This is a genomic window from Micromonospora sp. NPDC006766 (genome assembly GCF_040636055.1).
Classification (GTDB): domain Bacteria; phylum Actinomycetota; class Actinomycetes; order Mycobacteriales; family Micromonosporaceae; genus Micromonospora.
Genome location: NZ_JBEYIX010000033.1, coordinates 1 through 56735 on the forward strand (window position 1 = coordinate 1; position 56735 = coordinate 56735).

The following is a 56735-nucleotide window of genomic DNA, read 5'->3' on the forward strand; positions in this document are numbered from 1 at the left end:
CTCTGGACCAAGGGCCGGCCGCGCGCGCTGACGCGCCGGCACACGCCGATCACCAACTTCGCCGCGGGGGTCGTGGGCGGCGGGCGACGATCCTGCCTGACGGGCCCGGACTCGCGACTGTCCGGAAGCCCGGTGCGGTCCGCGGAACCGCACCTCCCCGAGGCCGGCGCCGCGAAACACCACCCTCGGGACGTTAGAACGAGCGTACGATCGAATCGAACACTCGTTCTAACTACCGTGACAGTACACCTCCCCGCCGGCGAAAATGCAACGCGCGACCCGACCCGGCGTGTCGACACCGACACGCCACAGGCCGAAAAACTCTCAGCTGTCACACAGGGTCAGCAAAGGAAGTCCCTAGTTCCCCGGTCCAAGGTTGGCATCATGACCGCCGTCAGCCGCACCGCCGCGACCACCCGGTGACCGCCGTCGTCGCCGACCGACGGGCCGTGCGCCGCACCCCGCCGGCGGCTCCCGCCTGGTGGGCCGACGTCGCCGTCAGCGCCGCGGTGCTCAGCCTGTTGGTCGTCACCGCCCTCTGGACCGCCGACCGCGGCGGGCAGGAGCTGCTGGCCGGCCCCGCCACCGGTCTCACCTCGCTCGGCCGGCTCGCCGGCCTGATCAGCGCCGACCTGATGCTCATCCAGGTGGTGCTGATGGCCCGGGTACCGCTGATCGAGCGGCGCTTCGGCCAGGACCGGATCGCCCACTGGCACCGGCTCGCCGGCTTCACCTCCTTCCACCTGCTGCTCGCCCACGTGGTGCTGACCACCCTCGGGTACGCCGGCACCGCCCGGCAGGGCGTGCTGGCCGAGACCTGGGACCTGGTCGTCACGTACCCCGGGATGCTGCTGGCCACCGCGGCGCTGGCGCTGCTGGTGCTGGTGGTGGTGACCTCGGTCCGCGCGGCCCGACGCCGGCTGCGCTACGAGTCCTGGCACCTGCTGCACCTGTACGCGTACCTCGGCGTCGCGCTGGCGCTGCCGCACCAGCTCTGGACCGGCGCCGACTTCGTCGGCTCGGCGGCGGCCCGCGCCTACTGGTGGACGGTCTACCTGCTGGCGCTGGCCAGCGTGCTGGTCTACCGGCTCGGGCTGCCCGCCTGGCGCTCGCTGCGGCACCGGATCGAGGTGGCCGCGGTGGTCCCCGAGGCGCCCGGGGTCACCTCGGTCTGGCTGCGCGGGCGCGACCTGCACCGGCTGCCCGCCCGAGCCGGACAGTTCCTGCTCTGGCGATTCCTGGACGGCCCCGGCTGGTCCCGGGCGCACCCGTACTCGCTGTCGGCGCCGCCGAACGGAGACCTGATGCGGATCACCGTCAAGGACCTCGGCGACGGCAGCGCCCGGATAGCCGCCCTGCGCCCCGGCACGAAGGTGCTGGTCGAGGGGCCGTACGGGCGGCTGACCGGGCAGCACTGGCGCGGCGGCGGGATCACCATGCTCGCCTGCGGGGTCGGCATCACCCCACTGCTGGCGCTGCTCTGGGAGCTGCCGTACGCCCCCGGCGAGGCGGTGCTGCTCTACCGCGCGCGTACACCTGCGGACCTGGCCTTCCGGGCGGAGCTGGATCAGCTCGTCGCGGAGCGCGGGCTCGTCGTGCACCACCTGGTCGGCCCGCGGGCGCGGCGCCCGTCCTGGCTGCCGGCGTACGCCGAAGGGTGGTCCGACGCGGAGGCGCTGCGGCGACTCTCCCCCGACATCGCCGCGCACGACGTCTTCCTCTGCGGCCCGGACGGCTGGGTCGACGCCGCCCGCGCCGCCGCCCGCGCCGCCGGCGTGCCCGACGCGCACGTCCACCACGAACGCTTCGCCTGGTAACAGGCGCGAAAGGAGGATCCGTGCGCCGGATCACCCTCTGGCTGCTCTCCACCGTGGCCGCGGTGGTGCTGCTGTTCAGCTACAGGACCAGCACCATGGGCCCGGGCGGGGAGAGCGGTGCCATCGCCGCCAACTCCGGCTCGTCGTCCGACGGCTCGTCGTCCGACGGCACAGTCACCGGGTCGGTGGCGCAGACCCGGTGGGGACCGGTGCAGGTGAAGATCACCGTCTCCGGCAGGAAGATCACCGACGTCCAGGCCGTGCGGGTGCCGACCGGCAACCGCCGGGACCGGGAGATCAACAACTACGCGGTGCCGATCCTGCGGCAGGAGGCGCTGGCCGCGCAGAGCGCCCAGATCGACACCGTCTCCGGCGCGACCGTCACCAGCGAGGGCTACCGCGAATCCCTCCAGTCCGCGATCGACGCGGCGCACCTGAACTGAACGGGCCACCCCGAACTGGCCGGGCGCCCGGGTTGCTCACGCCTGCACCGCGTAGTCGGGCAGGCCGGCGTCGGTGGCCAGCGAGCCGGTGCTGCGCACCAGCATGGTCTGGACCGCACGACGGGACAGCAGCCGGTCGCGTAGCCACAGGCCCCACCCGCTGGCCGGGGCGAGGAAGTGGCCGGGGTTGGCGCCGCGCTGCCAGCGGGACGCGTACCCGCGCATTCGCCGCTCGTACGCGGGCAGCGCCACCCGGGGGTCCCCGCCGGCCACGGCCAGCTCGCCGGCGAGCACGTACGCCCCGACCAGGCCGGTGCCGACCCCCATCCCGCCGAGGGTCACCCCCCACGCCGCGTCGCCGAGCAACACGGTCCGGCCGGTGTGCCAGCGGGGCAGCCGGACCCGGCAGATCGCGTCGAAGTAGAGCTCCGGCGCGGCGCGCAGGCCGGCGAGCAGGTGCGGCACGTGCCAGCCCAGCCCGGCGAAGGCGTCGGCGATCAACGCCTTCTGCCGGTCGAGGTCGAGCCGGTCGTGGTCCAGCCGGGGCGAGGCGAAGACGACGAAGGCACCCGCCCGGCCCGGGTCGCGCTGGTCGGCGGCGACGCTGGCCATCCGCCCGGGCACGTTGTACTGCCGGGGGACGGTGTCGAAGCCGTGCTCGTTGGGGAGGTCCCAGCCGGCCAGGTGGTAGCCGAGGTGGGTGACGTACGCCGACTCCGGGCCGTGCACGAGCCGGCGCACCCCGGAGTGCAGCCCGTCCGCGCCGACCACCAGGTCGACGGTGCGGGAGCCGCCCCGGGCCAGCTCGACGTGCACCCCGTCGGCCGTCTCGGTGAGCGCGGTGATCCGGTCGCCGAACCGGTACTCGACCCGGTCGGCGCCCTGCTCGTACAGGATCCGGGACAGGTCCCGGCGGAGCACCTCCAGCTCGCCGCCGGCGAACTCGGCCGGCAGCCGGAAGATCTCCCGGCCGTGTTCGTCCACCCGGCTCATCGCGCCGGCGTGGGTCTGCACCGCGCGCAGCTCGTCGAGCACACCCATGGCGGCCAGCACGCCGAGATGGGTCGGCCCGCGGAAGTCGACCGCGAAGCCGCTGGTCCGCAGCGCCGGGGCGGCCTCGACGACGGTGACCTCGGCGCCGTAGCGGGCCAGCCACCAGGCCACCGCCGGGCCGGCCACGCCGGCGCCGGAGACGAGCACGCGCGAGCCGTGCAGTGGAAGAGACATGATTTCCCCCGAGATAGAAACTGTGTCCAACGGATACAGAGTACGGTAGACACAATTTTGGTCCGAGGACAAGAGGGACATCGTGGAGACCGGTGACGCGGACCAGCGGCGGCTGTACGAACTGCTGTGGGGTACGCCCCGCGAACCCCGCCGCGGGCCCCGCCCCACCCTGACGCTGGCCGCGATCGCCCGGGCCGGCATCACCATCGCCGACGCCGAAGGGCTCGACGGGCTGACCATGCAACGGGTCGCCGAATCGTTGGACGTCACCAAGATGGCGCTCTACCGGTACGTGCCCGGCAAGGCCGAACTGGTCGCCCTGATGCTGGAGGCGGCGATGGGCGAACCGCCCCCGCCGCCGGAGGGCGCCGACTGGCGCAGTCAGCTCGACGACTGGGCCCGGCAGCTGTTCGACCGGTTCCGTCGGCACCCGTGGGCGCACGCGGTGACCGTCGGCCCCCGACTACCCGGCCCGAACGAGCTGGCCTGGCTGGAACGGGTCGTCACCGCCCTCACCGACACCGGGCTGACCGGCGACGAGCAGCTCGACGTCGCAGTGCTGCTGATCGGGCACGCCCGCAACCTGGCTCAGCACGCGCCCCCCACCGACGCCCCAGGGCTGAGCCAGGAGGCTGGATTCGCCGCGCTGCTGCGGGGCCGGGAGGAGCGCTTCCCGGCGCTCACCGCCGCCCTGCGCTCGGCCCGGGGCGACGGCGACCAGGCCCTCGACTTCGGCCTCGCCCGCATCCTCGACGGCATCCAGGCCCTCATCACCGCCCGCGCCGGCGGTCACCCGGTGGTGGTGGCGGAAAGCTCGTTGTAGCTCTCGGCCAGTTCCTGGCCGGACAGTTCCTGGATCGCCGCCATGATCTCGTCGGTGACCGCCCGCCGGGCCTGACCGACGCTGCCCGACGGCGGCGTGAAGTGCAGCGGGGTGCCGAACCGTACGGTGATCCGCCCGATCCGGGGCAGCCGGGCGCCGACGGGCTGGATCCGGTCGGTGCCGGCCACGGCGACCGGGACGACCGGCGCCCCGGAGGCGAGCGCGAGCCACGCCACGCCGGTACGCCCCCGGTAGAGCCGCCCGTCCCGGGACCGGCTGCCCTCCGGGTGGATGCCGAACGCCCGCCCGGCGGCGAGGACGCCGAGCGCGACCTCCAACGACTCCTGGGCGGCCCGGTGGCCACCCCGAGGCACCGGTACGGCGTCGACCCCGGTGAGGCAGGTCCGGATCAGCCAGCCCCGAAACCCGGGCCGCCGGAAGTATTCGGCCTTGGCCAGGAAGGCCACCGGCCGGGGTGCCAGCAGGGGGATCACGACGCTGTCGAGAAAGGAGAGGTGGTTGGCCGCCAGGATCACCGGCCCGCGTTCCGGCACATTTTCGCGCCCCTCGACGACCGGCCGGTAGACCAGCCGGGCGAGTGGTGCGATCACTCGTCGTACGATCGCCTGCACCAGCACTGGCAGTCCTCGCTTTCAGTGGTCGCGGGGCCCGAGATGGGCGTCCAGCGCGGCGCGCAGCAACGGTTCGGCCTCGTCGACCCCGGTCACCAACTGCAGGCTCTCCCAGAGCCGGAGCTGGGCCAGGCCGTGCAGGTTGGCCCAGAGGGCACCGGCGACCACTGCGGCCGGTGGCCCGCCAGGCCGGGCGGGGCGGGCGCGGGCGACCAGGTCGACGAGGACCTCGAACAGCGGCACGCTGGCCTCCCGCAGGCCCATCTGGTTACCCCGCAGCAGGTCGTGCCGGAACATCAACTCGAACATGCCCCGATTTCCCTGGGCGAACTCCAGGTACCTCCGGCTCAGCGCGAGCAGAAGGTGGTACGGGTCCTGGTCGCCGTCGGCGAGCAGTTCATCCACCCGGCGGCCGAGGTCCCGGTAGCCCTCCCGAGCGATGGCGGCCAACAGCGCCTGGTGCGTCGGGAAATGCCGGCGAGGGGCCCCGTGCGACACCCCGGCCTGGCGGGCGATCTCCCGCAGGGAGAGCCCGTCCGCCCCCTGCCGGGCCACCAGGTCGACGCCGGTCGCGACCAGGCGAGCCCGGAGCCCGACGTTCGACTGATCCATGGCAGCTGTCTACCAGAGATCCGTAGACACTGTCTACTACGGGTGGGCGAACCACCCCGCCCCGCGCCTCGCCCGGGTGGGTGTGGCGGGAATCGGGGCGGGAAGCAGAATGAGCGGCATGCAGTCACAGCCAGACGTGCAGGCGGTCCATCCGAACGTGCAGGCGGTGCAGCGCGCGCTCGACGACGCGGGCGCGCGGGACGGCTCCGGCGCGGCGAGCCAGGTCCGGGTGCTGCCCGAGGCGGTGCACACCGCCGCCGCGGCGGCCGAGGCGCTCGGCGTCGACGTGGGCGCCATCGCCAACTCACTCATCTTCGACGCGGACGACGCGCCGCTGCTCGTGCTCACCTCCGGCGCGCACCGGGTGGACACCGCCGGCCTGGCCGCGTCCATCGGGGTCACCCGGCTGCGCCGGGCCACCCCGGAGTTCGTCAAGCGGCACACCGGGCAGGTGATCGGCGGGGTCGCCCCGGTCGGTCACCCCCAGCCGCTGCGCACCCTGGTCGACACCGCCCTGGCGGCGTACGACGAGGTGTGGGCGGCCGGCGGCGTGCCCCGGGCGGTCTTCCCCAGCACCTACGCGGAGCTGCTGCGGATCACCGCCGGCACCCCGGCCGAGGTGGCGTGAGCCCCACACCCGGGCTCGTCACGCTGCACGTGTGGCGGATCTCCCGGCCGGCGGTCCCTCGGGCGCTGGCCCGGATGGCCGTCCACCCACGACGGCTGCGCCGGACCCCCGGCGTACAGTTCGGCAAGCTGCTCGGCACCGGGACGGGCACCGGCTTCGGCCCCGGCGACGCCGACCTGACCCGGTGGGCCGCCCTGGTGGCCTGGGACTCCCCGGCCGCGGCGGCCGGCTTCGACGCCTCGCCGGTCGGCCGATCCTGGGCCCGGATCGCCCGCTCCTCGGTCCGGCTGGAGCTGCGCCCGCTGACCAGCCGGGGCGAGTGGTCCGGCCACCGGCCCTTCGGCGAGCCGGCCGGCAGCACCAAGCCGGCCGGCAGCACGGACACACCGCCGGTCGCCCAGGCCACGGTCAAGGCCACCGACAGCCGGGTCACCGGCCCGGTGCTGGCGCTGACCCGGGCCCGGCTGCGGGCCCGCCGGGCGGTCACCTTCTGGCGGGCCGTCCCGCCGGTCGCCGCGGCCCTGCACGCCGCGCCCGGGCTGCTCGCCCGGTTCGGCGTCGGCGAGGCGCCGCTGGGCTGGCAGGGCACGGTGAGTGTGTGGCGCGACCCGGCAGACCTGGTCGCGTTCGCGTACCGTCACCCGGAGCACCGCGCCGCGATCACGCGCACCGCCACCGAGGGGTGGTACGCGGAGGAGCTGTTCGCGCGGTTCGCGGTGTGCGACGTGATCGGCGACCGCGCGGTGCTGGGATGGGTCGCCGAGGGCGACCCGGAATCGGCGAGAGGACGCGCATGAGGTTGGTGCGGTGGACACCGGACGACCTGGTCCGGCGGCTGGACGACGTGGTGGCCGTCTACGGCGAGGCGATGGGCTACCGCGCCGACCTGCTGGGTGCCCGGCGGGGCTACATCGCCACCCACGTCCGCCGCCCCGGCTTCCGCGCCGTGGCCAGCCTCACCAGCGAGGGGCACCTGGCCGGCTTCGGCTACGGCTACCTCGGCGGCGCCGGGCAGTGGTGGCACGACCAGGTGCACCGGGCGCTGGACGCCGAGGCCCGGCAGCGCTGGCTGACCCACCCCTTCGAAGTGGTGGAGCTGCATGTCCGCCCGCCCGCGCAGGGGCACGGCCTCGGCGCCGGCCAGCTCCGCGCCCTGCTGACCATGGCGGAGGGGACCACCGCGCTGCTCTCCACCCCGGAGGCCGACGAGCAGAAGTCCCGGGCCTGGCGGCTGTACCGCCGGTTCGGCTTCGTCGACCTCCTGCGCGACTTCCACTTCCCCGGTGACGAACGGCCGTTCGGCGTGCTCGGCCGGGACCTGCCGCTGCCCCCACCGGCCGCCGCACCTCCGGCGGCGACCACGCCGTGATCCGCCGGCTGCCCTGGGCACTGCTGGTCGTCCTGGTCCTCGCCCAGATCTGCTACCCGCTCACCGCCGGCACCACCCGGGCCGGGCTGACGACGGCCACCGTCGTGCTCGGCTGCCTGCTCTCCGTCACCCACGCGCTGCTCACCCGGGGTACGCGCACCGCGCTCGCGCTGGTCGCGGTGGCCACCGGTGGCGGGTTCGCCGTGGAGGCGCTCGGGGTGGCCACCGGCTTCCCGTTCGGCAGCTACGACTATTCCGGGCAGCTGGGCCCGAAGCTGGCCGGAGTGCCGCTGATCATCCCCCTCGCCTGGACCTGGATGGCCTGGCCGGCCTGGCTCACCGCGGTTCGACTCACCGCCACCCCGGCCGTCGGCGCCCGCCGCCGGCACGCCGGCCGGATCGCGCTGGCCGCGGTCGGGCTGGCCGCCTGGGATCTCTTCCTCGACCCGCAGATGGTGGCCGAGGGCTACTGGCGGTGGCGGGACGCCGCCCCGGCCCTGCCCGGGCTGCCCGGCGTACCGGCCAGCAACTACCTCGGCTGGCTGCTCTTCGCGGTGGTGCTGGCGGCGGCGCTGCGCCCGCTCGCCGGGCCGGCCGTCGACCGCACCGACCGGCGGGACGCGCCGATGTTCGCGCTCTACCTGTGGACGTACGCCGCCAGCGTGCTGGCGCACGCGGTCTTCCTCCGGCTGCCGGCCTCGGCGGTCTGGGGCGGGATCGGCATGGCGGTGGCCGCCGCGCCGCTGGCGGTGGCGCTGCTGCGCGCCAGCCGCCACGCCCGCGACGACCGTGGGCCGGCCGAGCCGGCGCTGAGCATCGACGCGACGACATGATCGCCGTAGTCGCCCTGGTCGCCCTGGTCGCCCTGGTCGCCGCGAGCACCCTGCACAGCTGGGTCAACGCCACCCGCTGGCTACGCCGCCCCGCTGCCGGGCCGGTGGAGGTGACCGAGACGGTGGCCGTGCTGCTGCCGCTGCGTGACGAGGCCGACCGGGTGACGCCGTGCCTGCGCGCGCTGCTGGCCCAGCGCGGAGTGCCCGACCTGCGCATCGTGGCGCTCGACGACGGCTCGACCGACGGTACCGCCGAGGTGGTCCGCGCGGTGGCCGGCGACGACCCCCGGGTCACCCTGCTCACCGGGGTCGCCCCGCCCCCGGGCTGGCTGGGCAAGCCGCACGCCTGCTGGCAGCTCGCCACCCGACCCGGCCCCGCCCCGACCGTGCTGGCCTTCGTCGACGCCGACGTGGTGCTCACCCCGTACGCCGTCGCGGCGGCGGTGACCGAACTGCGCGCGGCGGAGGCCACGCTGCTGTCGCCGTACCCCCGGATCGTGGTGCGGACGGCGGGCGACCGGCTGGTGCAGCCGCTGCTGCAGTGGCTGTGGCTGACCTTCCTGCCGCTACGCGCGATGGAACGCTCACCGAGGCCGTCGCTGGCGGCGGCGGGCGGGCAGTTCCTGGTGCTGGACCGGGCCGGCTACCTGCGGGCCGGCGGGCACGCGGCGGTGGCCGACAAGGTCCTGGAGGACATCGAGCTGGCCCGGGCGGTGAAGCGCGCGGGCGGCCGGATCGCCCTGGCCGACGGCTCCGGGCTGGCCGCCTGCCGGATGTACGAGAGCTGGCCGCAGCTGCGTGACGGCTACACCAAGTCGCTCTGGGCCTCGTTCGGGCACCCGAGTGCCGCGGCCGTGGTGGTGGCCCTGCTGCTCCTGCTGTTCACCGCGCCCCCGCTGATCGCCGTGGGGGCGTTGGCCACCGGCGGGCCGGCGGCCGCCGGGCTCGCGTTCCTGGCCTACCTGCTGGGCGTCGCCGGGCGGATGGTCACGGCGCGGGCCACCGGCGGGCGAGCCTGGCCCGACGCGCTGGCCCACCCCGTGTCGGTCGTGTTCCTCGGTTGGCTGACATTCCGGTCGTACCATCTGCGGAGGCGACGCCGGCTGAGCTGGCGGGGGCGCCCGGTCAGCTAGGAGGGGGGCGCGGCATGGCGCGGATCGTGGTCATCGGCGCCGGCGTGGGCGGGCTGGCCGCCGCCGCCCGGCTGGCGGTCACCGGGCACGAGGTCACCGTCTTCGAGCGGGCCGACACGGTCGGCGGCAAGCTCGGCCGACACGTCCACGACACCCCCGAGGGGACCTACCACTTCGACACCGGGCCGAGCCTGCTCACCCTGCCGCAGGTCTTCCACGACCTGTTCGAGGCGACCGGCGCGAAACTCGACGAATACGTCGACCTGGTGCCGCTGGACCCGATCGTCCGGCACGTCTTCCCCGGCGGCGGCCCCACCCTCGACTCCTGCGCCGACCCGGCCGAGTTCGCCGCCCGGATCGGCGCGGCGTTCGGCGACCGGGCCGCCGCCGACTGGCAGCGGCTCTGGCGGCGGGCCGGCCGGGTCTGGGCGGCATCGCACCGGGACGTCCTGCGCCGCACGATCGACTCCCCCCGGGACCTGGCCGCGCTGGCCTGGCGGCTCGGTGACCTGGCCGCGATCGGCCCCGGCCGCACCCTGCGCGGCCTCGGCCGTCGTCACCTGTCCGACCCGCGGCTGCGGATGCTGCTCGACCGGTACGCCACCTACACCGGCGCCGACCCGCGCCGGGCCCCGGCCGCGCTGGTCGCCGTCCCGTACGCCGAGCTGACCTACGGCGGCTGGTATCCGCGCGGCGGGCTGGGCACCCTCGCCGACGCGCTGCTGTCCCGCTGCCTGGACCTCGGCGTGGTGGTGCGGACCGGCACCGCGGTCACCCGGATCGACGCGGCCGGCGGCCGGGTGCACGGGGTACGCCTCGCCGGGGTCGCCGCTCCCGTTCCCGCCGACGTGGTGGTGGCCAACGTGGACGCGCTCACCCTCTACCGTGACCTGCTGCCCACCCCGCGCCGGCTGGCCGGGCTCACCGACCGCAGCCTGGCCGGTTTCGTGCTGCTGCTCGGCGTACGCGGCGACTCGGGGCTGGCGCACCACACCGTCTTCTTCCCCGACGACTACGACGCCGAGTTCGACGCGGTCTTCGGCGACCCGGGGCGGGGGGTGCGGGCCCGGCCGGCGCTCGACCCGACGGTCTTCGTCACCGTGGCCGCCGACCCGGCGGTCCGCCCCGACGGGCACGAGGCGTGGTTCGTGCTGGTCAACGCCGCCCGCCACGGCACCGCCGCGGGCGCCGTCGACTGGCGGCGGCCAGGGCTGGCCGAGGCGTACGCCGACCGGATCCTCGACGTGCTCGCCGAGCGGGGCGTGGACGTCCGGGATCGGCTGATGTTCCGCGAGATCCGTACGCCGGCCGACCTGGACGCGGCGACCGGCGCGCCCGGCGGGGCCATCTACGGCACGGCGGGCGGCCTGCTCCGCCCGGCCAACCGGGGCCCGGCGCACGGGCTCTGGCTGGTCGGCGGCTCCAGCCACCCCGGCGGCGGCCTCCCCATGGTCACCCTCTCGGCGGAGAACGTCGCCGCCGCCGTCGGCCCCGCCTGGTAAAAGGAGGGGCCCCCTGTTAACGCCTGCGGTAGAGCAGGGGCCCCTTATTAACACGCCCAACCCCCGCGCCAGGTCAGCGGGCGTTGATCAGGGCGCGGCGGACGGCGGAGATGAGCTGTCCGAGGCCGAAGCCGGCCAGCAGCACCCAGACCGTGGCGGCCATCGTGATCGTGCCGGCGATCACCTCGGTGTCGATCAGCCCGGTGAGCCCGGCGACCAGCAGCCCGCCCAGGGCCACGCAGACCCGAGTGGGCCGCTCCCCCACCGTCACCGCACCGATCTCGCGCATGCCGGCGGCGATCGCCCGGGCCCGGACGTACTCGTGCAGCCAGGAGAGGCCACCGGCTGCAGCGACCAGCGCACCCGGCGCGCCGAGCAGCCAGAACGCGATCAGCCAGGCGACCTCGCCGAGCCGGTCGGCGACCGAGTCGTAGACGTAGCCGAGGCGGGTGGTGCGGTTGGTGACCACCGCCACCGCCCCGTCGACGCTATCCGCCACCGAGGCAAGCAGCACGAACAACGCGCCGAGGAACGGTCCGTCGCCCGGCCGCCCGACCAGCAGCGGTACGCAGACGCAGAGCAGCACCCCGAACACGGTCACCGGGGTCGGGCCGACCCGGAGCCGGCCCAGGACGTATCCGAGGTGGTAGGCGAAGCGCAGCCAGGCGCGGACCACCGGCGCGGCGGCCCGGGGATCGAACCCGCCGTGCAGCCGCGCCCACGCGGTCGCGTACTGGTCCCAGTTCAGCTGTGTGCCCACCACGGCTCAACCGTAGAAGGCGACCCGGGTGTCGTGGGGCCGCTGGTCACACCCGCGCGCCGGCCCGCAGGTGCTGCCACACCTCGCGGGTGGCCGTGGAACGGTTGAGGGTGATGAAGTGGATCCCCGGCACGCCTTCGTCCAGCAGCCGCGCGCACATCTCGCTGGCCTGCTCGACGCCGAGCCGGCGGACCGCCTCCGGGTCGTCGGCGACCCGGGCGAACCGCTCCGCCAGCGCGGGCGGGAACGGGGCGCCGGAGAGCTGCACGGACCGCTCGATGGTGCCCATCTGGGTCACCGGCATCACGCCGGCCAGGATCGGGGTGTCGCAGCCGACCGCCGCTACCCGGTCCCGCAGGCGCAGGTAGTCGTCGGCGTCGAAGAACATCTGGGTGATGGCGAACGCGGCACCCGCCTGGCACTTGCGGACGAAGTATTTCGTGTCGCTGGCCACGTCGGGCGAGCGCGGATGCTTGTAGGGGAAGGCGGCGACCCCGACGTTGAAGTCGCCGGCGTCGCGGACCAGCCGGACCAGCTCCTCGGCGTATCGCACGCCGTCGGGGTGCCGGACCCACTCGCCGCCGGGATTGCCCGGCGGGTCGCCGCGCACGGCCAGCACGTTGCGGACGCCGACGGAGGCCAGCCGGCCGATGACATGGCGCAGCTCGGCGACCGAGTGGTTGACCGCGGTCAGGTGTGCCATCGGCAGCAGGGTGGTTTCGGTGGCGATCCGCTCGGTCACCGAGACCGTGGTGTCCCGGGTCGAGCCGCCCGCGCCGTAGGTGATCGAGACGAACGAGGGACGCAGCGGCTCCAGCTCGCGGATGGCCTGCCAGAGCAGGCGCTCCCCCTGCGCCGTCTTGGGCGGGAAGAACTCGAACGAGAAGGTCGGCCGGCCGCCACGGATCAGCTCCCCGATGGCCGGTTGCGGATTGGGGAGAACCGAGGGAAGACCGAGCGCCACGGACTGACTGTAACCGGGGCGTTGCGATGTGCCCAGGATCTTCCCAGCTTGCGAGCACGGGCGAAGAACGTCGTACCCCGGGGGTAGGAACGGGGGCAGCGCGGTGGGGCCGCCGGTGGCCGGCCCCGGGGGGCCCGCGCGGGGGTCAGCACGATCGGCGGCGCGTCGGTCCGGCACTGCCGGGCGTCCGCGCTGTCACCCGCGCCGACGCCTCGGGAGTACCGATGACCTCGTTCCCGCCGTCCGAGCCACGGCCGCTCGGGCCGCTCCTGGCCGAGCTGCGGTCCACGCGCGGCTGGAGCCAGCAGCGGGTCGCCGCGGAGCTCTGCGCCGCCTCCGGCGTGCCGACGCTGACCCGACACGAGATCTCCCGGTGGGAGCGGCAGCGCCGGTTGCCCGGCGACTTCTGGGCAGGCTGGCTCGCGACGGTCCTCGGAGTGCCGGGTGAGCTGCTCGCCGAGGCCGTCGCGCACAGCCGCCGACGTCGTCCGGTCCGGCTCGCCCCGGGCGGTCGGCCAGCTCACCGCGGTACGTCGCCGGTTGGCCGCGCACCGCGACGAGCCGGCGGCCCGCCGGAACGCCGGCCTGCTCGCCGTGGCCCGCCCGTACCCGCCGACGGGTGCGGCGGGCGGGTCCGCAGCGGCGGGATCCCGATGCCCAGCCCGGCGGACCGACATGGCGGGACGACACGTCCGGCGGGGACCGGCTAGCGTCGTGGCGTGACCCACGCTGCTCCTGTCTCCCCCGTCGACCGTGCCGGCCTGCGCCAGCGGATCGACAAGGCCCTCACCGATTTCCTCGCCGGCCAGCGCGGCTGGCTGACCGCGGTCGACGACGGCCTGGCACCGGTCGCCGAGGCGATCGAGGCGTTCGTGCTGGGGGGTGGAAAGCGGCTGCGCCCGGCGTTCGCGTACTGGGGATACCGGGGTGCCGGGGGCGTCGACTCAGACCAGGTGGTGGCTGCCCTCGCCGCGCTGGAGTTCGTGCAGGCCAGTGCCCTGATGCACGACGACCTGATGGACCGCTCGGACACCCGGCGCGGCGAGCCGGCGGTGCACCGGCGCTTCGCGGCTCGGCACCGCGCGGCCGGCTGGGGCGGCGACCCGGACGGATTCGGCGACGCGGCGGCGATCCTCCTCGGCGACCTCTGCCTGGTCTGGTCGGACGAGCTGTTGCACTCCGCCGGCCTCGACCCGCGTACGGTGGCCCGGGCCCGCCCGGTTTTCGACGAGATGCGCACCGAGGTGACCGTCGGGCAGTACCTCGACGTGTTGACCCAGGTGACCGGGGACACCTCCCGGGAGCGGGCCGGCAAGGTGGCCCGCTACAAGTCGGCGAAGTACACGGTCGAGCGCCCGCTGCTGCTGGGCGCCGCGCTGGCCGACGCTTCGCCCGAGGTGCACGCGGCGTACTCGGCGTACGGGTTGCCGCTGGGCGAGGCGTTCCAGCTCCGCGACGACGTGCTGGGCGTTTTCGGGGACCCGGAGCGCACCGGCAAGCCGGCCGGCGACGACCTGCGCGAGGGCAAGCGGACGTACCTGGTGGCGACCGCCCTGGAGGGGGTCGACGAGGCCGGCCGTGAGCTGCTGCTTCGCGGCCTCGGCGATCCGGGTCTGGACGTGGACGGGGTGACCCGGCTGCGCGAGCTGATCACGGCCAGTGGGGCGTTGGAGCGTACCGAGCGGCGGATCGCGACGTTGACCGAGGGCGCGCTCGCCGCGCTCACCGGGGTCGACCTGGACACCGAGGCCCGCCAATCCCTGGTCGACCTGGCCATAGCCGCCACCCACCGCACCGACTAACCCCCACCCCACCCCGGGGGCGATCATGAGGTTGACGGCGAAGTTGATCTCCAAGACCGCCGCCAACCTCATGATCAACGAGACAGAGAGGAGGCGGGGCGGGTTAGAAGCCGAGGGCTTGGGCGCGGCGTTTGATCTCGCGGGCCCGGTCGCCGCCGAGGGCCGCGGCCGGCGTGCCGGGGAGGGTGGGATCCTCCTCGTAGAGCCAGCGCAGCACCTCCTCGTCGTCGTACCCGGCGTCGGCGAGCAGGTTCAGCACGCCGGGCAGGTGTTTGAGCACGGTGCTGTTGGCCACCAGGTCGGCCGGAACGCGGCGCACGCCGTCCCGGCGTACCGCGATCAACTCCCGGTCCCGGATCATCTGGTGCACCTTGCTGATCGACAGGTCGAGGCGCTCGGCCACGTCCGGCAGGGTCAGCCAGCCGGCCGGGTCGGCCGGTCCGGGCAGGTCGGCGCCGGTGGCGGCCGCGTCGGCGGGTACGGAATCGGTCACCCGACCACCCTGCCACGCCCTCGTCGGCCCGGGCACCGGCACCCCCCGTCCCGCCACCCGCTTGTCGGACCCGCCGGCGCCAACCCCCGGCTGTAGCATCCTGTTCAACCTTCACCCCTTGGACACATAGACTGCCTGCCGATGGACACACAGGTCGCCGACACGTTGCTGGGCTCGCTGATCGACGGGCGCTACCGCATTCGCGGTCGCGTGGCCCGTGGCGGAATGGCGACCGTGTACACCGCCACCGACGAGCGCCTCGAACGCACCGTGGCGGTCAAGATCATTCATCCGACGCAGGCCCCCGAGGCCCGGTCCCGGATGGCCGGCTTCGTCGAGCGGTTCACCGACGAAGCGAAGACCATCGCCCGGCTGACCCACCCCAACGTGGTGGCGGTCTACGACCAGGGCACCCACGGCGGCCTCCCGTACCTGGTGATGGAGTACGTCCGGGGTCGCACCCTGCGCGACGTCCTCGCCGAGCGGCGCCGGCTCAACCCGGACGAGGCCCTCGCGATCGCCGAGCAGATGCTCGCCGCGATCGCCGCCGCCCATCGGGCCGGCCTGGTGCACCGCGACGTCAAGCCGGAGAACGTGCTGGTTGCCGAGGCGCCCACCGGCGGCACCTTCAACCTGGTGGACAGCGTGGTCAAGGTGGCCGATTTCGGGCTGGCCCGCGCGGTCGAGGCGAGCGCCGAGGAGGAGAGCGGCAACCAGCTGATGGCCACCGTGGCGTACGTGGCCCCGGAGCTGGTAACTGCGGGTCACGCGGACCCGCGTACCGACGTCTACTCGGCCGGCATCGTGCTGTTCGAGATGCTCACCGGCCGGGTGCCGTACGACGGCGACCGCCCGGTGGACGTCGCGTGGCAGCACGTCGACCGGGACGTGCCCGCCCCGTCGATCCTGGTGCCGAGCCTGCCGAAGATTCTCGACGACCTGGTCGGCCGGGCCACCCGACGGGACCCGGGCGCCCGGCCCGCCGACGCCGGTGCGCTGCTGGCCCAGGTGCAGGTGGCTCGGGACGATCTGGGCAACCCCAACTCGCACACCACGCTGCTGCCCACGATGGGCCACGAGATCGCACCGGTGGCCCAGCCCACCATGGTGGTGGCGGCGGTCCGCCCCGCCGAGCGTCCCGCCTGGGCGCGGCTGCCCGAGAGCGGCGGGCAGCGCCCGCACCGCCGCCGGGCCGCCCCCGCAGACGATCGAGCCGGCGGGCTGGCCGCGCTGCGCGCCCGGGTGATGGGTTCGCCACGTGGCCGCCTGGCGGTGGCCGCGTCGGCCGTGGTGCTCGGCCTGGTCGCCGCGATCGGCGGCTGGTGGTTCGGGGTGGGCCGCTACACGGTCGCCCCGCAGCTGGTGAGCCTGACGAAGGCCGACGCGGAGGCGCGGGCCGCCCGGGGCGGTTTCACCCTGAAGTACGTCGACTCCCGCTACGACGAGAAGGTGCCGAAGGACGGCGTCCTGCGGCAGGATCCGGCCGCCGCGGCGCGGATCGTCAAGGGCGGCACCATCACGTTGACCCTGTCGCTCGGTCCGGAGCAGCTGCCGGTGCCGGACGTGGTCGGCAAGGAGTTCGAGCTGGCGCGGACGGAGCTGACCGACGCCAAGCTGGTGGTGGCCAAGGGCCCGGCCAAGTACGACGACGAGCTGCCGGACGGGGTCGTGCTGTCCACGAACCCGAAGGTGGGCACAATGGTGAAGCCGGGCACGAAGGTGACCGTGACGCTGAGCAAGGGCCGCGCCCCGATCAGCGTGCCGAACCTGGTCGGCAAGAGTCTCGACGAGGCCCGGGGCATCCTCGGCCAGCTCGAGCTGACCTTGGTGGAGTCGTACAAGGACTCGGACAAGCCGCAGGGTGAGATTCTCGGGCAGAGCCCGGCCGACGGCGCCGGCGTGGAGAAGGGCGCTCAGGTCACGCTGGAGATCAGCAAGGGGCCGCCGCAGGTGGCCGTGCCCCGGGTGATCGACATGCCCTGCGATCAGGCCAAGCAGCTCCTGGAGGGCCAGGGCTTCCCGGCCAACCTCCAGTTCAACCCCAACGGGGTGGCCCGCTTCCAGAACCCGGGCGAGGGCACGCCGGTGCCGCCGGGCACCCCAGTCACGGTGACGTGCCTATGAGCGCGAGGAGTGAGCGGCGGCGGGTCGGCTCGCACACCCCCACCTCGGGCGGCCTGGCGAAGGCGGCGCTGCCGTACCTCGACGCGGCGGCCGCCGAGGTGGTGCAGGTCTACGTCTCGAACTCCCGCGGCTGGGCCCTGCCGGCGGGCGACCCGGCGCAGGACGCGCTGTTCCGGCACGGCTGCGCCGAGCGGGAGGTGCCGGTGTTCATCCACGCCTCGCTGCTGGTGAACCTCGGCTCCCCCACGCCGGCCACCGTCGAGCGGTCGGCGCAGACCCTGGCGCACGCGTTGCGCCGGGGCCGGGCGATCGGCGCCGAGGGGGTGGTGTTTCATGCCGGCAGCGCGGTGGACGCGGGGCACGCCGAGACGGCGATGCGGCAGGTACGCGAGGCCCTGCTGCCGCTGCTGGACGAGGCGGCGGCCGTCGGCGGGCCGCTGCTGCTGGTCGAGCCGAGCGCCGGGGGCGGCCGGTCGCTGGCCTCCCGGGTGGAGCACCTGGGCCCTTACCTGGACGCGGTGGACCGCCACCCGATGATGGGTGTCTGCTTCGACACCTGCCACGCCTGGGCCGCCGGCCACGACCTGGCCGTCGAGGGCGGGATGACCGCCACGCTGGACACCCTGGTCGCCGCCGTTGGCGCGGACCGCTTGAAGCTGGTGCACGCGAACGACTCGAAGGACCTGTGCGGTTCCACCCGGGACCGGCACGAGAACATCGGCAAGGGCAGCATCGGTGAGCCGGCGTTCGCCGAGCTGATGCGTCACCCGGCCACGGCAGGCGTCCCGGTCCTGGTAGAGACCCCGACGGAGAAGCACCTCGGCCACGCCGCCGACATCGCCACCCTCAAACGCCTCCACCCCTAACTAACTCGAAAATCGAACCGTACATAGACGCGCGGCAGCATCCCCGCGTCGATCATGGAGTCGTGGTTGTGCGCAGAAGCCGTGAAACGGCAGATCCGGGCACCACGACTCCATGATCGGCGCGGAGGGTGGGGGGTGGTTAGGCGCGGAGGAGGTGGGTGAGGACCTGCGCGGCGCGGTCGACGGCGGCGTCCGAAACGTCCAGGTGGGTGACCAGGCGGGCGGTACGCGGGCCGAGCACCGAGATCAGCACACCCTCCGCCCGGGCGGCGGCGGCCAGAGCCTTCGCGTCGAGCGGGTGCTTGGTCAGGTCGAGCGGAACGATGTTGGTCCGCACCGGTGTGGCGAGCACCCCGAACGGGGCGACGGCCTCGGCCAGCCGGGTCGCCTTGGCGTGATCCTCGGCGAGACGCTCGACGTGGTGGGCGAGGGCGTACCGACCGGCGGCGGCGAGAATGCCGACCTGCCGCAGGCCGCCGCCCATCCGCTTGCGGATGAACCGGGCCCGGGCGATCTTCTCGGCGCTGCCGACCACCAGGGAGCCGACCGGCGCGCCGAGCCCCTTGGAGAGGCAGACCGACAAGCTGTCGAAGAGCGCGCCGTACTCTGCCAGCGGCACGCCGTCGGCGACGTGCGCGTGCCAGATCCGGGCACCGTCGCAGTGCAGGGCGAGCCGGTGCTCGTCGGCGACCCGGCGCAGCTCGCGCAGGGTCGCGAGAGGGATCACCCCGCCGCCGCCCCGGTTGTGGGTCTGCTCGACGGCGATCGCCCGGGTCGGCACCGCGAAGTAGCCGTCAGGCCGGACCATCCCGGCCACCACGTCCGGGTCGATCTCCGCGCCGACAGCCGGCCAGGTCCGCGACGAGATCCCGCCGTACGCGGCCGCCGCGCCGATCTCGTACGTGACGACGTGCGCGTCGGCGTCACAGAGCAGCTCGTCGCCGGGCGGCACGACCAGCTGAAGGGCGATCTGGTTGGCCATCGAGCCGCTCGGAGCGAACAGCGCCGCCTCGTGCCCGAAGAGGGCGGCGACCTCGGCCTCCAGCGCCGTGACGGTCGGGTCCTCGCCGTAGACGTCGTCGCCGACCTCGGCGGTGGCCATGGCCTCCCGCATCCCGGGCGTCGGCCGGGTCACCGTGTCGGAACGAAGATCAACAAAATCAGCCACGCAGCATCTCCGCTACCAGGAAGGCCAACTCCAGCGACTGCTGGGTGTTCAGTCGCGGGTCACAGGCGGTTTCGTACCGGTCGGGCAGGTCGAGGTCCTCGATGCCCTGGGCGCCGCCGAGGCACTCGGTGACATCCTCGCCGGTCAGTTCGACGTGCAGGCCGCCGGGGTGGGTCTCCAGGCCGCGGTGTACCTCGAAGTAGCCGAGCACCTCGTCGACGATCCGGTCGAAGTGCCGGGTCTTGTAGCCGTTGGAGGACTCGTGGGTGTTGCCGTGCATCGGGTCGCACTGCCAGACCACCTTGGCGCCGGCGGCGGTGACCTTGGCCACGATCGGGGGCAGGGCGTCGCGGACCCGGTGGTTGCCCATCCGGCTGATCAGGGTGAGCCGGCCGGGGATGTTGTCCGGGTTGAGCTTCTCGCAGAGCTCGATGGCCTCGTCGGGCGTGGTGGTCGGGCCGAGCTTCACGCCGATCGGGTTGGCGATCCGGGAGATGAAGTCGATGTGCGCACCGTCGATCTGCCGGGTCCGCTCGCCGATCCAGAGGAAGTGCCCGGACAGGCCGTACGCGCGGTTGCCGGAGATCCGGGTGAGCGCCCGGTCGTACTCCAGCGCCAGGGCCTCGTGGGAGCAGTAGAGGGTGACGGTGCGCAGCGCCTCGTCCTGGGTCATCCCGCAGGCGCGGATGAAGGCGATGGCCCGGTCGATTTCCCGGGCGATGGCCTCGTAGCGCTCGCCCGCCGGCGACTGCTTGACGAAGCCCTTGTTCCAGTCGTGCACCGCGTGCAGGTCGGCCAGGCCGCCGGCAAGATACGCCCGGAGCATGTTCATCGCGGCGGCCGAGTTGGCGTACGCCCGGATCATGCGCTGCGGGTCGGCGACCCGGGCCTCCGGCGTGGCCTCCAGCGAGTTGATCAGGTCGCCGCGGTAGGCCGGGAGGCCACGGGCGTCGGTCGGCAGGGACCGGGGCTTGGTGTACTGGCCGGCGACCCGGGCGACCTTGATCACCGGCAGGGACGCGCCGTACGTCAGCACGATCGCCATCTGAAGCAGGGTGCGGGCGTTGGCCAGCAGGTGGCTCTCGGTGTTGTCGGCGAAGGTCTCCGCGCAGTCACCGCCCTGGAGCAGGAACGCCTTGCCCTCGCAGACCAGCGCGAGCCGCTGCCGAAGCTGGTCGACCTCGTAGGGCGCGACCACGGACGGAACGGTGTCGAGCACCTTGCAGACCTCGGCGACCTGGGCCATGTTCGGCCAGGGCGGCGTCTGCGCGCGGGGAAGCTCCCGCCATCGGTCCAGGCCGAGGGCCGCGTCCTCGGCGGAGTCGGCGGTCGGACGACTGGTCCGCAGTTGTGGGCTGCCCACCGCGGGGTGACTCAGCTGATGCCACTCATGGCGCATGGGAGAAAGCGTACGGCGACGGTGGCCGCGACCCGTCGCCGAGGGGGACGGTTCCGGTGGTTGGGAGACCACCGACACATCCCGGGCCGGCGCGCACGGCGGGCGGGGAGGGGCCGGTGCGGCCCCTCCCCGCCGGGTGGGTGGTGCGTCGGCCCTCGGCTCAGCCGAGACCGCCCTTGATGGCGCCGATCAGCTCGCCGTTGCTGGTGTCACCGGAGAGCTCCCAGAAGAACGCGCCACCGAGGCCCTGGTTCTTCGCGTACGTCATCTTTCCGCCGATGGTCGACGGGGTGTCGTAGCCCCACCAGTTGCTGCCGCACTTGGCGTACGCGGTGCCGCCGATCGTGCTGGTGGCGGGGCAGCTGTTCTTGAGCACCTTGTAGTCCTCGATGCCCTGCTCGTAGGTGCCGGGTGCCGGGCCGGTGGCGGTGCCGCCCGGTGCGGACTGGGTGACCCCGGTCCAGCCGCGGCCGTAGAAACCGATGCCGAGCAGCAGCTTGTCCGAGGGAACCCCCTTCGACTTGAGCTTCTGGATCGCCGCGTCCGACCAGAAGCCCTGCTGCGGGATGCCGGTGTACGAGGTCAGCGGCGAGTGCGGCGCGGTCGGGCCCTGCGGGTTGAAGGCGCCGAAGTAGTCGTACGTCATCGGCATCAGCCAGTTGAGGTTCGAGGCCGCGCCCGCGTAGTCGGCCGCGTCGATCTTGCCGCCGTTGCTGCCGTCGGCGGTGATCGCGGCGGTGACCAGGAAGTTGGCGCCGAACTTGCTCCGCAGCGCGTTGACCACGTTCTTGAAGGCGTTCGGGCCACTGCTGTCGCACTGCAGACCGCAGGCGTTCGGGTATTCCCAGTCGATGTCGATGCCGTCGAAGACGTCCGCCCAGCGCGGGTCCTTGATCAGCGAGTAGCAGGAGTCGGCGAACGCGGCCGGGTTCTGCGCGGCCTGGGTGAAGCCGGCCGACCAGGTCCAGCCACCGAAGGACCAGAGCACCTTCAGGTTGGGGTACATCTTCTTCAGCTTGCGGAGCTGGTTGAAGCTGCCGCGCAGCGGCTGGTCCCAGGTGTCCGCCACGCCGTCCACGCTGTCCGCCGCGGTGTACGCCTTGTCGTAGTCGGCGTAGCTGTCGCCGATGCTGCACCGGCCGCCGCTGGTGTTGCCGAAGGCGTACAGGATGTGGGTGAGCTTGGCCGCGGAGCCGCTGGTGTGGATGTTCTTGACGTGGTAGTTGCGGGCGTAGACGCCCCACTCGGCGAAGTAGCCGACCACCTTCTTGCCACCGCTGGGCGGGGGTGTGGTGGCCGGGGGCGTCGTCGGCGGAGCCGTGGTGGGCGGGGGCGTGGTGGGCCGGATGGTCGTCGGCGGGGCCGTGGTCGGCGGCGGGGTGCCGCCGCCGGAGCAGGACGCGCCGTTGACGGTGCAGTTCGAAGGCGCCTTGTACGCCCCGGTGCCGTTGTAGCCCCAACTGAAGCTGGCACCCGGCGCGAGCGGGCCGGCCCAGCTCTTCTTCACCGCGACGTAGTGGTTGCCGCTGCTGGTGACGTCGGCGTCCCAGAAGGTGCTGATGGTGGTGCCGGCGGGCAGGTCGAACTCGATGCGCCAGGTGTCCACGCTGGCGCTGCTGCCGTTGGTGACAGTCACCTTCGTCTCGTGACCGGTCCCCCAGTCCTGCACCTTGGCGAAGGTGGCGGTCACGCTGCCCGCGGCGGACGCGGTCGCCATCGGTACCGCCGCGATCGCCAGCGCGACCACGGCACCGGTGGCCCAGAGGGCCCGGCGGAGCGATCTCTTCATGCGGCGCCTCCCAAATGGTTAGGAAAGTTTCCTAATTAGTTGCTGAGACGCTACTCACGCCGTCATCACTTCGTCAAGATGTAGATGCTTCGATTTGTTGCCGGCCCGCACCGGGCGGCCCACGCGGTGCGTAACCTCGCCTCATGAGCGTTTTCGACGTAAAGATCGACGCCCTCTCCGGCGGCCCGGTCGAGCTCGGGCGGTACCGCGGCCGCGCGCTGCTGGTGGTCAACGTGGCCTCCCGGTGCGGCCTGACCCCGCAGTACGCCGGCCTGCAGGCCCTCGCCGACTCCTACGCCGACCGAGGCCTGACCGTGCTCGGGGTGCCGTGCAACCAGTTCGCCGGCCAGGAGCCCGGCACGGCCGCCGAGATCGAGGAGTTCTGCCAGGTCAACTACGGGGTGACGTTCCCGCTGACGGAAAAGGTCGACGTCAACGGGCCGGGTCGGCACCCGCTCTACGACGAACTGGTGTCCACTGCGGATGCCGAGGGACACACCGGCGACGTGCGGTGGAACTTCGAAAAGTTCCTTATCGCGCCGGACGGCACGGTCGCCGCCCGGTTCGCCCCCCAGGTCACGCCGGACTCCCCCGAGCTGCGCGCCGCCATCGAGAAGGTGCTGCCGGGCTGACCGATGACGACGGCGGGCCCGGGGCGTCACCGCGCCCCGGGCCCGCCGGTTGGATCGGGTCGGGTCAGGTGCAGCGCCGGCCGTTGAGGGTGAAGGCGGTCGGGACCGGGTTCGAGCCGCTCCAGGCACCGTTGAAGCCGAGGAAGACCGAAGCGCCCGGCTCGATCCGCGCGTTCCAGCTCAGGCTCTCCGCCGTCACGGACGCCCCCGCCTGCCGCCAGTCCGCCGACCAACCGTGGGTGACCTCCTGGCCGGCGGCCGGGAAGTCGAAGCCGAGCTGCCAGCCGTCGATCGGCGTGGTGCCGGTGTTGGCGACGACGACCTGCGCGGTGAACCCGCCCGGCCAGTCCCCCGGCACCGTGTAGGTCACCTGGCAGTCACCCTTCGGGGCGGGCGGCAGCACCAGATGCGTGATCGAGTTGGCCGGGAAGGTGGCGGTGAACCCGCTCGGCGTGACGGCCTGGTCGGCGGCACGGACGATCCCGGCGAGGTTCGCCTCGCTGTAGCGGTAGACCTGGGCGGTGGTGGCGGAGACGCCGGCCAGGGACACCGGGGTGGTCAGGTCATCGCCGGACTTGTTGACCACGACCAGGGTGAGCGCCTTGTCGCTGGCGCGCTCGGCCGCGTACACCGCCAGTTTGCCCTGGTCGGCGCTGGTGGCGCGAACGGAGGTCTCGCCGAACGCGCCCCCGGCGCCGTCGTAGTTGCGGTAGATCCGGAAGGCGTTGGCCACCGGCTGGTCCGCCGTCGGCGCGGTCCACAGGTTGGCCATGTCGAGCCCTTCGCGGCCGAAGATGCCCAGCACATCCGCCTCGGCGAGCGCCCCGTTCATGGACCCGTAGGCGCCCCAGTTGTACTCGGTGATCGCGAGCTTGGTGCCCGGGTAGTGCTGGTCGACCATGTCCCGCAGCCGTGGGATGAACCGCACCGGCTGGTTGATCCAGCTCTCGTCCACGTACGTCGGATCCCACAGCTGCCGGGTGGAGCGCAGCCGCAGCGCCTGGGTGGCCGCGTCGCCGGCCGCGTCGCCGAACACCCCGGACTGCTGCGGGTAGAGGTGGATGTCGAAGTAGTCGAGAATCCGGGTACCGTGCTGCTCCTCGTACTCGCGCATCCGGTCCAGGTACCAGGGGCCGAGGTCCTGGCCGCCGTGGGCGGCCTTGTCCGGCGGGTTCCCCCAGCATCCGGTACGACTGCAGACGTCCTGGTCGAGCCCGGAGAAGATGGTCGAGTTCAGCCCCCAGCCGACCGGGCCGAGGGTCTTCGCGCCCGGGTCGGCAGCCTTGATCGCGGCAGCGTACTGGTAGGTGCGGTCGCGCAGTTCGTCGTAGCCGAGGCCGGCCGGGCGGACGTCGCGGTGGGTGGAGTGCCACAGGTCCGGCTCGTTGTCCAGGTCGTAGAACTGGACACCCCCGTTGGCCGCCGACCCGAACTGTCCCTTGAGGTGGGTGATCCAGTCGGTGATGTACTCCGGGCCGACCGCGACGCTGGTGTCCGTCGGGTCGTTGCCGGTGATCAGGCTGCCGTCCGGCTTCTTCCCGTTGCCGCAGTCCGGCGCCCAGTAATCGGTCGACTCCTGCGGGCCGTACTTCTCCACGCTGAAGCCGCAGGAACGGGCCCGGTCCTTGGCGATCCAGCCGAGCATCGGGACGGTCATCACGGTCTGCGTGCCGGTGGCCTTGTTCTGCTGGACGAACCGGTCGGTCTCCGAACCCTTCGGCAGGCTGGCCGGGTCCGGGTTGTCGTTCGGGATGTTCTCGAAGTACCAGTCCGAGGCCCGGTTGGTGGTGTCGGTGCGGAAGTTGTAGCGGGTGGTGTGGTTGCCGCCGTACCGGTGCACCGGCAGCCGGATGTCGCGGGCCAGGGCCTCGTCGGCGAAGCTCATCCCGTAGATGTACGGGCTGATCGCGTGTCGACCGGCGGTGGCGTCGACGGTCAGGGCGGGGCCGGCGACGGCCAGGGCGGGTTTCGGCAGGGCCAGGCCGCCGAGGGCGGCGGCCAGCACGACCGGGAGCAGTGCTGTAGTGGGACGCACGAGCCTTCCTTCCTCAAAGGAATCGAAGCTCGCCGTTGGGAGCGCTCGCCCAGGATCACGGTTTCCCGCCCGGCCGTCAATCCTGACCGCCCGTCTGTCCCGGCCGCGCGTCTGTCCTGGCCATGCAGCGGGCCGCGCCGATCTTGGACGAGGATCGGCGCGGCCCGTGCGTGCGGCTGCGACTCAGCCCGCGGTGGAGCGGAAGACCGGGTAGTAGCCGCCGGACTGCCCGGCGGCCGTCGGGTGGTACGAGATGGTGAGGTTGAGGAAGTTCAAAGCGTGCAGCCACTTCTCGCCGTAGCTGCACAGCTGGTGACCGACGAAGGCGGACCGGACGTCGGCGAACTTGAACCCGGCCGAGGTGGCGGCCGTCTTCGTGATGTCGTCCAGCAGGTTGATGCCCTCGTTGATCTTCGCGCGGGACTTCTCGGTGAGCCCGACGCAGACCATGCCGAGCTGATAGAAGGCCGGGTAGCCGACGACCACCACCCGCGCCGAGGGTGCCTTGCCCTTGATGCCGTTGTAGACGTTGGCGAGCTTGCCGGGCAGCTCGGAGCGGGCCTTGTCCTCGGCCGCCTGGACGGCGGCGATGCACTGACTCTCGCCCTGCAGGACGCAGGTGGTCATGATGTTGGAGAAGCCCACGTCGTTGCCGCCGATCGTCACGCTGACCAACGTGGTGGTCGACGACAGCGCGGAGAGCTGGTTGTTGATGACGTCGGCCGTGGTCGCGCCGGAGCAGGCCACCGAGCGGTACGAGGCCGGTTTGATGTTGGTGTTGTAGAGCGCGGGGTAGGCGTTGTTGCTGCGCATGCAGGACCCGCTCTCGGAGGTGTAGCTGTCGGCGCCGACGCCCGAGGCGTACGAGTCGCCGAGCGCGACGTAGCGGTCGGTCGCGGCGGCCTGGGCGGGGACGGCCAAGCTCAGCGTGACGCCGAGCGATGACGCCAGGGCCAGGGCGAGGGTGGCAAGACGGGTTCTCCGCACGGTTCACTCCTGGGGGTGGGAAGTGATGGTGCGAGATTGATACCAATAGATCGAGCCGGGACGGAAGATCATCAATTCGCAGGGAATGCCGATAGGCATTTATCCAGACGAATCAGCACCAACGCCACCAAGATCACTGGCCAGCAGGCCGACCGTCCACACACCCCGCTCGCGGAAGGTGAGGATCAGCCGCAGGCGGCTTTACCGCAGCGGGCAGAACTTCTAACATATCGATGACTGTCGTTTCTGCTGATTGCCGGCACCCGGAGAGGAACCAACGATGAGAGCAGCTCGCTTCGTGGCCGCCCTGGCCGCCCCGCTGGCGGTGGTTGCCGTTCCGGGCACCGCCCACGCCGCCACCATCAGCCAGCCGTTCTACGCCGACTCCGGCGATGCCTGCCGGTACGGCGTCACCGAGGGCACCCTCGGCTGGCGCTTCGGCACCGCTTCACCGTTGCCGGTGCTCGGCGTCGACGTCAACGGCAAGCTCACCGACCGACCGGTGCTCAACGGCCCCGGCACCTGCGCCAGCGACGGGTACTACAGCAGCGCCACGTTCATCGCCTACGCCGGAACCGTCGAAGTCGACCGGCAGACCCGGACGGCCGACAACAGCGTGGTGCCGTTCACGTTCACCATGCCCGGCAACGCCACCAAGGCGAGCGTCAACCGCGTCGTGATCCAGGTGTGCCGCAGCCCGGTCATCACCCTCCCGCCCAGCTACTGCGGCACCCCGGTGACCTACCTGGCACCCCCGGTCGCCTGACCTCACCGCCGTCGCGCCACCACCCGCCGCAGACGGCGTCGCGGGAAGGCGCACGACAGTCACCCATCAGTCGGCGAACCCGGCGGGCAGTTACCGACCAGTCGCCAGCTCTACAGAGACCTGGTGGGCGAACCGGGTCACCCTGCAGCCAGCGAGACCGGCGAGGACATCATCGAGGCTGAGCTTCGGCCGACCGTCCCTCCCGGTAGCTGCCGCCTGCTGCAGGATGATGTCCGTAATGCGATCCGGGGCGGCGTCCAACAGGGTGCAGAGGAAGTCGTCCGGGTGCAAAGCCTCAATGGCGTACGGCGCAAGCGCGTGGTCTGGGAAGTCACGAAGGTTGGCCGTGACGATCGCCTCCGCATCTGCGGCGACGGCGGCGGCGAGCACGTGGCGATCCTTGGGATCGTTGGTCATCTCGTTGATGAGTTGCTCATACCCGGAAACCATCGCCTCCGGAAAGTGCTCTCGCATGGCCTCAACCCGGCGCTCCGCCTTGGCACCGCGAACCGCAGGCGGAAGGTTCCGAAGCACCTCGTCGAGGATTACTCGGGACCAGACCGGGCGATAGAGATCCTGCTCGGCGCAGCGCAGCAGGGTGTCGGCGAGCACACTGGGTACGAGGACGCAGGCATCCAGCACGGCGACGATCATCAGAGCGCGTCACGCACCCGGCTGATCGTCGGACGGCTGGCGGCCACGCCGAATAGCCTCGTCGTAGACGCCCATGTCGATCGCGTCCGCAGTCAACTCGTCCAGCGCCTCACGACGCGCCCTCGAGCGTCGTTCCTTGTAAGTCAGCACGTCATGCAGTGCGACCCGGCGGCTGGAGTTGGGGCGGGTATATGGCAGCACGCCGTCGTTCATCAACTTGACCACCGTTGGCCTGGTCACTCCGAGGATCGCGGCGGCCTCGCCAGTCGAAAGCTCAACACTCTCCGGCATGATCCGGACCGGCCGTCCTCGACCGAGGATCGACACCACCTCGGCCAGAGCCTCGCCCACGACCGGCGGCACATCGACCGGCTCCGCCCCATCGACGATCAACTGCAGTCGCCGCCCGCGAAGGGATCGCCGGGCAAAACGCCGCAGCTCCTCGCCGTTGGGCTCCAACCCGCCTGCGGGCACCACCGTCACAAGATCACCCTCCGACCATCTCGAATTCCGGTTCCACCATACCCGTAGAAACGAAAAAAACGATAGAGACAGCGGGTGCGGCGGGAGCGGGATGTGATGCTCATCGTGCGGACGCTTGGCGGGTCTGCCAGGTGCGGAGGGCGTGCTTCAGGCGACGGTTCTCCTCCTGCACAAGATCGAGCCGCCGACTCCGCTCTCCCACCTCGTATGCGAGCCGGTGCAGCAGGGCGTCGACGTCCCCGGGCCGGTAGCCACGCCGGCCGAGCGGGGTGCGCGGTAGCGGCAGCTCGCGGATACGGCCCGGGGTGAGCGGGCCGGCGAGCGCGTTGCGGCTGCGGTAGACGGCCATCAGCCGGCGAACCCGTCGGGCAGGTGGACCCGCTCGGCCGGCACCCCGGCGGCGAGCAGCCGCAGCCGCGACCCGGCCACCATCGGCGGCGGCCCACACAGGTAAACCTCCTGGCCGGGCCGATGATGCTCCAGTGCCACGGTGAGCGCGTCACCCCGCGCCCCCGGCTCGGCGAGCGGATCGTGCGAGAAGGCGGGCACGACGGTCAGCCAGTCGTGCGCACACTGGAGCTTGTCCAGGCTGACCGCGTCGTAGAGGTCGGCGAAGCTACGCGCGCCGACGACCAGCGTCACCCGCCCGGCCGGCGACGCGGCCACCTGCTCGACCAGGGCGCGCAGCGGCGCAAGCCCGGTGCCCCCGGCCACCAGCAGCAGGTCCGCCGCCGAGGCCGGGTCGAGGGTCAGACCCGTGTCGCGCGGCGGGCCGAGCCAGAGCGGGTCGCCGGGGCGTACCGAGTGGACCAGGGCGCGGGAGACGGCGGCGACGGCCCGGACGTGGAATTCGAGGGTACCGTCGGGGCGTGGCGCGTTGGCCGGTGACAACCAGCGCCAGCGGCCGGGCCAACGCTCGGTGCAGACCGGCACCGCCTGGCCGGGCCGGAAGAGCAGGCGCTGCCAGGGGCGTACGGTCAGGATGGTGATGCCCTTGGCGGCCCGGTCGCGGTCGATGACCTGGGCCGGCCACCAGGCCGGGCCGTCGCCGGCCCGCTCGGCGCTGTCGATCGCCGCCGTCGACGCATGCTGTGCCGCCCGCGCCCAGGCCGCCGTCAGCTCGGGTGTCCACGGTGTGTGGCGGGCGACGGTGGCGGTCAGCGCGGCCTCGATGGCGAGCTGGTGCGGCAGCAGCCGGTAGCGCCGGTAGGCGCGGCCGAGCACGGCCAGCAGCGCCGCCCGCCCGGCCGGGTCGTCGCCGCCGCTGGCGAGCCGCCCCAGCGCGGCGAGGAACACGCCGGCCGTCCGCTCCGGCAGCAGCCCCCGGTGGCGATCCTCGATCGTGCACCAGAAGTGGTCGGCCGCCTGGTGGGCGTACCGCAGGGTGGCGGACCACGACGCGGCGAGGGCAGCGGTCACGAGCCGGCCTCGTCCGCGAAGGCCCGCCGCGCCGCGGCGACCGCATCGGCCGGCACGTCGAGCGCCCACAGCACCCCGGCCAGGTAGTCGACCAGCACCGCCGCCTCCTTGAAAGGACGGGGCCCCTATTAACGCATTCGGTAGAGCAGGGGCCCCTTGTTAACAAAGTGGAGCGGCACCGGAGCGGGTGGGGACGGTGGAGATGCGATCGGGGGAAAGCCCCACCGGAGCCCAGCACCCGCCCCGGGCCATGCGTCCACCCTGGTCAACCTGCCGATCAAGCGGTACGACTACGCTCTGCACCTGCGCTGTACCTGCTCTGAAGTCAAGCCGCTAAGCTGCTGAACGGCCGGTCTCGATGCGATCGGAGGCGTGCCGATGACGACCGTGCAGACATGGACCGGCCGAGAAACCCGGGCGCTGCGACACGCCCTGCGCATGAGCATCCGCGACTTCGCCGAACATCTCGGCGTCAGCGAGCGCACGGTGTCCAAGTGGGAGGCCGGCAAGGAAGCGGTGCGGCCCCGACCCGAGATGCAAGCCGCCCTCGACACCGCTCTGACCAGGGCCAGCGGCCAAGCCGTCAGCCGGTTCTGTGCTGCAACGGGCGATGAGACCGCCGACCCTGCTGGGGCGGGAGGCGCCTACCGCATCCAGTCTCACAAGTTCATCCCGGCCTACATCGGCACATCAGCGGCGGACATGCTGGCCGTGTTGCCGCAGGCGCAGCCCCGCCCTCACGAGTGGCTGGACGTGTCGGTAATAAGGGTGTCGCATCCGGGCGGTCGGTGCCTGGCTCACGTCTTCGCCTGTGGTGTGGTGGTGCTACACCTTCAGCAGGACGTCGCCCCGGCGAGCCTCGCAGAACTCGCGGCGTGGCGGTACACCAGCTACAAGGACGATCTGCCGTGGGCAGCCCACCAGATCGCACGACTCCTGTCGAACCAGCCTGACAGCCAAGCGGCGACGCCGGAGTACGTGATGTCGATGTACCTCCTGCACGAGCCGGGGTGCCGCCGCGAGGACCTCGACAATGCCGTCCGTTTGTTGAGCCTTCCGTCCGTGCTGGTCAACCGCAATGCGCCGCCTCGATCAGAGCCAGTTTCCGAGCATGTCGAGCGGAGGTTGTTGGCCGAGGGCTTCGAGCAGCCCAGTGCCGAGCCCTTCGGAATCCCCGGCGTCTCCGTCGGCTTCGCAACCTGGTCAGGACTGGCTTACCACGCACTCTCGCCGGATCGAGCCCTCAACGTTGATGAACTGGTCTCGCTTGAGGTCGATGTGCAGATGCTCTGGGCCTACTGCCGGCACATCCAACGGGCAGTGGAGGAGAGCCGAGACCCGGTGATGCCGCCAGCGTTCGGCTGGCGCTTCCTGAGGGCTGCCCACTCGCGGCTCACGACCGCCCGCGTTCAGGAGACAGCACAGCATTGCTTGATGCGCCAGGCTGCCGTGACGACGAGCGGCCTACCGGAGCGCCTGACGCAAGCCCAAGCGGCGCTTCGCGAGGCCGAGGTATGGGTGGCAGAGTCAGCGCATGAGCACTACGCGGGCGGCTCTGATCGTCATCGACATGCAGAACGGCTTCATCAACGACCGGAGCCGACACGTCATTCCCAAGGTGGTGGAGTTGGTCGAGCGGTGGGAGGCGACGGGCAGGCCGGTCGTGTTCACTCGCTACCACAACTATCCGGGCAGCCCTTTTGAGCGGCTGATCCATTGGACGGCCGTGCAGCATCCGCCAGAAACGGAGATCGTGCCCGAGCTGAGCCAGCACGCCACCCGGGCACGAGCAGTGATCGACAAGCGGATCTACTCATACTTCACGAGCGAGGGAGCGAATCTCGCCGCCCAAGAGGGCTGGACGGACCTCGTCTTCTGCGGTGTGGCGACCGAAAGCTGCGTGTTGAAGTCAGCGGTAGACGCCTTCGAGCAGGATCTCAGGCCGTGGCTCGTGACGAACGCCTCGGCGAGTCACGGCGGTTTGGACGCCCACGATGCCGGCTTGCTGGTGGCCCGACGCTTCATCGGGGCAGGGCAGCTCATCAGCGCGGATGATGCCACCATCCAGTTCGACTGAGGGTCTGACAGCGCTCCCGGCGGAAGCTCAGTGTGCAATCAGCCGGGTGTTGGAAAATTCGCCTGGCGGCCCGAATGGATGGCCCACCGCAAGAGTCGACGCGGCCCATCGCCCCTGGCCAAGCTGCGCTTCGGCGCCCCATTCGCAAGCCAGCGGCACGAGGGTCGAGTTGGCAGCCGGCAGGGCGAGAGCTCGCGCGGTGATCGTTGGCGGCTGAGGTGTGGTCGCCCCGGCGTGTCGCGTCAATCAGCCGCCAACGATCGACGGGCGGGGTGGGGCCGGGTCAGTCGGCTTGGGCGGCGAGTTCGCGGGCGCGGTCGCGGGCGGCTTCCAGCGCCGCGAGCATGGCCGCGCGTACGCCGTGGTTTTCCAGCTCGCGGATGGCGGAGATGGTGGTGCCGGCCGGTGAGGTGACCGCCTCGCGGAGCTTGACGGGATGCTCGCCGGAGTCGCGGAGCATGACCGCCGAGCCGATGGCGGTCTGCACGATCAGCTCGTGCGCGACCTGCCGGGGCAGGCCGAGCAGGATGCCGGCGTCGATCATGGCCTCGACCAGCAAATAGAAGTAGGCGGGGCCGGAGCCGGAGAGGGCGGTCACCGCGTCTTGCTGGGACTCGGGGACCCGGACGGTCGCGCCGAGCGGCTTGAACATCTCCTCGGCCAGGGCCAGGTGCGCGCCGGTGGCGTACGTGCCGGCCGAGATCGCGGTCATCGCCTGGTCGACCAGGGCCGGGGTGTTGGTCATCACCCGGACCACCGGGACGCCCTCGGGCAGCCGCCGGCTGAAGAAGGTGGTGGGCAGGCCGGCGCAGAGCGAGATGATCAGCTTGTCGGCGGGCACCTTGGGGCCGATCTCCTCCAGCAGCGCCCCCGCGTCCTGCGGCTTCACCGATACGGCGAGCACCGCCGCCTCGTCGACCGCGGTGAGGTTGTCGACCACCCGTACGCCGTAGCGGGTGGCCAGTTCCTCGGCGCGGGCGGGCCGCCGGGCGGTGGCGAGCAGCCGTTCCGCCGGCCAGCCGGAGCGCAGCAGCCCGGAGAGCATCAGCTCGCCGATCTTGCCCGCGCCGATCACCGCGACCGTGTGCACCTCGGGTGCCATGACGCCGTACCCCTCTCGCAGGCGGCGGGGCGCGGCGGACCCGGGTGGGCCCGCCGCGCCACCGACCGTCGGTCAGCTACCGAAGAAGACCTCGGCCTCGGCGTACCGCTCCAGCGGCACGGTCTTCAGCTCCCGGGTGGCGTCCGCGAGGGGGACGCGGACGATGTCGGTGCTCTTCATCGCGACCATCTTGCCCCAGTCGCCCTCGTGCGCCGCGTCGATGGCGTGCAGGCCGAGGCGGGTGGCGAGCACCCGGTCGAAGGCGCTCGGGGTGCCACCGCGCTGGATGTGGCCGAGCACCACGGTGCGGGCCTCCTTGCCGGTCTTGGCCTCCAGCTGCTCGGCGAGCCACTGGCCGATGCCGCCGAGGCGGACGTGGCCGAAGGAGTCCAGCTCCTTGTTGTGCAGCACCATCTGGCCTTCGAGCGGGTGGGCGCCCTCGGCGACCACGACGATCGGGGCGTACTGGTGCTGGAAACGCTTCTCGACGTAGCCGGCGACCTGGTCGACGTCGAACTGCCGCTCGGGCAGCAGGATCACGTTGGCGCCGCCGGCGAGGCCGGCGTGCAGGGCGATCCAGCCGGCGTGCCGGCCCATCACCTCGACCACCAGGGTGCGGTGGTGGCTTTCGGCGGTGGTGTGCAGCCGGTCGATCGCCTCCATGGCGATGTTGACGGCGGTGTCGAAGCCGAAGGTGTAGTCGGTGGCGCCGAGGTCGTTGTCGATGGTCTTCGGCACGCCGACGACCTTGACGTCCAGCTCGTGGAGCTTGGTGGCGACGCCGAGGGTGTCCTCGCCGCCGATGGCGATCAGTGCGTCCACGCCCTGGGCGGCGAGGTTCTCCTTGATCCGCTCAACGCCGTTCTCGATCTTGAAGGGGTTGGTCCGCGACGAGCCGAGGATGGTGCCGCCGCGCGGCAGGATGCCGCGGACCTCCGCGATGCCCAGCGGCCGGGACAGGCCCTCCAGGGGGCCCTTCCAGCCGTCCCGGAAGCCCACGAACTCGTGACCGTAGGTGGCGACGCCCTTGCGGACCACCGCCCGAATCACCGCGTTGAGACCAGGACAGTCGCCACCGCCGGTAAGCACGCCGATACGCATGATCTGCTCATTCCTCCTGGAGCATCAGGTCAAGCCCGGATAAGCCCCAGGATATGCGTCAAATCAGACCATCGGCGCCGTTGCCGGCCCGGGGCGGGCCGTCTGTGCGCACTGTAGCCCGCGCGGGTGTACGTCGGCACCGCGCCCCGGGGCTACCGGCCAGTAGTCTGGCGTGTCATCGCCCGCCAGCGGGCCAGGTTGTGCCGGGCGTCGACCAGGGCGTCGTGCCGGTCCGCCTCGGCGTCGGGCAGCCTCGGCCGGCCCCGGTCGTCCCAGAGCTGGCGCAGGTCCTTGGTGAACCGGGGGATCTCCCGGGGCAGCGCCGGCATCGCCCCCCACAGCTGGGCCAGCGCCACGTGGTCGTACGCCGCGTACCAGGCCCACAGCTCGATCTGCTCGCCCGGCCGGTCGCGGACGGGCTCCAGCAGGAACTCGTAGAGGTCGTCGCGGATGCGCTCCCGGGACCGCCAGGCGCGGTCGGCCGGGGAGGGCAGCCGGTCCAGCACGTTGCGACGCACCCAGGGAATGGCCCGAGAGTCGTCGAACTCGGTGGAGACCGCGTAGAACTCGCGGCCGTACTCGTCGACAACGCCGATTGACACCAGGTCGACGATCCGGCCGTCCTCGATGAACTCGCAGTCGTAGAAGTAGCGGTAGACCATCCCCAACATCCTCGCCCACCGGCGCCGACCACCGTTCACCGGGGCGTCCCTCGAGGTCGACGGGATTGCCGGCGGCGCAGCTCGGAACGGTCACGGAAGTGTCTCCAGGGGTGTACACCATGCGACCGGAGCGTCATGATCTGATGTGTACCGCTACCGGACGCCGAACCGGTTCAGATACCTCGGCCGGGGGTCAGGTTCACCCGGTGAGCGAATTGTGGTCCTTGACCGGGGAGGGGTTGGGCCGTGGAGGTTCGCCTGCCGGAGCCGGGTGACGCGCTCACGGGCGTCGAGATGTTCGCCGGGCTCGAGCCCGAGGTACGACAGCGGGTCATCGCCGCGGCGGTGCCGCGTACGTACCGCAAGGGTCAGCTGCTCTTCGTCGAGAACGACCCGGGCGACTCCCTCATCGTGCTGCGCCGCGGCGCGATCGCGGTGTTCCGCACCGCCCCGACCGGTGAACGTGCCGTGCTGTCGGTGATCCGGCCGCCGGATGTGCTGGGTGAGGTCTCCCTGCTGGACGCCTCGACGCGGTCCGCCTCGGCCGAGGCGATCGAGGACTGCGCGGCCCTGGCGCTGTCCCGCCCGGCGTTCATGGAGCTGGTGCACTCCAACCCGCGCATCCTCGACGCGGTGATGCGTTCGCTCGGCGGGCTGATCCGCCGGCTCACCGAGCAGAACGCCGACCACGTCTTCCTCGACCTGCCCGGCCGGGTGGCCAAGACGCTGGTCCGGCTGGCCGGCGAGAGCCAGGCCCCGATGATCACGATTGAGCTCAACCAGAGCCAGCTCGCCGAGATGGCCGGCGGCTCCCGACAGAGCGTCAACCAGGCGATCGGCTCGTTCGCCAATCGGGGGTGGCTGCGTACCGAGGGCCGCCGGATCGTGGTGACCGACGTGGCCGCGTTGCGCCGCCGCGCCGGCATGAGCGACCGCTGAACGCATGACGCGGCCGTGGCGTTCGGACGCCACGGCCGCGAATCGCGCGCTGCCCGCGCGGTGTCAGGCGTTGCCGCCGCCGGTCGGCCCCGCCCAGTTGGCGCCGCCACCGGTCGGGCCGGCCCACTTGCCGCCTTCCTTGCCACCGCCGGACCCCTCGCTGACGATGCCCTCGGCCTGGAGCGCGGCGAGGGTGGCGGCGTCCACGTCGACGGACTCCCCCGCCGAGTGCGCGACCCCGTTGGCGTCGGTCCAGTCGCTCTCCAGCTTCACGTACACCATGGCGTGTCTCCCTTGATCGCGGTCGTTCGGTACGAGAATCTAGCCCGTGAACCGTCCGGACAACCGCCCGGACGAGTGTCCACAAGCCAACAGCCTGGTACCCGACAGTTCCCGTGGCGGCGATACTCGCGATGGACGCCGCGGCAGGCGGCGCCCGGCCGGAACCCGGCCGGAGGATCCACCAGTGGAGGGTGTCATCTCCGCGCAGTGTGACCGTTGTGGACGTACCGCCGCCGAGGGCGACCGCTTCTGCGGCGGCTGTGGCGCGGAGCTGGGGGCAATGTGCCCGCACTGCCTACGCCCGCTCGCCGTTGACGTGGCCTTCTGCACCTCGTGCGGCTCCCCCCGATCCGGCGCCCGGCCGCCGGCCGCCGTGCCGCAGGAGGACCGCCGCCGGGTCAGCGTCCTCTTCGTCGACCTGATCGACTTCACGCCGTACGTCGAGCGGACCGACCCGGAGCAGGTCCGGGGCATGCAGACCGGCTTCTTCTCCGCCGCGAAACGGGTGGTCGGGCAGTACGGCGGGGTGGTCGAGAAATACATCGGCGACGCCGTGATGGCGTTGTTCGGAGCGCCGGTGGCCACCGAGACCGACGCGCTGCGCTGCGTACGGGCCGGGCTGGAGCTGCAACGAGTGCTCACCCGGTTCGCCCCGACCGGCCATGACGAGCTGCGCTTCCGGGTCGGCGTGGCGACCGGAGAGGCGCTGGTGGACGTGGCCGCCGCCCGCGACGGCGGGCAGGCGATCGTCGCCGGTGACGTGGTCAACACCGCCTCCCGGATGCAGTCGGTGGCCCCGCCCGGCGGGGTGCTGGTCTGCGGCGCCACCCACGCGCTGACCAAGGATGCCATCCGCTACGAGGAGCAGCCGCCGGTCACCCTGCGCGGGCGGTCCACCCCCACCGAGGTCTGGCTGGCCCTGGCCCCGGTACGCCGGCAGCCGACCGACCGGGAACCGGACACCACCCCGCTCATCGACCGCGAACACGAGCTGGGCCTGCTGGTCAACGCCCTACACCGGTCGCTGCGGGACCGGCTCCCGCAGGTCGTGACCGTCTTCGGTCGGGCCGGCATCGGCAAGAGCCGGCTGGTCCGGGAGCTCTACCGGCACGCCCTGCGACTGGTCGACGAGCCGCTGACCTGGCGTATCGGGCGATGCCCGCCGTTCGGGGAAAATGTCACCTTCGCGGCGCTGGCCGACATCGTGAAGACCGAGGCCGGCATCCTCGACACCGATCCCGCGTCGACCGCCGCGCAGCGGCTCACCGCGGCGGTCACGGAACTGGTCGGCCCGGCCGAGCGGGACCGGATCGTCGACGCGCTGCGGCCCCTGGTCGGGCTGGCCGGCGCCGCGCTGCCCGCCGAGGAGGCCGAGTCGGCGTGGCGGCGGTTCCTGCTGGCGCTGGCCGCCCGACGCCCCACCGTGCTGGTCTTCGAGGACCTGCACTGGGCCGACGAGGCGATGCTGCGCTTCGTCGAGTTGCTCGGCACGGCGGCCCGCGAGGTGCCGCTGCTGCTGCTCTGCACCGCCCGACCCGAGCTGGTCGACCGGGACCCGGCCTGGGCGGGGACCATCACCGGCTCGGTCACCATCACCCTGCCCCCGCTGCGGGACGCCGGCATCGCCTCCCTCTACGCGCACATGTTCGGGCAGGCCGCGTTCCCCGCCGAGATGCTCACCCCGCTGGTCGAGGTGGCCGGCGGCAATCCGCTCTACGCCCACGAGTACGTCCGGATGCTCATCGAGCAGGGCGCGCTGCGCCAGTCGGGGCGCGGCTGGTCGTTGGAGAAGCACCTCGACCTGCCCATGCCGGAGAGCGTGCACGCGGTGATCGCCAACCGGGTCGACCTGCTCGACGCGAAGGACCGGACGGTGCTGCTGGCCGCCTCGGTGGTGGGCGTGCAGTTCTGGCCGGGGGCGGTGGCCGCCGCGCTGGGCCAGTCGGTCGAGTCGGTGGAGCGGGCCCTGCGCCGGCTGGAACAGCGCGACTTCGTGCACGAGCAGGCGGCGTCCACGATGGCCGGGCAGCCGGAGCTGCGGTTCCGGCACGTCCTGGTCCGGGACGTCTGCTATCAACGGTTGCCGCGTACCGAGCGGGTGGCCCGGCACGAACGGACGGCGGACTGGCTGGACGCGCTGTCGCAGAGCCGGGACACCGACCTGGCCGAGGTGCTCGCGCACCACCGGTGGGCGGCGCACGAGATCGCCCGCACGCTGGGGATGGACACCCACCGCTACGCCGGCCCGGCCCGCGCCGCGCTGCACCGGGCGGCCCGGCGGGCGTACGCCCTGCACGGGCTGGACGCCGCGGCCGCCCACGTCGGTCGGGCGCTGAGCCTGGCCGACGACAGCGACCCGGTGGGCCGGCTGCAGCTGGAGCTGCTGAGCACCGAGATCTCGTTCTACCGGGACGGCAACGCGTTCCTCTCCGGCGGCGGGCCCGAGCAGTTGCACACGCTCGCCGACGGGCTGCTCGCGCACCGCGACGAGGCCTGCGCCGCCCGTGCCTGGACCCTGCTCGGCCAGGCGGCCTGGCTGCGCGCCGACCGGGGCGCGGCGGTGGCCTGCCTGGGCCGGGCGGTGGAGCTGTTCGAGCCGCTGCCGGACAGCGCCCAGAAGGCGGACGCGTACGCCGAGCTGGGCCGGTTGCACATGCTCAACTACGAGCGGGACGCGACGGTCGTCGCGGCGGAGACAGCCGCCGGGATCGGTGCTCGGCTCGGCCTCGTGGAGGTCAACGTCAACGCGCGGATCACCGCGGCCACCGCGCGATATCAGGCCGGTGACCGGTCGGGCCTGGACGAGCTGCACGAGCTGGTCGAGTTGAGCCGGGCCCAGCAGCTGCTCGCGCTGCCCCGGGCGTTGCAGAACCTGGCGTACGCGGTGCGCGAGGAGGGTGACTGGCTGCGTTCGAACGCGCTGCTCTCCGCCACGCCGACGGCGACGGGCGGCGGGCGGACGCTGGCCACCAGCTACTCCGGCGAGGCGATGCGGGCGTACTTCGACGGGGACTTCGCCCGGTTGATCGCCGCCGCCGACGCGTTCGTGGACACCCCGACCGGCGGCTGGGACATGCAGGTCCGGGGGCTGCGCTCGTGCCTGCTGGTGCTGCGTGGACAGCCGGTGCCGCCGGCGCCCCGGCCGGCCCCCGCCCAGCGGGACGGTGCCGTTGCGGAGGCGCCCCGGCATCGGGACGACGTGGCCGCCGCACTGGACAGCGCCCGACGCAGCGGCTTCCACCGGCCGCGCTGGACCATGCTCGGCATGGCCGCGCTCTGCCGTGCCGTGCAGGGCCGGGCGGACGAGGCGGCGGAGCTGGTCGACGAGCTGGCCGACTCGTGGTCGGCGGTGCCCGCGCTGGCCAGCGGCGAGTGGATCGCCGCCGCGGCGTACGCGGCCGCTCTGGCCGGCCGGGACGCGGCGGTGCGGGTCCGGGCGATGCTCGACCGGCTCGGCCATCGGACGCCCTGGTCGGAGGCGGCCCTGCGGACGGTGACCGCGGCCCTCGCCGCGGCGGACGGTGACCACCGGCGGGCCGGCGAGCTGCACCTGGCGGGCGCGGAGATCTACGGCCGGATCCCGGACGTGACCGACCGGATGCTGGCCCTGGCCCTGGCCGTGGCCGAGTTGGACCGGGTCGGGGAGCGTGCGGCGCTCGCCGTGCCGCTGGCCGAGGTGCGCGCCTTCGCCGGGCGCAACGAGGCGCCGGGGCTGCTCGCGCTGGCTCGCCTGCCGGTGGCCGACACCGGTCCCGCCGTCGCCTGTTGACCCGGCTGGAGGTGAGGTGTCCCCTGACACATCCCTGACAAGAACGGACATAGCAGCCCTGTCGCGACCAACGTCCGGGCTTCGACTTCGTACGCCGCGCCACAAGACACTCCCGGAAACCGCATCCGGCGTGTCACGATTCAGGGCACGGCGTACGGGGCGCCGGGGCGGAACGCACCGACAGGTGCGGCGAGGAGGGTGTCCGGTGTCAGCGGGTGGGGCCCGCCGAGGGCGGCGGGACAACGGGCTCGACGCGGCCGAGTACGCGGTCGCGGGCGACGTCGATCCGCGCGTCGGCGAACACCTGCTCGACGTGCTCGCCGCCGGCGGGATCGCCGCCTATCTGCAACCCTCCGCCGACCTGAACCCGGTCACCCGCACCACCACCGTCCCGCCCCGCCCGGTCGACCGGCTCTACGTCGACCGCTCCCACCTGACCACCGCGCGGGACTACCTCACCCAGCTCACCGACGAGGGCGCCCGCGACTCGGCCCGGGACGAGCCGGACGTCGACGCCGAATGGGCCAAGATTGTGGCCGGCTTCCACACCGCGCCGGCCGCCGGCAGCCACCCGTGGCCGGCAGCCGAGGACGTCGACGACCCCGTCGACCCGTCCGGCCCGGGCCCGGGTGCCGCCGCCCGCACCGACGAGGGCGGCGGCCCGACCGCCACCGACCTGCGGCGCCTGCCGTACGCGGCGGACGTCTCCGGGGTCTCGGTGAGCCGTGGCCGGCCCGACGAGCCCTCGCTCCTGGACGGGCTGGACACCTTCGGCGCCGACCTGCCCGACGACGAGGAGCACTACACTCCGCCACCGCCGCCCCCGCTGCCGCGCTTCTCGAAGTACGCGGTGGTCGGCGTGCTCTGCATCGTGCTCGGGTTCATGCTCTTCCTCGCCCCCACCCTGCTGCCGGTCACCGACCCGTTGGTGGTGACGCTGCTCGGTTTCACCGGGATCCTGGCCGGCTTCGTGATGCTGATCTGGCGGCTGCGCCCCGGCGACTCCGACGAGCACGACCCGGACGACGGCGCGGTCGTCTGACCCGGCCGCTACGCGGGCCACCCGCGCCGCCCGGGTAGCGGTGGTGTAACTTACGGTCGTTAGGAATACCGCCGTACGTCACTTCCCGCACCGGCTGTCCGGGTTGTCCGTCGCTCCGGTAGCCGGTCCTCTGCTGATCGGAATGCCCGAGATGCGACAGAGTCCCCTCGTGGTGGTGGCCAACCGCCTGCCCATCGACGACAGCATGGCGCCGGACGGCGCCTTCGAATGGCGCCGCAGCCCCGGCGGCCTGGTGAGCGCTCTGCACCCCCTGCTCCGGCACACCCCGGCCGCCTGGGTCGGCTGGGCCGGCGGCACCGGCCCCGCGCCCGACCTGCCCGACGTGGACGGCGTCCGGATGCACGGTGTGCCGCTCACCGCCGAGGACCTGCGCGACCATTACGAGGGCTTCGCCAACTCCACCCTCTGGCCGCTCTACCACGACGCGGTCGAGCAGCCCGAGCACCACCGCCGCTGGTGGGAGGCGTACCAGCGGGTCAACCAGCGGTTCGCCGAGGCCGCCGCGGCGGCGGCCGAGCCGGGCGGCCTGGTCTGGGTGCAGGACTATCACCTCCAGCTGGTCCCCGGGCTGCTCCGGAAGCTCCGTCCCGACCTACGGATCGGCTTCTTCCTGCACGTGCCGTTCCCGCCGCCGGAGCTGTTCATGCAGCTGCCCCGCCGGGCCGAGCTGCTGGGCGGCATGCTCGGCGCCGACCTGATCGGGTTCCAGCGGGCCCAGGCCGCGCACAACTTCGCCCAACTGGTGGCCAAGGTGCTCGGGCTGCCCGCCACCGACCGGTCGATCAGCGTCGGCGAACGGGAGGTCCGGGTCGGCGCCTTCCCCATCGCCGTCGACACCGCCGAGGTGGCCGCGCTCGCCGCCGATCCCGGGGTCGCCGAGCGCGCCCGCCGGCTCCGCCAGGACCTCGGCGACCCCGAGCGCGTCATCCTCAGCGTCGACCGGATGGACTACACCAAGGGCATCGAGCAGCGGCTCAAGGCCTACCGCGAGCTGCTGGCCAGTGGCGACGTCAAGGTCCAGGACACCGTGCTGATCCAGGTCGCGGTGCGCAGCCGGGACCGGGTCGCGCAGAACCAGATCCTGCGGGACCGGGTGGAACACCAGGTCGGCCGGATCAACGGCGAGTTCGGCCGGGTCGGCGAGCCGGCGATCCACTACCTCAGCCAGCCGTTCGACCGGACCGAGCTGGTCGCCCTCTACCGGGTCGCCGACGTGATGGCGGTGACCCCGCTGCGGGACGGGATGAACCTGGTCGCCAAGGAGTACGTCGCCACCCGGGTGGACGACACCGGGGCGCTGCTGCTCAGCGAGTTCGCCGGCGCCGCCGCCGAGCTGGAGCAGGCGTACCTGGTCAACCCGCACGACCTGGAGGGGCTCAAGCAGGGCCTGCTCGCGGCGCTGCGGGCCACGCCGGAGGACGTCGCCACCCGGATGCGGGGAATGCGCGAGCACCTGCGCGGCAACGACATACACGCCTGGGCACGGTCCTACCTGAGCGCCCTGGACGTGGCCGGCTCGCTGCCGGGCCGGCTCACCGCGACCGGCTGATCCCGCGCCGGGGGCTCACCCGGCGGCCGGCGCCGGGTCCTTCTCCAGCCAGTCGAGGATCGCGTCGATGGGCTCCCGCCAACGGACGTCGAGCATCAGGTCGTGCCCCATGCCGGGGAAGAGCAGCGGGGCGGAGGCGTACCGGCGGGCCGCCCGGGTCAGCGCGGTCGGCGGCACCACCCGGTCGTCCGGGCTGCCCAGCACCAGCACCGGCGGGCGGCCCACCGCCGGCTCCGGCTGCCGGCCGGTGAGCAGCTGCCACTGCGCCCGCCGGCTCGCCCGGCCCAGCCGCGCGGCATACCGGCGGGCCTCGCCGTCGGGCAGCTCCCGGCTGAACAGCTGCCGGCGGTGCAGCCGCAGGCCACCGCCGAAGACCGCCGGCAGCGTGCCGACCGGGTTACGGCGCAGCGCGGTGCCGAACGTCGCCCAGCCGCCGAGCACCGGCGCCACCAGCACCGCCGCCCGGGCCGGATAGCGGGCCAGGGCGTGCGCCACCACCCGGGCGCCCGCGCCGTGCCCCACCAGCACCGCCTGCCGGGGCAGGCCCGCCGCCGCCTGGACCACGTCATGGGTGTACGACCGCAGCGTCGCCTCCGGTGCCGGCGCGCTGCCGCCGTGCCCGCGCAGGCTCAGCGCGTACGCCGGGAAGCCGCGGGACGCGGCGTGCCCGAGCCAGTGCTCGGCGAACGCCCACGCCCCGTGCCCGAACCCAGGTACGAAGAGCAGGGGCGGCTTCGCCGACTCCAGCTCGGGCACCTCGGTCAGCACCTCGCGGCGGGCCGGGCGCTCCGGGCGGGCCCACTCCCACGCCCGGACGACCCGGATCCGCTCCCTGGTCATTTGCCCTCCAGCTCGTACAGGGCGCGCTGGAGCGCGCGCAGGTAGTCGTGGTGCCCGACCTCGAACCAGTGCCGGGTGCTGTCCATGACCCGCCCCGAGTACCGCTCGCCGAGGCCGGCGGCCACCTGGCGGCCGAACGCGGCGGCCCGGTCCGGCCGGGTGGCGCGCAGCGCCAGCAGCCGGGCGAAGAGCACGCTCTGCCAGTGCGAGATGGGGAACATGCCGGAGTCCGGCTGCACCAGGCCGACCACGGCCAGGGTGGGGTGGCCGGCGGTGAAGGCGTTCAGCCAGAGCCGGGGGCGGCCGGTCCCCTCGGCGTCGCCGAGCACCGTTCCGTCGAGGAACTCGAAGCGCGGCAGGTAGCCGGTGGCGAAGACGACCAGCTCCGGGTCGATCTCCCGGCCGTCGGTCAGCACCACCGTGCGGTCGTGGAACCGGGCCACGTCCGGCACCGGGTTGATCCGCCCGTGGCCGACGTAGTAGACGAGTTGGCTGTTGGCGATCGGATGGGTCTCGTAGACCCGGTGGTCCGGCCGGGGCAGGCCGAACCGGGTCAGGTCGCCGACGGTCAGCCGCAGCGTCCAGTGGTAGAGCCACTGCCGCACCCGCCGCGGCACCCTCAGCGCGAGCAGCGTGTCGTTGACCTGGTCGGCCGGGCGGCCGAAGACGTACTTCGGGGCGTACCAGTAGCCGCGGCGGGTCGAGTGCCAGCAGCGGGACGCCTGCTGGGCCGCCTCGACCGCGATGTCGCAGCCGGTGTTGCCGGCGCCGACCACCAGCACCCGTTTGCCGCGCAGTTGCGCCGGGTCCTGGTAGGACGAGGCATGCACGACCTCGCCGCGGAACTCCTCCAGCCCCTCGTAGCGGGGCAGCTTCGGCGACCAGTTGTGCCCGTTGGCGAGCACCACCGCCGCGTAGCGGGAGGTGCGCTCCGGGCCGTACCCGCCGGTGCTGCGGGTGGTCACGTCCCACCGGTCACCCTCGACCGGCTGCACCCGGACCACCTCCGTGCCGAACCAGACGTGCTGGCGCAGGTCGAAGTGGTCGGCGTAGCGCTCGAAGTAGGACAGCAGCTGGGCGTGGTGCGGATAGTCCGGCCAGTCGTCCGGCATCGGGAAGTCGGGGAACTGGGTGAACGGCCGGGACGAGATGAGGTGGGTGCTGGCGTACACCGGGCTGCGGTCGTGCCGCCAGTTCCACGCCCCGCCGATGCCGGTCTCCCGCTCGTAGCAGTCGACGCCGAAGCCGTGCTCGCGAAGGTTCTTCACGGCGGTGAGGCCGCTGGCCCCGGCGCCGATGACGCAGACGGTGTCGCCTCGGTCGGAGACCGGACGGTCGTCCCCGGTCGGGGCGTCCGTCGGGTCCGGACCGGGGCGGCCGAGGTCGGTGGAGGAGGACACCGCAAATCTCCTTTGTACGGCACGCGTGCCGGGTCGGTGCGAAATCCTGCCGAGAATGCCCGCCGTTGTCCAGCCCCGACGCGGTGACCACGCCGGGCCGGTGGCTCAGTCTGCGGCGGGCAGCAGCAGGTCGGCCAGGACCGGGAGGTGGTCGCTGGCCCGGCGGGCCCGCGGGGTGTCCACGACGTCGTGGTCGACGACGGTGATGCGCGGGTCGACGAAGAGGGCGTCGATGCGGCGCTGCGGGTCGGCGCACGGAAAGGTGGGCCGGGCGGCCCGACCGGCGGCGACCGCGGTGTCGGTCAGTCCCTCGGCGACGGTCCGCCACGCCGATCCGTCCGGCCCCTCGTTGAGGTCGGCGCCGGCGACCACCGGCAGCGGCGTGGCGGCCAACTCCCGCTTGAACGCGTTCGCCTGGGCCGGCCGCTCGGCGGGGTCGGTGGACAGGTGGGAACCGGCCAGCAGGAACCGGCTGCCGCCCACCCGGCACTCGGCGTACGCGGCGCCGCGCAGGTGCCGCCCGGGAGTCAGCGGGTAGCGCTGGCACCGGGTGGCGAGCACCCGGACCCGCAGGCTGGTCAGCAGCAGGTTGCCCAGTGCGGGCAGGCCGCCGGCCGCCACGACGAGGCCGAACCCGTCGGCCAGCGAGGCGCACTTCTGCCGCCACCGGAACCGCCGCGGCCCCTCCTGAACGATCACCACGTCGGGGGCGGCCGACCGGACCACCTCGGCGAGCGCGGCAGTGTCGTCCCGCCGGCTGTGGATGTTGTAGGACATCACCCGCAGCGGTACGCCCGGCCCGGCCACCTCAGATCCGCCGGGCGAGGTCGGCGGCGCCGATCACGCCCGCCGCGTTTCCCAGCTCGGCCGGGCGCACCTGCGCGACGGGGAGGCGGCCGCGCGCCGCGAGCGCGTCCGTGTACGACCGCCGGGTCGGGCCCATCAGCAGGTCACCGGCCTCCACCACACCGCCCCCGACGACCAGCACCTGCGGGTCGAGGATCTGCGCCATGTCGGCGAGGCTCGTGCCGAGCCAGCGGCCGACCTGGGCGAACGCCTCGGCGGAAACCGGGTCGCCGCCCTGCGCCGCGGCGGTCACCATCGGCCCGGTGATCGCTTCGGCTTCGCCGCCGGCCAGCTCCAGCAGGGCGGTGGCCCGGTGCGGTTCCTGCCGGGCGGCGGCGCGGGCGAAGCGGACCAGGGCGCTGCCGCTGGCGTACTGCTCGATGCAGCCCAGCCGGCCGCAACCGCACTGGTGGCCGTCCGGCACGGTGAGCATGTGCCCCAGCTCGGCGGCGATGCCGTGGGCGCCGCGGAGCAGCTCGCCGCCGAGCACGATGCCGCCGCCGACGCCGGTGCCGATGGTGAACATGACCATCGAGTCGTCGGCGTCGCGGCCCGCGCCGTAGCGGAACTCCGCCCAGGCGGCCACGTTCGCGTCGTTCTCCACGATCACCGGCAGGCCGGTGGCGTTGCCGACGTACTCCCGCAGCGGCTCGTCCCGCCAGGCCAGGTTGGGGGCGAAGAGCACGGTGGAGCGGGCGGCGTCGATCCAGCCGGCCGCGCCGATGCCGACCGCGTCGACGGTACGGCCGGTGGCCAGCTCGGTGACGACCTCGATGATGACGTCCCGGGTCTTGGCGACGTCCTCGGCGGGGGTGTCCCGTCGAGCCTGGACGAGAACGGTGCCGGTGTCGTCCACGACACCCGCGGCCACCTTCGTGCCACCGACGTCGACTCCGATGGTCAGCGTCACCGCTGCCACTCCCCTCTGCTGTGCTGCCCGTCAGCGGCCGAACCGACCGTGCGCTGCCGGGATGTCCGGTGGTCAGGCCCCGTCGCCTGGTGCGTCCTCGCCCACCTCGTCGGGCGCCCGTGAGGCGGGCACCACGGGCCGGCCGGCCGGCGGCCGGATCGGTGCGTGCGCGTCCGGCCCGGCGGCATCGGCGGGCGGCACGACGGCGCCCGCGGCGGCCGTGCCCTCCCCCCGGGTGGCGGCGGACCACACATCCTGCTCGGGTGCCGGCTGAGAATCATGCCTGGTACGGGTCGCCTCGCGCCAGACGTGGTCGCCCGCCGGGGGCGTTTCGCCGGATTCGTCGGGGGCGGCCGGGTCGGTGGCTGCGGCGGGCTCGGCGGGGCCGGCTGGCTCGGCGGGCTCGGCCGGGGCGAAGGCGCGCAGCAGGCTGGCCACGCCGGCGGCCAGATCGCCGGCACCGGTGGCGAGCCGCTCGGCGAATTCCGGACTCGGGTCGCGCAACGCGGCTATTCCCCGGCAGATCGGGCAGACGCAGCATTCGGGCGTTCCGGTAGCGAAACCGGTGCTGCCTGCCGTCGCGGGCGGCGGGCCGTCACCGGAACCGGCTCCGCCCTGGTTGTGACCGAGCACACCCGCGAGGATCCCACCGAGCGGACCCCAGGGCCCCGCGCCGGGCGCGGCGGCGGTCAGCCGGGCGGTGGCCAGCAGCATGGCGACGAGGCGCTCGGCCTCCTCGCGGGCCGAGCCTGGATCAGTGGTGCCCACCAGTCGCTCCTCCTCTCCGGTGGCGACCGGATCGCCGGTCGGGTCAGTGGGCCGCGCCGGGGGCTTCTACCCGGCGCTTGAGCTGCTTCAACGCCGCATCCATGATCATCTTCTCGGCTTTGCGGCGAAACATGCCGAGCATGGCCACGGAAAGTTCCACCTCGAGGGTGTAGGTCACCGTGGTGGTGCCGTCCGGGTTGCCGACCAGGTCGTACGACCCGCGCTGAGACTTCTGCATCTTCGAGGGCGCCGCCAGGTGCCACTCGACGCGCGAGAGGTCCTCGGCGTACGCGTAGGCCAGCACGTACTCGTCGGCCATGACGCCGGCGTCGATGGTGAACCGGACCTGGCTGGCGTAGCCGTCCTCGTACTCCTCGATGACCTCCGCGCGCCGGATCGCCTCGGCCCACTCGGGGTAGCGGGGAAAGTCGCAGATGACCGCCGCCACCCGCTCCGGTGACGCGCCGATGATGATCGACTGGGTGGAGGAGTCCGCCATGGGGGGAGGCTACCCGGCGCGAGCCCCGCACGCCCCGCTCCACCCCGGGGCGTCGCCCCGCGCGCCGCGTCCCACCTGCCGGGCCGGCGGCCTCGCGCCCGCGTCCCCCTACCCGGACGGGTAGGTTTCGACAGAGCCGACCACCGCCGGTCCGGCCGGTGCGAGCCCGAGGGAGTGCAGTGCGCGAATTCTCCGTTCCGCCGATCGTCACCGTCGGCGACGCGGCCAGCCTGACCGACCCGGTCTGGGAAAACGCCGAGGTCGCCCCCGACACCGTGCAGTTCGTCCGAAACGTGTGCGGCGAGGGCGGCGCCCCGACGGAGGTCACCTGCCGGCAGTTCCGTGACGAGGTTGTAGCGGTGGCCCGGGGCCTGGTCGCCGCCGGCATCTGCCCCGGCGACCGGGTCGGGCTGATGAGCCGCACCCGCTACGAGTGGACCCTCGTCGACTACGCCATCTGGGCCGCCGGCGCGGTCACCGTGCCGATCTACGAGACCTCCAGCGCCGAGCAGGCCGCCTGGATCCTCGCGGACTCCGGCGCGGTCGCCGTGGTGGTCGAGACCTCGGCGCACGCCGCCCTGGTCGCCGCGGTCCACGACCGGCTACCGCAGCTGCGGAAGGTCTGGCAGATCGAACTGGGCGCGGTGGACGAGCTGATTACCGCCGGCGAGCCGGTCGACCCGACCGAGATCGAGGTACGCCGCTCGGGGGTCAGGGCCGACGACATCGCCACCATCATCTACACCAGCGGCACCACCGGCCGGCCCAAGGGTTGCGTGCTGACCCATCGCAACATCTACGCCGACGTCGCCAACGCCGTGCCGGTGCTGCCGAACCTGTTCCGGCAGAGCGCCTCCACCCTGCTTTTCCTGCCGCTCGCGCACGCCTTCGCCCGGCTCATCCAGATCGGCGTGGTGCAGGCCCGGGCCACCCTGGCGCACTGCGCGGACACCAAGAACCTGGTCGCCGAGCTGCAGGCGTTCAAACCGACGTTCGTGCTCTCCGTGCCCCGGGTCTTCGAGAAGGTCTACAACGGGGCGCGGCAGAAGGCCGAGGCCGAGGGGAAGGGCCGGATCTTCGACCGGGCCGAGCAGGTCGCCATCGCGTACAGCCAGGCGCTGGAGACCGCCGACGGGCCGGGCCTGGGGCTGCGCGCCCAGCGCGCCGTCTTCGACCGGCTGGTCTACCGCCGGCTGCGGGCGGCGATGGGTGGCCGGTGCCGGGACGCCATCTCCGGCGGTGCCCCGCTCGGCGCCCGGCTGGGGCACTTCTTCCGGGGCATCGGGGTGGACATCTGCGAGGGCTACGGGCTGACCGAGACCTCCCCCGCCGCCGCCGCGAACCTGCCGAGTGCCACCCGGATCGGCACGGTGGGCCGCCCGCTGCCCGGCGTGACGATCCGGATCGAGGACGACGGCGAGATCCTGATCGCGGGCGAGCTGGTCTTCCGGGGTTACTGGCGCAACGACGAGGCGACCGCGGAGGTGCTCACTCCGGACGGCTGGTTCCGCACCGGCGACCTGGGCCAGCTCGACGAGGCGGGCTACCTGAGCATCACCGGCCGCAAGAAGGAGATCATCGTGACCGCGGCCGGCAAGAACGTCGCCCCCGCGGTGCTGGAGGACCAGGTCCGGGCTCACCCGCTGGTCAGCCAGTGCGTGGTGGTCGGCGACCGGCAGCCGTTCATCGCGGCGCTGGTCACCATCGACGAGGAGGCCCTGCCGGGGTGGCTGGCCGCGCAGGGCCGACCGGAGACCACCAGCGTCGCCGAACTGCGCGACGACGACGCGCTGCGGGCCGAGATCCAGGGCGCGATCGACCAGGCCAACCAGTCGGTCTCGAAGGCTGAGTCGATCAAGGTGTTCCGGATCCTGCCGCGGGACTTCACCGAGGCCACCGGCGAGCTGACCCCGTCGCTCAAGGTCAAGCGGCAGGTCGTGCACAAGACGTACGCGGCGGAGATCGCGAACATCTACCGCCGCTGACTACCATCCGTCACGTGCCCGCCTCGACACCCAGCCAGCCGCAGACGCAGCCCCTCGCCGTGGCCGCTCGCGTGGTCCTCCTCGCGCTGGTCGCCGCCCTGACCCTGTTCGCCACCCGCGACGTGGCCCAGCTCTGGTGGATCGCCCTGCTGGGCCTCGCCGGACTGCCCGCGGTGCTGGCCCCGCAGCACCGGCTACTCGGGCCGCTCAGCCGCTTCGCCGAGGTGATCGTGCTCGGCCTGGCCGCCAGCAAGGTCGCCGCCGACACCCACCTGAGCGGGGTGACCGGCGGGGTGGGCGCCTCGGCGGTGCTGCCGTACCTCGCCGTTCCGGTCACCGTGACCGCGCTGCGGCGCCGGTTCCGCGAGGGCGCGGCGCTGCTCGCCGTCGTCGCGGCCACCCTGCTGGTCAGCGCGGCCTTCACCGAGGTCGGCGGCGGGCGGCAGCTCGGCCAGCTCGGGTACCTGGCGGTCTGCGCCCAGTGGCTGATCCTGGCCGCTCTCGGCCTCTACACGGCCGGCATGCTGCAGCGGGTGATGCGGGTCCGCGGCGAGGGCAAGCCGCAGCCGTACGTGGAGGCCACCCGGCTGCTGACCCAGCTGCGCACGGTCGCCCGCCAACTGCCCGGTGCCACCCTCGACCCGGGCGGCATCTCCGAGCATCTGCTGGAGGAGCTGCGGGTGGTGGCGAAGACCGACCGGGGCGCGGTGCTGTCCGCCAGCGGCGGCGGCCGGCTGGTGGTGCTCGCCCAGATCGGTGCGGACCGGGTGGACTGGGAAACCACGCTGGACGCGGACTCGGCGATCGCCGATGCCTGGGCCAGCCAGCAGCCGCAGACCTCGACCCGGTCGCAGGCCCGCTCGCAGCACTCCGGCGAGGTCTCGGCGCTGATCGTGCCGCTGGTGGCCGGGGTGCGGACGGTCGGCCTGGTGGTCGTCGAGGCGGACACCGCACACGCGTACCCCCCGCCGGTGGTCTCCCGGGTGACCGCGCTGACCGGCCCGGCGGCGCTGCGGCTGGAGGCCGCGCTGCTCTTCGACGAAGTCCGGTCGCTGGCCACCAACGAGGAGCGGCAGCGGCTGGCCCGGGAAATCCACGACGGGGTCGCCCAAGAGCTGGTGATGGTCGGGTACGGCATCGACAATGCCCTGGCCACCGTGCACGACGACGCCGAGGAGACGGCCGAGAGCCTGCGTACGCTGCGCCACGAGGTCACCCGGGTGATCACCGAGCTGCGGCTGAGCCTGTTCGAGCTGCGCAGCGAGGTGGACCGGCACGGCGGGCTGGCCGCCGCGATCGCCGAGTACGCGCGCACGGTCGGCGCGTCCGGGGGTTTGCGGGTGCACCTGTCCCTGGACGAGTCCACCGCCCGGCTGCCCGCCGCCACCGAGGCCGAGCTGCTGCGCATCGCTCAGGAGGCGGTGACCAACGCGCGCAAGCACGCCGGGGCGTCGAACCTCTGGGTCACCTGCGAGGTGGACCCCCCGTACGCGCAGATCGAAGTGTCGGATGACGGTCACGGCATCGGTGACCAGCGCCCCGACGGGCACTATGGTCTTGCGATCATGGCCGAGAGGGCGGAACGTATCCGGGGCCGGCTGGAGATCAGGCCACGGCGACCCAGTGGGACGACCGTGGCGGTGGTGCTCGGCTCGTCGCCCCGGCGGGGTAAGGTGCGCGGCAGCGCAGCAGCAGAAGGGGAGTAACCCGAGGATGACCACCAGTCCGACACCGGCCACCCGCACCAAGGTTCTCCTTGTCGATGATCACGACCTGATCCGGAAGGGACTGCGGCACGCCTTCGAGCGGGACCGCCAGTTCGAGGTCGTGGGCGAGGCCGCCACGGCTGCGGAGGGCGTACGCCAGGCCGGCGCGCTCCAGCCGGATGTAGTGATCATGGACCTGCGGCTGCCCGACGGCAGCGGCCTGGAGGCGACCCGAGCCCTCCGTAAGTCCAGCGCGTCGATGGGCATCGTGGTCCTCACCATGTACGCCGGCGACGACCAGCTCTTCGGGGCCCTGGAGGCGGGGGCGAGCGCGTTCGTGCCGAAGACCGCCCCGGCCGACGAGGTGGTGGCCGCCGCCCGGCACGCCGCCTCCTCGCCCAGCGCGTTCACCGCGGCCGACCTGGCCGAGGCGATGAAGCGCCGGCTGGCCCCGTCCGGCCCGCAGCTCTCCCCGCGGGAGGGCCAGGTGCTGCGGCTGCTCGCCGACGGCATGAGCGTCGCCGGCATCGCCAAGCAGCTGTTCGTCAGCGAGTCGACCGCCAAGACGCACATCTCGAAGCTCTACGAGAAGCTGGGCGCCGCCAACCGGGCCCAGGCGTTGATGACCGCGCTGCGACTGGGCCTGCTGGAGGCCCCGGACGCGCCCAAGTTCTAACCGCCGGTCGACAGTTCGAGCGAGAGGCCCGTGTCCGCACCCCGGACCGGGCCTCTCGGGCATTCCGAGCTACCGGTGAACACGTACGGTGCGGGATCGACCGCGCAACGACGGCGGTCTTTGCACCACGACAGCGGGCGGGCAGAATACCCGGATGGTTCGCGCGAGTAACGACTCGCGCGCTGTCGACACAAAAGGGGCAGGGGCATGCAGCGGCCGGACTGGGCACCCGACACCATCGACATCGAGCGCCCCAGTGTGGCCCGCATGTACGACTACTACCTCGGCGGCTCACACAACTTCGCGGCCGACCGGGCCGCCGCCCGAGCCATGGTGGACGCCGTGCCGGAGGCCCCGCTGATGGCCCAGGCCAATCGGGCCTTCCTCCGCCGGGCGGTGCAGTTCCTGGCCGAGTCGGGGGTGCGCCAGTTCCTCGACATCGGCTCCGGCATCCCGACCGTCGGCAACGTGCACGAGATCGCCCAGGGGGTCGACCCGGAGTGCCGGGTGGTCTACGTCGACGTCGACCCGGTCGCCGTCGCGCACAGCCGGGAGATCCTGGCCGGCAACGACCGGGCCACGGTGCTCCGGGAGGACCTCCGCCAACCGGCGGCGATCCTCGACCATCCCGAGGTCAACCGGCTGCTGGACTTCACCCAGCCGGTCGCCGTGATGATCGTGGCGGTGCTGCACTTCATCCCCAACGCCGACCGGCCGGAAGAGATCCTGCGCACGCTGCGGGCGGCCCTGGCCCCGGGCAGCTACCTGGTCATGTCGCAGGCCAGCGACGACGGTCGCACCGCCACGGGCGAGCGGGCGGAAGCCGAGCAGGTCTACCGTCGCACCGACAGCCAGCTCTTCATCCGTAGCCGGGCCGAGCTGGCCGGGCTCTTCGACGGTTTCGAGCTGGTCGACCCGGGCGTGGTCTGGGTGCCGCAGTGGCGTCCGGAGTCGCCGGAGCAGGCGGAGAACGCCGCGCAGGCGGTCTTCCTGGGCGGCGTCGGGCGGCTCGGTGGGTGACGGCGCCGCCGCGACCCGCTCCTGCCCCGACGGCTTCGCGCGGGCCTGGGCCAAGGCGGTCTCCGGGACCAGCTACCTGCCGATGACCCAGGCCCAGTTGGAGGCCCTACTCCAGCGGCTCACCGATCGGCTGGCCGTGGCGATCCGGGCCGAGCCGTTCGACCTTCGCGTCGGTCAGCAGGTCGGCGCCGAGCTGGTGCAGGCGCACATCGCCTCCGCCGAGGGGCTGGGCCGCACCATCGAGGTGATCCAGCTCCGCCTGCTCCGTGACCTCGGCCTGGTCGCCGACGACGTCGAGGACCGGATGGCCCGGCTGCTCGCCACCGTCGCCACCGGGTACGCCCGCGCCCTGCGCGACCGCACGCTCGACGAGCAGGAGTCCATCCGGCGGGCCGCGATGATGGCCCAGGCGCAGGCCGAACAGGCGCTGCGGGACAGCGAGGCCCGCTTTCGGCACCAGGCGACCCACGACCCGCTGACCGGCCTACCCAACCGCGCGCTGTTCACCGAGCGACTCACCGCCGCGCTCGACGAGCCCGGCCGGGGCACCGACCGGATCGGGGTCTGCTTCCTCGACCTGGACCGCTTCAAGGTGGTCAACGACACCCTCGGCCACCAGATCGGCGACTCGCTGCTGGTGTCGGTGGCGCAGCAGCTGCGCCGGGTCGTCGGCGAGCACCTGGTGGCCCGGCTCGGCGGAGACGAGTTCGTCATCCTGGTCGAGCGCACCGGCGGCACCGAGGACGCGGTCAAGGTCGCCGAGGCCGCCCTCAAGGCGGTGAACGAGCCGGCGCTGGTCGACGGGCACGAGCTGACCGTGTCGGCCAGCATCGGCATCGTCGAGCGGCCGGTGGCCGGCACCACGCCGATGGAGCTGATGCGGGCCGCGGACAGCACCCTGCACTGGGCCAAGGCGGCCGGCGGGGCCCGCTGGTCGATCTTCGACGCCGACCGCAACCGCCGTGAGCTGGCCCGCTACGCCCTCTCTGTAGCGATCCCCGCCGCTCTGGACCGGGGTGAGTTCTACCTCGACTACCAGCCGCTGACGTCGCTGCGCGACGGCCGGCTGCTCGGCATGGAGGCGCTGGTCCGCTGGCGCCATCCGGAGCTGGGCGTGCTCCGGCCGGACAGCTTCATCGGGCTGGCCGAGGAGACCGGGCTGATCGTCCGGCTGGGCAGTTGGGTGCTCGCCGAGGCCTGCCGCGAGGCCCACGGCTGGTCGGCGGGGCGCGACGACGCGCCGTTCGTCAGCGTCAACCTGGCCGTCCGCCAGCTGCACCGGCCGGGCCTGGTGCAGGAGGTGCAGGACGTGCTCGGGCGGACCGGGCTGCCTCCGGAGCGACTTCAGCTGGAGGTCACCGAAAGCACCATGATGAGCACCGTCGATGAGCCGGTCCGGGCCCTGGGCGTGCTCAAGGACATCGGGGTCCGGGTCGCCATCGACGACTTCGGCACCGGCTACTGCAACCTGGCGTACCTGCGGGATCTGCCGGTCACCGAGCTGAAGGTGGCCGGCGAGTTCGTGACCCGGTTGCGCGCCCCGGCGGACGACCCGGGCAGCCGTACCGACGAGCGGATCCTCGCCTCGCTGGTCTCGCTCGCCCACGCGCTCGACCTGACCGTCACCGCCGAGGGCGTGGAGACCGCCGACCAGGCCGACCGGCTGCGCGCGATCGGCTGCGACGCCGGGCAGGGCTGGCACTTCGGTCGCCCCGGCCCCGCCGACCAGGCCCTCCCCCACCCAGCCTGACCCCGCGCCCAGCCCGCGCCCCCATGCCCGGCTTGATCAACTCAGTGTGCGGGCGGGCGGGTCAGCCGGCGAGCAGAGCGGCCATCCGTTCGGCCTGGGCCTCCCAGCGCCACTCCTTCTCCACCCAGGCACGGCCGGCCGCGCCGAGCTGGCGGGCCAGGTCCCGGTCGGCGAGCAGCGTCGCCACCCGGTCGGCGAGCTGGGCCACGTCCAGCCCCCGGACCACGTACCCGGTCTCCCCCTCGCGGACGGCGTCGGGCGCGCCGCCCGAGTCACCGGCCACCACCGGCAGCCCGGTCGCGCTGGCCTCCAGATAGACGATCCCCAACCCCTCGACGTCCAACCCGCGGTTGCGGGTCCGGCAGGGCATGGCGTAGACGTCGCCAGCGGCGTAGTGGGCGGGCAGCTCGGCCGCCGGCACCGAGCCGGTGAAGACCACGTCCCGGTCCACCCCCGTCTGCCGGGCCAGCTTCTCCAACGTGGCCCGGTACGGCCCGCCGCCGACGATCAGCAGCGCCGCGTCCGGCACCCGGCGGCGGATCTCCGGCATGGCCCGGATCAGCATGTCCTGCCCCTTACGCGGCACCAGACGCGAGACGCACACCACGACCGGCCGGTCGGCCAGGCCCAGCCGCAGCCGCACCCGCTCCCCGCTCACTTCCGGGTGGTAGGTCTCCACGTCAACGCCCGGCGCGAGCCGGCGCAGCTCAGTCACCCCGTCCAACACCCGGGCCAGCCGGGTCCGGGTGTATTCCCCCAGATAGGTGGTGACGTCCACGCCCCGGCCGATCCGGCGCAGCGCCGCTCGCGCGCCGGGCAGCGCGGCCCAGCCGACCTCGTGCCCGTGGGTCAGCGCCACCGCCCGTCGGATGCCCGCCCGCCGGCGCAACCCCGCCGCGAGCAGACCCAACGGCGCCGCCGCGCCGAACCACACGGTGTCGCAGTCGTACGCCCGGGCCAGCTTGGCGGCGCGGCGGGCGATCAGCGGGGTGGGCAGCAGCACCTTGGTGCGTTCCCGGATCACCTCGAAGGGCTGGTCGGCGTCGAACTTGGCGGCGCCGCGCCAGCTCGACGCGTACACCACCACCGAGCCGGGGGGCTGGCGCACGGCCAGGTTGTGCACGAAGGACTGGATGCCGCCGGGGCGGGGCGGAAAGTCGTTGGTGATCAGCAAGGTCCGGCTCATCTGCCGATCTCCCTGGCGTAGGCGCGGGCGGCGGCCATCCGCTCCACGGTGGACGGGTGGGACGCCGACCAGAGGTACTCCCAGCGCGGCGGGTCGGGGTCGGCCAGGTTGACCCCGGCCAGGCGGCGCTGCATCGCCTCGAAGGTGGCCGGGTCACCGGTGAGCGCCAGCGCGTGCGCGTCGGCCCGGGCCTCCACCCGCCGGGACATCAGCGCCTGCGCCGGGGTGGCCACCAGCCCGGCCACCGTGATCAGCGCGATGAGCAGCGGGAACGCCCGGGGCTGGGCGATCGAGTCGACCCCGGCCAGGCGCAGCAGCGGTGGCCAGGAGCCGATCAGATAGAGCGCCGCCACCGCCGCGGCGGCACCGAGCGCCCCGACCAGCGTGCCCACCCAGACGTCGCGGTCCTTCGCGTGGCCCAGCTCGTGGGCGACCACGCTGGTCACCTCCTCCGGGGTGGCCTCGCGCAGCAGGGTGTCGTAGACCACCACCCGCCGGGTGGGTCCCAGCCCGGAGACGTAGGCGTTCACCGCGCGGGTGCGCCGGGACGCGTCGGCGACCAGCACGTCGCGGACCGGCACCCCGTCCCGGGCGGCCATGCTCATCAGCTCGGTGCGCAGCGGACCCGGCTCCATCGGGGTGAACCGGTTGAACACCGGCTCCACCAGCACCGGCAGCACGAACGACAGCAGCACCACCAGCCCGGCCGCGCCGGCCGCGCCGAACGCCCACCACCAGCGGGGGGCGAGCCGGACCACCGAGTAGAAACCGAGCAGGACCAGCGCGCCGATGACCGCGGTGACCGCGTACGACTTGACCAGGTCAACCGCCCAGCCACCCCAACCCTGGGTGCTCAGCCCATACCGGGCCAGCACGGTGTGCCGCCAGGCGGCCAAGGGCAGGGTGAGCAGGTCGACGAGGAGCAGCACGGCCAGCCCGCCGAGCACCGCCTGAGCGACCCAGTGCCCGCCGAACGGCCGGCCGGCCAGTTCCACCAGCCGGCTACCGAGCGGGGTCAGCCCGAGCGCGAGAGCGATCAGCAGGCCGACGGCCAGCGACGCGTACCCGCCGGGGCGCAGCGCGGCGTGGAAGGCCCGCCCCCGGGCCACCTGGTCGACCGGCAGGGCCCGCAGCGCGGCGAGCTGGTCGGCCCGGGGCGCCGGCGGCCGGCTCCACGGGATCAGCAGCGCCCCGACGACGACCAACGCGACGACCAGCCCGGCCAGCGTGAGCACCGCCCAGCCC

At 73.0% G+C, this 56735-nt stretch carries 53 protein-coding genes (1 of these 53 running past the window's edge); 26 read left to right on the forward strand and 27 right to left on the reverse strand.

What is annotated here, in order from left to right:
* The first annotated feature begins 419 nt into the window (after positions 1-419).
* Together ABZ671_RS22905 and ABZ671_RS22910 are read left to right on the forward strand one after the other, a co-directional pair.
* Positions 420-1817, forward strand: coding sequence for a ferredoxin reductase family protein (locus ABZ671_RS22905; RefSeq protein ID WP_357861548.1), 1398 nt, complete (start codon positions 420-422; stop codon positions 1815-1817).
* Between the two features lie 20 nt (positions 1818-1837).
* Entirely contained in the window at positions 1838-2260 is a 423-nt protein-coding gene (locus ABZ671_RS22910) for an FMN-binding protein (protein WP_357861550.1), read from the forward strand.
* Between the two features lie 36 nt (positions 2261-2296).
* Here ABZ671_RS22910 and ABZ671_RS22915 read toward each other — a convergent pair whose 3' ends face one another.
* Complete coding sequence (locus ABZ671_RS22915) at positions 2297-3487, reverse strand: FAD-dependent monooxygenase (protein WP_357861552.1); 1191 nt, start codon at positions 3485-3487, stop codon at positions 2297-2299.
* Between the two features lie 82 nt (positions 3488-3569).
* Between ABZ671_RS22915 and ABZ671_RS22920 the strand changes: the two genes are divergently transcribed.
* Positions 3570-4310 (forward strand): TetR/AcrR family transcriptional regulator C-terminal domain-containing protein, encoded by a 741-nt coding sequence (locus ABZ671_RS22920; protein WP_357861554.1) that lies wholly within the window; start codon positions 3570-3572, stop codon positions 4308-4310.
* On the opposite strand, the gene ABZ671_RS22925 is transcribed toward ABZ671_RS22920, so the two are convergent.
* A complete protein-coding gene (locus tag ABZ671_RS22925) occupies positions 4277-4921 on the reverse strand; it encodes a lysophospholipid acyltransferase family protein (protein WP_357861556.1) in 645 nt (214 codons plus the stop codon). The two genes, ABZ671_RS22920 and ABZ671_RS22925, sit on opposite strands and share 34 nt — an antisense overlap.
* A 42-nt stretch (positions 4922-4963) precedes the next feature.
* Positions 4964-5554 (reverse strand): TetR/AcrR family transcriptional regulator, encoded by a 591-nt coding sequence (locus ABZ671_RS22930; RefSeq protein WP_357861558.1) that lies wholly within the window; start codon positions 5552-5554, stop codon positions 4964-4966.
* A gap of 118 nt (positions 5555-5672) precedes the next feature.
* Between ABZ671_RS22930 and ABZ671_RS22935 the strand changes: the two genes are divergently transcribed.
* The 6 genes from ABZ671_RS22935 to crtI are packed head-to-tail and all read left to right on the forward strand — an operon-like array spanning position 5673 to position 11019.
* On the forward strand, positions 5673-6182 hold the full coding sequence (locus tag ABZ671_RS22935; RefSeq protein ID WP_357861560.1) for a YbaK/EbsC family protein: 510 nt from the start codon (positions 5673-5675) through the stop codon (positions 6180-6182).
* The gene (locus tag ABZ671_RS22940) at positions 6179-6979 is read left to right on the forward strand and encodes a monooxygenase (protein ID WP_357861562.1); all 801 of its coding nucleotides are present in this window, start codon (positions 6179-6181) and stop codon (positions 6977-6979) included. The genes ABZ671_RS22935 and ABZ671_RS22940 overlap by 4 nt, the downstream gene beginning before the upstream one ends.
* Positions 6976-7551: a GNAT family N-acetyltransferase gene (locus ABZ671_RS22945; protein ID WP_357861564.1), complete on the forward strand. Its 576-nt coding sequence runs from the start codon at positions 6976-6978 to the stop codon at positions 7549-7551. Before ABZ671_RS22940 ends, ABZ671_RS22945 begins: the two co-directional genes overlap by 4 nt.
* Positions 7548-8384 carry a carotenoid biosynthesis protein gene (locus ABZ671_RS22950; RefSeq protein WP_357861566.1) on the forward strand — a complete coding sequence of 279 codons (837 nt, stop codon included), beginning with the start codon at positions 7548-7550 and terminating at the stop codon, positions 8382-8384. Before ABZ671_RS22945 ends, ABZ671_RS22950 begins: the two co-directional genes overlap by 4 nt.
* Positions 8381-9517, forward strand: a complete 1137-nt coding sequence (locus ABZ671_RS22955; RefSeq protein ID WP_357861568.1) for a glycosyltransferase family 2 protein — start codon at positions 8381-8383, stop codon at positions 9515-9517. The genes ABZ671_RS22950 and ABZ671_RS22955 overlap by 4 nt, the downstream gene beginning before the upstream one ends.
* A 14-nt stretch (positions 9518-9531) precedes the next feature.
* Positions 9532-11019: a phytoene desaturase family protein gene (gene crtI, locus ABZ671_RS22960; RefSeq protein WP_357861570.1), complete on the forward strand. Its 1488-nt coding sequence runs from the start codon at positions 9532-9534 to the stop codon at positions 11017-11019.
* Between the two features lie 73 nt (positions 11020-11092).
* Here the strand turns inward: crtI and ABZ671_RS22965 are convergent, their stop codons facing one another.
* Both ABZ671_RS22965 and metF read right to left on the reverse strand, forming a co-directional pair.
* Complete coding sequence (locus ABZ671_RS22965) at positions 11093-11782, reverse strand: CDP-alcohol phosphatidyltransferase family protein (protein ID WP_357861572.1); 690 nt, start codon at positions 11780-11782, stop codon at positions 11093-11095.
* A gap of 43 nt (positions 11783-11825) precedes the next feature.
* Positions 11826-12743, reverse strand: coding sequence for a methylenetetrahydrofolate reductase [NAD(P)H] (metF, locus tag ABZ671_RS22970; protein WP_357861574.1), 918 nt, complete (start codon positions 12741-12743; stop codon positions 11826-11828).
* Positions 12744-12967: 224 nt separating this feature from the next.
* Here metF and ABZ671_RS22975 point away from each other — a divergent pair, with 224 nt between their 5' ends.
* On the forward strand, positions 12968-13453 hold the full coding sequence (locus ABZ671_RS22975) for a helix-turn-helix transcriptional regulator (protein ID WP_357861576.1): 486 nt from the start codon (positions 12968-12970) through the stop codon (positions 13451-13453).
* A 9-nt stretch (positions 13454-13462) separates the two neighbouring features.
* Positions 13463-14545, forward strand: a complete 1083-nt coding sequence (locus ABZ671_RS22980) for a polyprenyl synthetase family protein (protein ID WP_357861578.1) — start codon at positions 13463-13465, stop codon at positions 14543-14545.
* A 103-nt stretch (positions 14546-14648) separates the two neighbouring features.
* Here ABZ671_RS22980 and ABZ671_RS22985 read toward each other — a convergent pair whose 3' ends face one another.
* Positions 14649-15038 (reverse strand): Rv2175c family DNA-binding protein, encoded by a 390-nt coding sequence (locus ABZ671_RS22985; protein ID WP_357861580.1) that lies wholly within the window; start codon positions 15036-15038, stop codon positions 14649-14651.
* A 141-nt stretch (positions 15039-15179) separates the two neighbouring features.
* On the opposite strand from ABZ671_RS22985, the gene pknB reads away from it, so the two are divergent.
* Together pknB and ABZ671_RS22995 are read left to right on the forward strand one after the other, a co-directional pair.
* On the forward strand, positions 15180-17162 hold the full coding sequence (gene pknB / locus ABZ671_RS22990) for a Stk1 family PASTA domain-containing Ser/Thr kinase (RefSeq protein WP_357861582.1): 1983 nt from the start codon (positions 15180-15182) through the stop codon (positions 17160-17162).
* On the forward strand, positions 17159-18028 hold the full coding sequence (locus ABZ671_RS22995; RefSeq protein WP_357861584.1) for a deoxyribonuclease IV: 870 nt from the start codon (positions 17159-17161) through the stop codon (positions 18026-18028). The genes pknB and ABZ671_RS22995 overlap by 4 nt, the downstream gene beginning before the upstream one ends.
* 139 nt (positions 18029-18167) lie before the next feature.
* Here the strand turns inward: ABZ671_RS22995 and ABZ671_RS23000 are convergent, their stop codons facing one another.
* The 3 genes from ABZ671_RS23000 to ABZ671_RS23010 form a co-directional block, all read right to left on the reverse strand.
* The gene (locus tag ABZ671_RS23000) at positions 18168-19196 is read right to left on the reverse strand and encodes a GntG family PLP-dependent aldolase (protein WP_357861586.1); all 1029 of its coding nucleotides are present in this window, start codon (positions 19194-19196) and stop codon (positions 18168-18170) included.
* Positions 19189-20595 carry a class II 3-deoxy-7-phosphoheptulonate synthase gene (locus ABZ671_RS23005; RefSeq protein WP_357861588.1) on the reverse strand — a complete coding sequence of 469 codons (1407 nt, stop codon included), beginning with the start codon at positions 20593-20595 and terminating at the stop codon, positions 19189-19191. Before ABZ671_RS23005 ends, ABZ671_RS23000 begins: the two co-directional genes overlap by 8 nt.
* Positions 20596-20755: 160 nt before the next feature.
* Positions 20756-22384: a glycosyl hydrolase family 18 protein gene (locus ABZ671_RS23010; protein ID WP_357861590.1), complete on the reverse strand. Its 1629-nt coding sequence runs from the start codon at positions 22382-22384 to the stop codon at positions 20756-20758.
* A gap of 143 nt (positions 22385-22527) precedes the next feature.
* Here ABZ671_RS23010 and ABZ671_RS23015 point away from each other — a divergent pair, with 143 nt between their 5' ends.
* Positions 22528-23016: a glutathione peroxidase gene (locus ABZ671_RS23015; RefSeq protein WP_357861592.1), complete on the forward strand. Its 489-nt coding sequence runs from the start codon at positions 22528-22530 to the stop codon at positions 23014-23016.
* 64 nt (positions 23017-23080) lie between these two features.
* Here ABZ671_RS23015 and ABZ671_RS23020 read toward each other — a convergent pair whose 3' ends face one another.
* On the reverse strand, positions 23081-25051 hold the full coding sequence (locus ABZ671_RS23020) for a glycoside hydrolase family 44 protein (RefSeq protein ID WP_357861594.1): 1971 nt from the start codon (positions 25049-25051) through the stop codon (positions 23081-23083).
* A gap of 183 nt (positions 25052-25234) precedes the next feature.
* Positions 25235-26038: an SGNH/GDSL hydrolase family protein gene (locus ABZ671_RS23025; protein ID WP_357861597.1), complete on the reverse strand. Its 804-nt coding sequence runs from the start codon at positions 26036-26038 to the stop codon at positions 25235-25237.
* A 280-nt stretch (positions 26039-26318) separates the two neighbouring features.
* Between ABZ671_RS23025 and ABZ671_RS23030 the strand changes: the two genes are divergently transcribed.
* Positions 26319-26804, forward strand: coding sequence for a hypothetical protein (locus tag ABZ671_RS23030; protein ID WP_357861599.1), 486 nt, complete (start codon positions 26319-26321; stop codon positions 26802-26804).
* Between the two features lie 90 nt (positions 26805-26894).
* On the opposite strand, the gene ABZ671_RS23035 is transcribed toward ABZ671_RS23030, so the two are convergent.
* The 4 genes from ABZ671_RS23035 to ABZ671_RS23050 all read right to left on the reverse strand — a co-directional run bounded on the left by ABZ671_RS23035 (position 26895) and on the right by ABZ671_RS23050 (position 29360).
* The gene (locus ABZ671_RS23035; RefSeq protein ID WP_357861601.1) at positions 26895-27458 is read right to left on the reverse strand and encodes a PIN domain-containing protein; all 564 of its coding nucleotides are present in this window, start codon (positions 27456-27458) and stop codon (positions 26895-26897) included.
* Between the two features lie 9 nt (positions 27459-27467).
* A complete protein-coding gene (locus tag ABZ671_RS23040; protein ID WP_357861603.1) occupies positions 27468-27941 on the reverse strand; it encodes a helix-turn-helix domain-containing protein in 474 nt (157 codons plus the stop codon).
* A gap of 100 nt (positions 27942-28041) precedes the next feature.
* Complete coding sequence (locus ABZ671_RS23045) at positions 28042-28290, reverse strand: hypothetical protein (RefSeq protein ID WP_357861605.1); 249 nt, start codon at positions 28288-28290, stop codon at positions 28042-28044.
* Positions 28290-29360 (reverse strand): oxidoreductase, encoded by a 1071-nt coding sequence (locus tag ABZ671_RS23050; RefSeq protein WP_357861607.1) that lies wholly within the window; start codon positions 29358-29360, stop codon positions 28290-28292. Before ABZ671_RS23050 ends, ABZ671_RS23045 begins: the two co-directional genes overlap by 1 nt.
* A gap of 378 nt (positions 29361-29738) precedes the next feature.
* On the opposite strand from ABZ671_RS23050, the gene ABZ671_RS23055 reads away from it, so the two are divergent.
* Positions 29739-31064, forward strand: coding sequence for a helix-turn-helix transcriptional regulator (locus ABZ671_RS23055; protein WP_357861609.1), 1326 nt, complete (start codon positions 29739-29741; stop codon positions 31062-31064).
* Positions 30970-31437: an isochorismatase family cysteine hydrolase gene (locus tag ABZ671_RS23060; protein WP_357861658.1), complete on the forward strand. Its 468-nt coding sequence runs from the start codon at positions 30970-30972 to the stop codon at positions 31435-31437. The genes ABZ671_RS23055 and ABZ671_RS23060 overlap by 95 nt, the downstream gene beginning before the upstream one ends.
* A 283-nt stretch (positions 31438-31720) precedes the next feature.
* On the opposite strand, the gene proC is transcribed toward ABZ671_RS23060, so the two are convergent.
* The 3 genes from proC to ABZ671_RS23075 form a co-directional block, all read right to left on the reverse strand.
* Positions 31721-32539, reverse strand: a complete 819-nt coding sequence (gene proC, locus ABZ671_RS23065; protein WP_357861611.1) for a pyrroline-5-carboxylate reductase — start codon at positions 32537-32539, stop codon at positions 31721-31723.
* A gap of 72 nt (positions 32540-32611) precedes the next feature.
* Positions 32612-33640 carry a 6-phosphofructokinase gene (locus ABZ671_RS23070; RefSeq protein WP_357861613.1) on the reverse strand — a complete coding sequence of 343 codons (1029 nt, stop codon included), beginning with the start codon at positions 33638-33640 and terminating at the stop codon, positions 32612-32614.
* Between the two features lie 152 nt (positions 33641-33792).
* Positions 33793-34302, reverse strand: a complete 510-nt coding sequence (locus tag ABZ671_RS23075; RefSeq protein WP_357861615.1) for a polyadenylate-specific 3'-exoribonuclease AS — start codon at positions 34300-34302, stop codon at positions 33793-33795.
* 246 nt (positions 34303-34548) lie between these two features.
* Here ABZ671_RS23075 and ABZ671_RS23080 point away from each other — a divergent pair, with 246 nt between their 5' ends.
* Entirely contained in the window at positions 34549-35241 is a 693-nt protein-coding gene (locus ABZ671_RS23080; RefSeq protein WP_357861617.1) for a Crp/Fnr family transcriptional regulator, read from the forward strand.
* Positions 35242-35304: 63 nt separating this feature from the next.
* Here the strand turns inward: ABZ671_RS23080 and ABZ671_RS23085 are convergent, their stop codons facing one another.
* Positions 35305-35523, reverse strand: a complete 219-nt coding sequence (locus ABZ671_RS23085) for a hypothetical protein (RefSeq protein ID WP_357861619.1) — start codon at positions 35521-35523, stop codon at positions 35305-35307.
* Positions 35524-35707: 184 nt separating this feature from the next.
* Here ABZ671_RS23085 and ABZ671_RS23090 point away from each other — a divergent pair, with 184 nt between their 5' ends.
* The 3 genes from ABZ671_RS23090 (at position 35708) to ABZ671_RS23100 (ending at position 41904) form a co-directional block, all read left to right on the forward strand.
* Positions 35708-39292: an adenylate/guanylate cyclase domain-containing protein gene (locus ABZ671_RS23090; RefSeq protein WP_357861621.1), complete on the forward strand. Its 3585-nt coding sequence runs from the start codon at positions 35708-35710 to the stop codon at positions 39290-39292.
* 205 nt (positions 39293-39497) lie between these two features.
* Positions 39498-40334 (forward strand): DUF308 domain-containing protein, encoded by an 837-nt coding sequence (locus ABZ671_RS23095; RefSeq protein ID WP_357861623.1) that lies wholly within the window; start codon positions 39498-39500, stop codon positions 40332-40334.
* Between the two features lie 151 nt (positions 40335-40485).
* A complete protein-coding gene (locus ABZ671_RS23100) occupies positions 40486-41904 on the forward strand; it encodes a trehalose-6-phosphate synthase (protein ID WP_357861625.1) in 1419 nt (472 codons plus the stop codon).
* Between the two features lie 15 nt (positions 41905-41919).
* Here ABZ671_RS23100 and ABZ671_RS23105 read toward each other — a convergent pair whose 3' ends face one another.
* The 6 genes from ABZ671_RS23105 to ABZ671_RS23130 form a co-directional block, all read right to left on the reverse strand.
* Positions 41920-42744, reverse strand: coding sequence for an alpha/beta fold hydrolase (locus ABZ671_RS23105; protein ID WP_357861627.1), 825 nt, complete (start codon positions 42742-42744; stop codon positions 41920-41922).
* Complete coding sequence (locus ABZ671_RS23110; protein ID WP_357861660.1) at positions 42741-44042, reverse strand: NAD(P)-binding domain-containing protein; 1302 nt, start codon at positions 44040-44042, stop codon at positions 42741-42743. The genes ABZ671_RS23105 and ABZ671_RS23110 overlap by 4 nt, the downstream gene beginning before the upstream one ends.
* Positions 44043-44249: 207 nt before the next feature.
* On the reverse strand, positions 44250-44921 hold the full coding sequence (locus ABZ671_RS23115; protein ID WP_357861663.1) for an endonuclease/exonuclease/phosphatase family protein: 672 nt from the start codon (positions 44919-44921) through the stop codon (positions 44250-44252).
* 31 nt (positions 44922-44952) lie between these two features.
* Complete coding sequence (locus tag ABZ671_RS23120) at positions 44953-45909, reverse strand: ROK family glucokinase (protein WP_357861629.1); 957 nt, start codon at positions 45907-45909, stop codon at positions 44953-44955.
* Positions 45910-45972: 63 nt separating this feature from the next.
* The gene (locus ABZ671_RS23125) at positions 45973-46668 is read right to left on the reverse strand and encodes a hypothetical protein (RefSeq protein ID WP_357861632.1); all 696 of its coding nucleotides are present in this window, start codon (positions 46666-46668) and stop codon (positions 45973-45975) included.
* Between the two features lie 43 nt (positions 46669-46711).
* Positions 46712-47167, reverse strand: a complete 456-nt coding sequence (locus ABZ671_RS23130) for an SRPBCC family protein (protein WP_357861634.1) — start codon at positions 47165-47167, stop codon at positions 46712-46714.
* A 179-nt stretch (positions 47168-47346) separates the two neighbouring features.
* Here ABZ671_RS23130 and ABZ671_RS23135 point away from each other — a divergent pair, with 179 nt between their 5' ends.
* From ABZ671_RS23135 to ABZ671_RS23155, 5 genes are all read left to right on the forward strand, one after another.
* Positions 47347-49152 (forward strand): AMP-dependent synthetase/ligase, encoded by a 1806-nt coding sequence (locus tag ABZ671_RS23135; protein ID WP_357861636.1) that lies wholly within the window; start codon positions 47347-47349, stop codon positions 49150-49152.
* A 14-nt stretch (positions 49153-49166) separates the two neighbouring features.
* Positions 49167-50858, forward strand: coding sequence for a GAF domain-containing sensor histidine kinase (locus ABZ671_RS23140; RefSeq protein ID WP_357861638.1), 1692 nt, complete (start codon positions 49167-49169; stop codon positions 50856-50858).
* A gap of 7 nt (positions 50859-50865) precedes the next feature.
* Complete coding sequence (locus tag ABZ671_RS23145; protein WP_007072219.1) at positions 50866-51534, forward strand: response regulator transcription factor; 669 nt, start codon at positions 50866-50868, stop codon at positions 51532-51534.
* 207 nt (positions 51535-51741) lie between these two features.
* The gene (locus ABZ671_RS23150) at positions 51742-52554 is read left to right on the forward strand and encodes an SAM-dependent methyltransferase (RefSeq protein ID WP_357861640.1); all 813 of its coding nucleotides are present in this window, start codon (positions 51742-51744) and stop codon (positions 52552-52554) included.
* An 82-nt stretch (positions 52555-52636) separates the two neighbouring features.
* Positions 52637-54304: a bifunctional diguanylate cyclase/phosphodiesterase gene (locus tag ABZ671_RS23155; protein ID WP_357861665.1), complete on the forward strand. Its 1668-nt coding sequence runs from the start codon at positions 52637-52639 to the stop codon at positions 54302-54304.
* 61 nt (positions 54305-54365) lie between these two features.
* Here ABZ671_RS23155 and ABZ671_RS23160 read toward each other — a convergent pair whose 3' ends face one another.
* On the reverse strand, positions 54366-55490 hold the full coding sequence (locus tag ABZ671_RS23160) for a glycosyltransferase family 4 protein (RefSeq protein ID WP_357861642.1): 1125 nt from the start codon (positions 55488-55490) through the stop codon (positions 54366-54368).
* Positions 55487-56735: the 3' portion of a M48 family metallopeptidase gene (locus ABZ671_RS23165; RefSeq protein ID WP_357861644.1), read on the reverse strand. The gene runs 11 nt beyond the window's last position; the window shows 1249 of its 1260 coding nt (coding positions 12-1260); the start codon falls outside the window, past its right edge — the gene reads right to left on this strand; the stop codon is at positions 55487-55489. Before ABZ671_RS23165 ends, ABZ671_RS23160 begins: the two co-directional genes overlap by 4 nt.

Coding starts and splice junctions, on each gene's coding strand:
- ABZ671_RS22975 (WP_357861576.1), top strand. CDS start 12,968: ATGACCTCGTTCCCGCCGTCCGAGCCACGGCCGCTCGGGCCGCTCCTG.
- ABZ671_RS23055 (WP_357861609.1), top strand. CDS start 29,739: ATGACGACCGTGCAGACATGGACCGGCCGAGAAACCCGGGCGCTGCGA.
- ABZ671_RS23005 (WP_357861588.1), bottom strand. CDS start 20,595: ATGCGCCATGAGTGGCATCAGCTGAGTCACCCCGCGGTGGGCAGCCCA.
- ABZ671_RS22945 (WP_357861564.1), top strand. CDS start 6,976: ATGAGGTTGGTGCGGTGGACACCGGACGACCTGGTCCGGCGGCTGGAC.
- pknB (WP_357861582.1), top strand. CDS start 15,180: ATGGACACACAGGTCGCCGACACGTTGCTGGGCTCGCTGATCGACGGG.
- ABZ671_RS22995 (WP_357861584.1), top strand. CDS start 17,159: ATGAGCGCGAGGAGTGAGCGGCGGCGGGTCGGCTCGCACACCCCCACC.
- crtI (WP_357861570.1), top strand. CDS start 9,532: ATGGCGCGGATCGTGGTCATCGGCGCCGGCGTGGGCGGGCTGGCCGCC.
- ABZ671_RS23030 (WP_357861599.1), top strand. CDS start 26,319: ATGAGAGCAGCTCGCTTCGTGGCCGCCCTGGCCGCCCCGCTGGCGGTG.
- ABZ671_RS23130 (WP_357861634.1), bottom strand. CDS start 47,167: ATGGCGGACTCCTCCACCCAGTCGATCATCATCGGCGCGTCACCGGAG.
- ABZ671_RS23155 (WP_357861665.1), top strand. CDS start 52,637: ATGACCCAGGCCCAGTTGGAGGCCCTACTCCAGCGGCTCACCGATCGG.
- ABZ671_RS22935 (WP_357861560.1), top strand. CDS start 5,673: ATGCAGTCACAGCCAGACGTGCAGGCGGTCCATCCGAACGTGCAGGCG.
- ABZ671_RS23035 (WP_357861601.1), bottom strand. CDS start 27,458: ATGATCGTCGCCGTGCTGGATGCCTGCGTCCTCGTACCCAGTGTGCTC.
- ABZ671_RS23085 (WP_357861619.1), bottom strand. CDS start 35,523: ATGGTGTACGTGAAGCTGGAGAGCGACTGGACCGACGCCAACGGGGTC.
- ABZ671_RS23150 (WP_357861640.1), top strand. CDS start 51,742: ATGCAGCGGCCGGACTGGGCACCCGACACCATCGACATCGAGCGCCCC.
- ABZ671_RS23100 (WP_357861625.1), top strand. CDS start 40,486: ATGCGACAGAGTCCCCTCGTGGTGGTGGCCAACCGCCTGCCCATCGAC.
- ABZ671_RS23115 (WP_357861663.1), bottom strand. CDS start 44,921: ATGTCCTACAACATCCACAGCCGGCGGGACGACACTGCCGCGCTCGCC.
- proC (WP_357861611.1), bottom strand. CDS start 32,539: ATGGCACCCGAGGTGCACACGGTCGCGGTGATCGGCGCGGGCAAGATC.
- ABZ671_RS23045 (WP_357861605.1), bottom strand. CDS start 28,290: ATGGCCGTCTACCGCAGCCGCAACGCGCTCGCCGGCCCGCTCACCCCG.
- ABZ671_RS23070 (WP_357861613.1), bottom strand. CDS start 33,640: ATGCGTATCGGCGTGCTTACCGGCGGTGGCGACTGTCCTGGTCTCAAC.
- ABZ671_RS23105 (WP_357861627.1), bottom strand. CDS start 42,744: ATGACCAGGGAGCGGATCCGGGTCGTCCGGGCGTGGGAGTGGGCCCGC.
- ABZ671_RS23010 (WP_357861590.1), bottom strand. CDS start 22,384: ATGAAGAGATCGCTCCGCCGGGCCCTCTGGGCCACCGGTGCCGTGGTC.
- ABZ671_RS22955 (WP_357861568.1), top strand. CDS start 8,381: ATGATCGCCGTAGTCGCCCTGGTCGCCCTGGTCGCCCTGGTCGCCGCG.
- ABZ671_RS23160 (WP_357861642.1), bottom strand. CDS start 55,490: ATGAGCCGGACCTTGCTGATCACCAACGACTTTCCGCCCCGCCCCGGC.
- ABZ671_RS22930 (WP_357861558.1), bottom strand. CDS start 5,554: ATGGATCAGTCGAACGTCGGGCTCCGGGCTCGCCTGGTCGCGACCGGC.
- ABZ671_RS23015 (WP_357861592.1), top strand. CDS start 22,528: ATGAGCGTTTTCGACGTAAAGATCGACGCCCTCTCCGGCGGCCCGGTC.
- ABZ671_RS23145 (WP_007072219.1), top strand. CDS start 50,866: ATGACCACCAGTCCGACACCGGCCACCCGCACCAAGGTTCTCCTTGTC.
- ABZ671_RS22915 (WP_357861552.1), bottom strand. CDS start 3,487: ATGTCTCTTCCACTGCACGGCTCGCGCGTGCTCGTCTCCGGCGCCGGC.
- ABZ671_RS23075 (WP_357861615.1), bottom strand. CDS start 34,302: ATGGTCTACCGCTACTTCTACGACTGCGAGTTCATCGAGGACGGCCGG.